56 protein-coding genes and 1 tRNA gene (1 of these 57 cut by a window edge) are annotated in these 55,209 nt (G+C 62.9%); 29 read left to right on the top strand and 28 right to left on the bottom strand.

Annotated elements, in window-relative coordinates; genetic code table 11:
• The 3 genes from RTCK_RS19595 to lipB all read right to left on the bottom strand — a co-directional run.
• On the bottom strand, positions 1 to 440 hold the 5' end (the start) of the coding sequence (locus RTCK_RS19595) for a DMT family transporter (protein WP_142520739.1). 478 nt of this gene lie to the left of the window's left edge; only the first 440 of its 918 coding nucleotides appear in the window; it begins with the start codon at positions 438 to 440; the stop codon falls past the left edge of the window.
• 72 nt (positions 441 to 512) lie between these two features.
• Entirely contained in the window at positions 513 to 1,580 is a 1,068-nt protein-coding gene (locus RTCK_RS19590; protein WP_142594074.1) for an NAD(P)-dependent alcohol dehydrogenase, read from the bottom strand.
• A 67-nt stretch (positions 1,581 to 1,647) separates the two neighbouring features.
• Complete coding sequence (gene lipB, locus RTCK_RS19585; RefSeq protein ID WP_142594072.1) at positions 1,648 to 2,376, bottom strand: lipoyl(octanoyl) transferase LipB; 729 nt, start codon at positions 2,374 to 2,376, stop codon at positions 1,648 to 1,650.
• Positions 2,377 to 2,561: 185 nt separating this feature from the next.
• Between lipB and RTCK_RS19580 the strand changes: the two genes are divergently transcribed.
• Together RTCK_RS19580 and RTCK_RS19575 are read left to right on the top strand one after the other, a co-directional pair.
• Positions 2,562 to 2,646: transfer RNA gene (locus RTCK_RS19580), tRNA-Leu, on the top strand.
• A gap of 71 nt (positions 2,647 to 2,717) precedes the next feature.
• Positions 2,718 to 3,146, top strand: a complete 429-nt coding sequence (locus RTCK_RS19575; RefSeq protein WP_142594070.1) for an OsmC family protein — start codon at positions 2,718 to 2,720, stop codon at positions 3,144 to 3,146.
• Here the strand turns inward: RTCK_RS19575 and RTCK_RS19570 are convergent, their stop codons facing one another.
• Positions 3,147 to 3,644: a BON domain-containing protein gene (locus RTCK_RS19570; RefSeq protein WP_142594069.1), complete on the bottom strand. Its 498-nt coding sequence runs from the start codon at positions 3,642 to 3,644 to the stop codon at positions 3,147 to 3,149.
• 60 nt (positions 3,645 to 3,704) lie between these two features.
• Positions 3,705 to 4,199, bottom strand: coding sequence for a peptide deformylase (locus RTCK_RS19565; protein WP_142520734.1), 495 nt, complete (start codon positions 4,197 to 4,199; stop codon positions 3,705 to 3,707).
• Positions 4,200 to 4,407: 208 nt separating this feature from the next.
• Between RTCK_RS19565 and mgtE the strand changes: the two genes are divergently transcribed.
• Positions 4,408 to 5,826 (top strand): magnesium transporter, encoded by a 1,419-nt coding sequence (gene mgtE, locus RTCK_RS19560; RefSeq protein ID WP_142520733.1) that lies wholly within the window; start codon positions 4,408 to 4,410, stop codon positions 5,824 to 5,826.
• Between the two features lie 64 nt (positions 5,827 to 5,890).
• Entirely contained in the window at positions 5,891 to 6,277 is a 387-nt protein-coding gene (locus RTCK_RS19555) for a MerR family transcriptional regulator (RefSeq protein ID WP_142520732.1), read from the top strand.
• Between the two features lie 10 nt (positions 6,278 to 6,287).
• On the opposite strand, the gene RTCK_RS19550 is transcribed toward RTCK_RS19555, so the two are convergent.
• Positions 6,288 to 7,271 (bottom strand): heparan-alpha-glucosaminide N-acetyltransferase, encoded by a 984-nt coding sequence (locus RTCK_RS19550; RefSeq protein WP_142594067.1) that lies wholly within the window; start codon positions 7,269 to 7,271, stop codon positions 6,288 to 6,290.
• Positions 7,272 to 7,283: 12 nt separating this feature from the next.
• The gene (locus tag RTCK_RS19545) at positions 7,284 to 7,994 is read right to left on the bottom strand and encodes a DUF599 domain-containing protein (protein WP_142520730.1); all 711 of its coding nucleotides are present in this window, start codon (positions 7,992 to 7,994) and stop codon (positions 7,284 to 7,286) included.
• A 562-nt stretch (positions 7,995 to 8,556) separates the two neighbouring features.
• On the opposite strand from RTCK_RS19545, the gene RTCK_RS19540 reads away from it, so the two are divergent.
• On the top strand, positions 8,557 to 9,957 hold the full coding sequence (locus RTCK_RS19540; protein WP_142520729.1) for an L-serine ammonia-lyase: 1,401 nt from the start codon (positions 8,557 to 8,559) through the stop codon (positions 9,955 to 9,957).
• 65 nt (positions 9,958 to 10,022) lie between these two features.
• Positions 10,023 to 10,460, top strand: a complete 438-nt coding sequence (locus tag RTCK_RS19535; RefSeq protein ID WP_142594065.1) for a DUF1489 family protein — start codon at positions 10,023 to 10,025, stop codon at positions 10,458 to 10,460.
• Positions 10,461 to 10,465: 5 nt separating this feature from the next.
• Here RTCK_RS19535 and RTCK_RS19530 read toward each other — a convergent pair whose 3' ends face one another.
• The 4 genes from RTCK_RS19530 to RTCK_RS19515 all read right to left on the bottom strand — a co-directional run bounded on the left by RTCK_RS19530 (position 10,466) and on the right by RTCK_RS19515 (position 14,343).
• Positions 10,466 to 10,735 (bottom strand): hypothetical protein, encoded by a 270-nt coding sequence (locus RTCK_RS19530; RefSeq protein WP_142520727.1) that lies wholly within the window; start codon positions 10,733 to 10,735, stop codon positions 10,466 to 10,468.
• A gap of 114 nt (positions 10,736 to 10,849) precedes the next feature.
• Positions 10,850 to 12,313: a D-alanyl-D-alanine carboxypeptidase gene (locus RTCK_RS19525; protein WP_142594063.1), complete on the bottom strand. Its 1,464-nt coding sequence runs from the start codon at positions 12,311 to 12,313 to the stop codon at positions 10,850 to 10,852.
• Between the two features lie 313 nt (positions 12,314 to 12,626).
• Positions 12,627 to 13,235, bottom strand: a complete 609-nt coding sequence (locus RTCK_RS19520; protein WP_142594061.1) for a transglutaminase-like cysteine peptidase — start codon at positions 13,233 to 13,235, stop codon at positions 12,627 to 12,629.
• 496 nt (positions 13,236 to 13,731) lie between these two features.
• Positions 13,732 to 14,343, bottom strand: a complete 612-nt coding sequence (locus RTCK_RS19515; RefSeq protein ID WP_142594059.1) for a PilZ domain-containing protein — start codon at positions 14,341 to 14,343, stop codon at positions 13,732 to 13,734.
• A gap of 216 nt (positions 14,344 to 14,559) precedes the next feature.
• Here RTCK_RS19515 and RTCK_RS19510 point away from each other — a divergent pair, with 216 nt between their 5' ends.
• Positions 14,560 to 15,315, top strand: a complete 756-nt coding sequence (locus RTCK_RS19510; protein WP_142594057.1) for a rhomboid family intramembrane serine protease — start codon at positions 14,560 to 14,562, stop codon at positions 15,313 to 15,315.
• Between the two features lie 109 nt (positions 15,316 to 15,424).
• Positions 15,425 to 15,859 (top strand): CBS domain-containing protein, encoded by a 435-nt coding sequence (locus RTCK_RS19505; protein WP_142520722.1) that lies wholly within the window; start codon positions 15,425 to 15,427, stop codon positions 15,857 to 15,859.
• 23 nt (positions 15,860 to 15,882) lie between these two features.
• Here RTCK_RS19505 and RTCK_RS19500 read toward each other — a convergent pair whose 3' ends face one another.
• The 3 genes from RTCK_RS19500 to folE form a co-directional block, all read right to left on the bottom strand.
• Positions 15,883 to 16,833 (bottom strand): patatin-like phospholipase family protein, encoded by a 951-nt coding sequence (locus RTCK_RS19500; RefSeq protein WP_142594055.1) that lies wholly within the window; start codon positions 16,831 to 16,833, stop codon positions 15,883 to 15,885.
• 100 nt (positions 16,834 to 16,933) lie between these two features.
• The gene (gene hisI / locus RTCK_RS19495; RefSeq protein ID WP_142594053.1) at positions 16,934 to 17,407 is read right to left on the bottom strand and encodes a phosphoribosyl-AMP cyclohydrolase; all 474 of its coding nucleotides are present in this window, start codon (positions 17,405 to 17,407) and stop codon (positions 16,934 to 16,936) included.
• 8 nt (positions 17,408 to 17,415) lie between these two features.
• Positions 17,416 to 18,030 (bottom strand): GTP cyclohydrolase I FolE, encoded by a 615-nt coding sequence (gene folE, locus RTCK_RS19490; protein ID WP_142594051.1) that lies wholly within the window; start codon positions 18,028 to 18,030, stop codon positions 17,416 to 17,418.
• A gap of 268 nt (positions 18,031 to 18,298) precedes the next feature.
• Between folE and RTCK_RS19485 the strand changes: the two genes are divergently transcribed.
• From RTCK_RS19485 to thrS, 3 genes are all read left to right on the top strand, one after another.
• Positions 18,299 to 18,754 carry an iron-sulfur cluster assembly scaffold protein gene (locus RTCK_RS19485; RefSeq protein ID WP_142594049.1) on the top strand — a complete coding sequence of 152 codons (456 nt, stop codon included), beginning with the start codon at positions 18,299 to 18,301 and terminating at the stop codon, positions 18,752 to 18,754.
• A complete protein-coding gene (gene yidD, locus RTCK_RS19480; RefSeq protein WP_142594048.1) occupies positions 18,747 to 19,097 on the top strand; it encodes a membrane protein insertion efficiency factor YidD in 351 nt (116 codons plus the stop codon). Before RTCK_RS19485 ends, yidD begins: the two co-directional genes overlap by 8 nt.
• A gap of 128 nt (positions 19,098 to 19,225) precedes the next feature.
• Positions 19,226 to 21,229 carry a threonine--tRNA ligase gene (gene thrS / locus RTCK_RS19475; RefSeq protein WP_142594046.1) on the top strand — a complete coding sequence of 668 codons (2,004 nt, stop codon included), beginning with the start codon at positions 19,226 to 19,228 and terminating at the stop codon, positions 21,227 to 21,229.
• 48 nt (positions 21,230 to 21,277) lie between these two features.
• On the opposite strand, the gene RTCK_RS19470 is transcribed toward thrS, so the two are convergent.
• Positions 21,278 to 22,264 (bottom strand): hypothetical protein, encoded by a 987-nt coding sequence (locus RTCK_RS19470; protein ID WP_142594044.1) that lies wholly within the window; start codon positions 22,262 to 22,264, stop codon positions 21,278 to 21,280.
• Positions 22,265 to 22,370: 106 nt separating this feature from the next.
• On the opposite strand from RTCK_RS19470, the gene RTCK_RS19465 reads away from it, so the two are divergent.
• From RTCK_RS19465 to RTCK_RS19455, 3 genes are all read left to right on the top strand, one after another.
• Complete coding sequence (locus tag RTCK_RS19465) at positions 22,371 to 22,958, top strand: nitroreductase family protein (RefSeq protein WP_142594042.1); 588 nt, start codon at positions 22,371 to 22,373, stop codon at positions 22,956 to 22,958.
• Complete coding sequence (locus tag RTCK_RS19460) at positions 22,958 to 23,566, top strand: flavin reductase family protein (protein ID WP_142594040.1); 609 nt, start codon at positions 22,958 to 22,960, stop codon at positions 23,564 to 23,566. Before RTCK_RS19465 ends, RTCK_RS19460 begins: the two co-directional genes overlap by 1 nt.
• A gap of 106 nt (positions 23,567 to 23,672) precedes the next feature.
• Positions 23,673 to 24,800 carry a DUF2336 domain-containing protein gene (locus tag RTCK_RS19455; protein ID WP_142594038.1) on the top strand — a complete coding sequence of 376 codons (1,128 nt, stop codon included), beginning with the start codon at positions 23,673 to 23,675 and terminating at the stop codon, positions 24,798 to 24,800.
• Between the two features lie 5 nt (positions 24,801 to 24,805).
• Here RTCK_RS19455 and RTCK_RS19450 read toward each other — a convergent pair whose 3' ends face one another.
• Complete coding sequence (locus RTCK_RS19450) at positions 24,806 to 25,210, bottom strand: hypothetical protein (RefSeq protein WP_142594036.1); 405 nt, start codon at positions 25,208 to 25,210, stop codon at positions 24,806 to 24,808.
• Positions 25,211 to 25,304: 94 nt separating this feature from the next.
• On the bottom strand, positions 25,305 to 26,513 hold the full coding sequence (locus RTCK_RS19445) for an AI-2E family transporter (protein ID WP_235988764.1): 1,209 nt from the start codon (positions 26,511 to 26,513) through the stop codon (positions 25,305 to 25,307).
• Positions 26,514 to 26,822: 309 nt separating this feature from the next.
• On the opposite strand from RTCK_RS19445, the gene RTCK_RS19440 reads away from it, so the two are divergent.
• Together RTCK_RS19440 and RTCK_RS19435 are read left to right on the top strand one after the other, a co-directional pair.
• Complete coding sequence (locus RTCK_RS19440) at positions 26,823 to 27,227, top strand: biliverdin-producing heme oxygenase (protein ID WP_142594033.1); 405 nt, start codon at positions 26,823 to 26,825, stop codon at positions 27,225 to 27,227.
• Positions 27,220 to 29,763: an HWE histidine kinase domain-containing protein gene (locus RTCK_RS19435; protein WP_235988763.1), complete on the top strand. Its 2,544-nt coding sequence runs from the start codon at positions 27,220 to 27,222 to the stop codon at positions 29,761 to 29,763. Before RTCK_RS19440 ends, RTCK_RS19435 begins: the two co-directional genes overlap by 8 nt.
• Before the next feature lie 38 nt (positions 29,764 to 29,801).
• Here RTCK_RS19435 and parE read toward each other — a convergent pair whose 3' ends face one another.
• Complete coding sequence (parE, locus tag RTCK_RS19430) at positions 29,802 to 31,850, bottom strand: DNA topoisomerase IV subunit B (RefSeq protein ID WP_142594029.1); 2,049 nt, start codon at positions 31,848 to 31,850, stop codon at positions 29,802 to 29,804.
• Between the two features lie 195 nt (positions 31,851 to 32,045).
• On the opposite strand from parE, the gene RTCK_RS19425 reads away from it, so the two are divergent.
• From RTCK_RS19425 to RTCK_RS19410, 4 genes are all read left to right on the top strand, one after another.
• Complete coding sequence (locus RTCK_RS19425; RefSeq protein WP_328804012.1) at positions 32,046 to 32,927, top strand: alpha/beta hydrolase; 882 nt, start codon at positions 32,046 to 32,048, stop codon at positions 32,925 to 32,927.
• A 104-nt stretch (positions 32,928 to 33,031) separates the two neighbouring features.
• Positions 33,032 to 33,802: a triose-phosphate isomerase gene (tpiA, locus tag RTCK_RS19420; protein ID WP_142594026.1), complete on the top strand. Its 771-nt coding sequence runs from the start codon at positions 33,032 to 33,034 to the stop codon at positions 33,800 to 33,802.
• Positions 33,803 to 33,895: 93 nt separating this feature from the next.
• Positions 33,896 to 34,327: a preprotein translocase subunit SecG gene (gene secG / locus RTCK_RS19415; protein ID WP_142594024.1), complete on the top strand. Its 432-nt coding sequence runs from the start codon at positions 33,896 to 33,898 to the stop codon at positions 34,325 to 34,327.
• Between the two features lie 135 nt (positions 34,328 to 34,462).
• Positions 34,463 to 36,091: a CTP synthase gene (locus RTCK_RS19410; protein WP_185928065.1), complete on the top strand. Its 1,629-nt coding sequence runs from the start codon at positions 34,463 to 34,465 to the stop codon at positions 36,089 to 36,091.
• An 84-nt stretch (positions 36,092 to 36,175) separates the two neighbouring features.
• On the opposite strand, the gene RTCK_RS19405 is transcribed toward RTCK_RS19410, so the two are convergent.
• Complete coding sequence (locus RTCK_RS19405) at positions 36,176 to 36,484, bottom strand: ribbon-helix-helix domain-containing protein (protein WP_142520702.1); 309 nt, start codon at positions 36,482 to 36,484, stop codon at positions 36,176 to 36,178.
• Between the two features lie 190 nt (positions 36,485 to 36,674).
• On the opposite strand from RTCK_RS19405, the gene RTCK_RS19400 reads away from it, so the two are divergent.
• The 3 genes from RTCK_RS19400 (at position 36,675) to RTCK_RS19390 (ending at position 39,326) form a co-directional block, all read left to right on the top strand.
• Positions 36,675 to 37,070 (top strand): VOC family protein, encoded by a 396-nt coding sequence (locus RTCK_RS19400; RefSeq protein WP_142594021.1) that lies wholly within the window; start codon positions 36,675 to 36,677, stop codon positions 37,068 to 37,070.
• A 76-nt stretch (positions 37,071 to 37,146) separates the two neighbouring features.
• A complete protein-coding gene (locus RTCK_RS19395; RefSeq protein WP_142594019.1) occupies positions 37,147 to 37,677 on the top strand; it encodes a gluconate 2-dehydrogenase subunit 3 family protein in 531 nt (176 codons plus the stop codon).
• Between the two features lie 77 nt (positions 37,678 to 37,754).
• Positions 37,755 to 39,326 (top strand): GMC family oxidoreductase, encoded by a 1,572-nt coding sequence (locus RTCK_RS19390; RefSeq protein ID WP_142594017.1) that lies wholly within the window; start codon positions 37,755 to 37,757, stop codon positions 39,324 to 39,326.
• A gap of 324 nt (positions 39,327 to 39,650) precedes the next feature.
• Here the strand turns inward: RTCK_RS19390 and RTCK_RS19385 are convergent, their stop codons facing one another.
• From RTCK_RS19385 to RTCK_RS19355, 7 genes are all read right to left on the bottom strand, one after another.
• Positions 39,651 to 40,865 (bottom strand): molybdopterin molybdotransferase MoeA, encoded by a 1,215-nt coding sequence (locus RTCK_RS19385; RefSeq protein ID WP_142594014.1) that lies wholly within the window; start codon positions 40,863 to 40,865, stop codon positions 39,651 to 39,653.
• Positions 40,866 to 40,867: 2 nt separating this feature from the next.
• Positions 40,868 to 41,359 carry a cyclic pyranopterin monophosphate synthase MoaC gene (gene moaC, locus RTCK_RS19380; protein WP_142594250.1) on the bottom strand — a complete coding sequence of 164 codons (492 nt, stop codon included), beginning with the start codon at positions 41,357 to 41,359 and terminating at the stop codon, positions 40,868 to 40,870.
• Entirely contained in the window at positions 41,359 to 42,174 is an 816-nt protein-coding gene (gene trpC, locus RTCK_RS19375) for an indole-3-glycerol phosphate synthase TrpC (RefSeq protein ID WP_142594013.1), read from the bottom strand. Before trpC ends, moaC begins: the two co-directional genes overlap by 1 nt.
• A 7-nt stretch (positions 42,175 to 42,181) precedes the next feature.
• The gene (trpD, locus tag RTCK_RS19370) at positions 42,182 to 43,198 is read right to left on the bottom strand and encodes an anthranilate phosphoribosyltransferase (protein WP_142594011.1); all 1,017 of its coding nucleotides are present in this window, start codon (positions 43,196 to 43,198) and stop codon (positions 42,182 to 42,184) included.
• 21 nt (positions 43,199 to 43,219) lie between these two features.
• Entirely contained in the window at positions 43,220 to 45,109 is a 1,890-nt protein-coding gene (locus tag RTCK_RS19365; RefSeq protein ID WP_142594009.1) for a peptidylprolyl isomerase, read from the bottom strand.
• A 135-nt stretch (positions 45,110 to 45,244) separates the two neighbouring features.
• The gene (locus tag RTCK_RS19360; RefSeq protein WP_142594007.1) at positions 45,245 to 46,117 is read right to left on the bottom strand and encodes a DUF72 domain-containing protein; all 873 of its coding nucleotides are present in this window, start codon (positions 46,115 to 46,117) and stop codon (positions 45,245 to 45,247) included.
• A gap of 84 nt (positions 46,118 to 46,201) precedes the next feature.
• Positions 46,202 to 46,546 carry a DMT family protein gene (locus RTCK_RS19355; protein WP_142594249.1) on the bottom strand — a complete coding sequence of 115 codons (345 nt, stop codon included), beginning with the start codon at positions 46,544 to 46,546 and terminating at the stop codon, positions 46,202 to 46,204.
• 312 nt (positions 46,547 to 46,858) lie between these two features.
• Here RTCK_RS19355 and RTCK_RS19350 point away from each other — a divergent pair, with 312 nt between their 5' ends.
• The gene (locus RTCK_RS19350; RefSeq protein WP_235988781.1) at positions 46,859 to 48,019 is read left to right on the top strand and encodes a CynX/NimT family MFS transporter; all 1,161 of its coding nucleotides are present in this window, start codon (positions 46,859 to 46,861) and stop codon (positions 48,017 to 48,019) included.
• Positions 48,020 to 48,028: 9 nt separating this feature from the next.
• Here the strand turns inward: RTCK_RS19350 and RTCK_RS19345 are convergent, their stop codons facing one another.
• Both RTCK_RS19345 and RTCK_RS19340 read right to left on the bottom strand, forming a co-directional pair.
• The gene (locus RTCK_RS19345; RefSeq protein ID WP_142594004.1) at positions 48,029 to 48,916 is read right to left on the bottom strand and encodes an ABC transporter permease; all 888 of its coding nucleotides are present in this window, start codon (positions 48,914 to 48,916) and stop codon (positions 48,029 to 48,031) included.
• Between the two features lie 87 nt (positions 48,917 to 49,003).
• On the bottom strand, positions 49,004 to 50,005 hold the full coding sequence (locus RTCK_RS19340; RefSeq protein WP_142594248.1) for an ABC transporter substrate-binding protein: 1,002 nt from the start codon (positions 50,003 to 50,005) through the stop codon (positions 49,004 to 49,006).
• A 295-nt stretch (positions 50,006 to 50,300) separates the two neighbouring features.
• On the opposite strand from RTCK_RS19340, the gene osmF reads away from it, so the two are divergent.
• The 5 genes from osmF to RTCK_RS19315 all read left to right on the top strand — a co-directional run.
• The gene (gene osmF / locus RTCK_RS19335) at positions 50,301 to 51,212 is read left to right on the top strand and encodes a glycine betaine ABC transporter substrate-binding protein OsmF (RefSeq protein WP_142594003.1); all 912 of its coding nucleotides are present in this window, start codon (positions 50,301 to 50,303) and stop codon (positions 51,210 to 51,212) included.
• 61 nt (positions 51,213 to 51,273) lie between these two features.
• Complete coding sequence (locus tag RTCK_RS19330) at positions 51,274 to 52,437, top strand: ABC transporter permease (RefSeq protein ID WP_142594002.1); 1,164 nt, start codon at positions 51,274 to 51,276, stop codon at positions 52,435 to 52,437.
• Entirely contained in the window at positions 52,434 to 53,372 is a 939-nt protein-coding gene (locus RTCK_RS19325; RefSeq protein ID WP_142594001.1) for an ABC transporter ATP-binding protein, read from the top strand. The genes RTCK_RS19330 and RTCK_RS19325 overlap by 4 nt, the downstream gene beginning before the upstream one ends.
• On the top strand, positions 53,369 to 54,118 hold the full coding sequence (locus RTCK_RS19320) for an ABC transporter permease (protein ID WP_142594000.1): 750 nt from the start codon (positions 53,369 to 53,371) through the stop codon (positions 54,116 to 54,118). Before RTCK_RS19325 ends, RTCK_RS19320 begins: the two co-directional genes overlap by 4 nt.
• Before the next feature lie 34 nt (positions 54,119 to 54,152).
• Positions 54,153 to 55,209, top strand: a 1,057-nt coding sequence (locus RTCK_RS19315) for an AI-2E family transporter (protein ID WP_211181464.1), incomplete at its 3' end; no start/stop codon positions are given.

Below are 55,209 nucleotides of genomic sequence, written 5' to 3'. Positions count from 1 at the left end.
GGCTGGATGACGATCATGGCGCCGCCGAAGCCGACGACGATGGCGAGCCAGCGGCGCCAGCCTACCTTCTCGCCCAGGAAGAGTGCCGACATCATCGTCAGCATGAAGGGCTCGACAAAATAAATGGCAAAGACGTCCGCGAGCGGCATGTATTTTACCGCCACGAAGAACATCAAGCTGGCTGCAGCATGCAGGGCGCCGCGCAGGAGATTCATCCAGGGCCGTTTTGCGCGAAGGACCGAGCCACCCAGCACGAACAGCAGCGGCAGCGTGCAGACGAGCTGGAAGAAGAAGCGGTAGAAGGTCACCTGGCCGGGTGACATGGCCTCGAACGTCGCCATATACTTGGCGATCGCGTCCATCAGCGGAAGGATCACCATGCACACCGCCATCAGGACCATGCCGGATGCCGGGCTTCCGGTGCGTGTTGGCTCAGTCATGGGGCGGAAAACCGGAACTGGGGCGCTCGGCCGGCTGGGAGAGAGGAGAGGGGGCGCCGAGCGCCCCTCCGTTCACGCGGCTGCTTGCGAGGGCAGGGTTTTCATGTCGATCACGAAGCGGTAGCGGACGTCGCTCTTCAGCATCCTCTCGTAGGCTTCGTTGATCTGGTCCATGCGGATCATCTCGATTTCGGCGGCAATTCCTTTCTCGGCGCAGAAATCGAGCATTTCCTGCGTCTCCGCAATGCCACCGATCATCGATCCGGCGAACGTCTTGCGACCGGGGATGAGGCTGAAGGCATGGACGGAGAGCGGCTTTTCCGGAGCGCCAACCTGAACGAGCGCACCGTCGCGCTTCAGGAGCGCCAGATAGGCATTGATGTCGTGATCGGCGGCAACCGCGTCGATGATCAGGTCGAGACTGCCGGCGGCATTCTTCATCTGCTGGGGTTCGCGGGAAACGATGACCTCGTGCGCACCGAGTTTCTTGGCATCCTCCGCCTTCGAGGGTGACGTGGTGATCATCACGACGGTGGCGCCCATGGCGTTGGCAAGCTTCACTGCCATGTGGCCGAGACCGCCCAGCCCGACGACGCCGATGCGCTTGCCCGGCCCGGCCTGCCAGTGGCGAAGCGGAGAGTAGGTGGTGATGCCGGCACAGAGCAGCGGTGCCGCAGCGGCGGGATCGAGGCCCTCGGGGATGCGCAGGACATAGCGGTCATCGACCACGACGCGGGCTGAATAGCCGCCGAACGTATGCGCGCCTTCTCCCATGGCCTTGTCGGGAGAGTTGTAGGTTCCGGTCATCCCGTTTTCGCAATACTGTTCGAGCCCGTCGGCGCAACTGGCGCACTGGCGGCAGCTGTCGACGATGCAGCCGGCACCCACGCGCTCACCGGTCTTGAAGGCAGTGACGTCCGAACCCACCCGCGCCACGCGTCCGATGATCTCGTGTCCGGGCACGCAAGGATACATCGTCCCTGCCCACTCGCTGCGGGCGGTGTGGATGTCGGAATGACAGACGCCGCAGTACTCGATCTCGATCTCCACATCGCGCGGTCCCGGATCGCGGCGCGTGATTGAAGCGAGCTTCAGCGGGGAGCTGCCGTCGTCGCAGGCATAGGCGGAGGTTGTGAACATGGCATAGCTTTCGTTGGACTGGGAGGTGGGGGGTGGGCGTGTTACATTGGGAGGAAACGGCGTACCGTCAACCCCGGCCCGTCTCCGTTATGGTTGAGCCGAAAACTTCTTCAAACGCCTGCCGCAGCCGCGTGTCTACATCGGTCATCATCACCGGCAGCCCGAGATCGATAAGGCTGGTCACCCCGTAGGCGCTGATGCCGCAGGGAACGATGCCGGAGAAATGCGTCAGGTCGGGATCGACGTTGATCGACAGGCCGTGGAAACTCACCCAGCGCCGCAGCCTGATTCCCAGAGCGGCGATCTTGTCCTCCGCCATGCCGCCGTCGGGAAGCGGCGGCTTTTCCGGCCGCCGGACCCAGACGCCCACCCGGTCCTCGCGCCGTTCTCCCTTCACGTTCATCGATTCGAGCGTCCGGATGACCAGTTCTTCCAAGGCGGCGACATAGGTCCTGACATCCTGCCGCCGGCGCTTGAGGTCGAGCATCATATAGGCCACCCGCTGGCCGGGGCCGTGATAGGTATATTCGCCGCCGCGTCCGGTGGAGTAGACCGGAAAGCGATCCGGCTGGATGAGGTCGGCGGCGTCCGCGCTGGTTCCGGCAGTATAGAGCGGCGGATGTTCGAGCAGCCAGACGAGTTCGTCGGCCTTGCCGTCAGCGATCGCCGCGACCTCCCGCTCCATCATGGCTACGGCCTCTTCATAGGGCACGAGGTGATCGGAGATTCTCCAGCGTACCGGCGGCGATCCGGGCAGGGGATGCATTGCATGGTCTAGATCGGTGCGGGCCAGCATGAGAACGTCCTCTCGTCCGCCTTGTTGAAGAACTCCCCTCGATCGAAAGGAGCAGCGGATGGGCTTTGATATAGACCTAATCGCGTCGGATTTTTATCCCTGAAAATTCTCTCGCGGCGCCCTTGTGCCCACCAGATCCTTTTGCTACATGCTGCCCCGCCGGCGCAAGTCGGCTCTACCACGATGCGGTCGTGGCGGAATTGGTAGACGCGCAGCGTTGAGGTCGCTGTGGGGCAACCCGTGGAAGTTCGAGTCTTCTCGACCGCACCAAAGAAACCCGCTTCGGCGGGTTTTTTGTTGTCTTGGCCTCCCGGATGTTCTGTAGCCTGAGGAGAGTGGCTATGCCCGCGTTGAAGGTGAAGCATCGGCCGGTCGGTGCAACGGCCGTCCTGGGCCCGACCGGACGTCCGACGATCACAACCCCCACCGGCGGCAGCATGGAAGCGATCACGGTCGGATCCGATCCCGGCTTCAACCCGCTCGATCTCCTCTACGCTTCGCTGGCGACATGCCTGGCGATCAGTGCCCGGATTGCGGCGAGCGAACTTGGTCTCCTCGACCGGATAACCATGGTCAGGGTCCAGGTAATTGGCGAAAAGGCGCCCGAAACACCCTCCCGTGTGCTCCGCATCGCCTCTACGCTCGCTCTTGAAGGAGATCTGGACACTGCTCAGCGTTGTGCGATCGCTGAGCATGCGGAAAGGATCTGCACCGTCAGCAACACCCTGGCCCGCAGCCCGGAACTGACCGTCACGGTGCAGCCGGAATAATCAGTCGTCCTGCGGGATATGCGTGTCGACGCCCGCCTGGCGCAGGTTGTTGATCACGGTTTGCACGCCTTTTATCCGCTCGACCGTGCGCGTGATTCGCGAGGATGTTGCGCTGTCGTCCACAACCCCTTCGATCGTGACGGTGCCGCGCTCCGCATGGACGTCGATGCTCTCCATCGGGAAGTCGCCCAGATTGTCGAGCGCTTCGGTCACCCGCTCCTCGACGTCATCGAAGTCCGGGAAGCCGTCCGTGCCCGGCAGGACATTGTCCGGCGTCCGCTCTTCGAAGCCTTCAGCGTCGACACCCTCCACATGATATCCCCGGTTTCGCTCGCGGTCGAAATTGGCGTTCGGGTCTCCATAGGCGGCGTTGCCGACCGGGCGTGTCGCGGCACCCGCTGCATCCGCATAGGGCCACCCGTCGTCGATATTGCGGGTGTCGTAGTCGCGATAGTCTTCCTCGCGGGTCGTGTTGTTGGGATTGCGCTTGATCGCCATTGGGAGGCCTCCGTCGATTGTCCGCTTCCATAACGTCCGGAAGGGGGAATGGTTCGACGTTCAGGCGCCGTTCTGCTTCTGCCACTTGCGGATCAGGCGGTCCCGCTTCAGCCGGGAAAGCCGTTTGAGCCAGAAAATGCCGTCCAGTTGGTCGACCTCGTGCTGGATGCAGATGGCATGGAAGTCCGTGGCGTCTTCCTCGTGAGACCCGCCTGCAAGGTCCTGGTAGCGGAAGCGGATCGCGCAGGGCCGCTCCACGTCTTCCGTGAACCCCCGCATCGACACGCTGCCTTCGACACGCCGTTTCGTTTCTCCCGAGAGGGAGAGGATCACCGGGTTGACGTAGACGAGCGGCTTGTCCGGCAGGAGTTCGAGCACCACGACGCGAAGCGGAATGCCGACATGGCCGGCGGTGATGCCGACACCGGGGGCGGCCCGCATGGTCTCCAGCAGGTCGTCGGCCAGTTGCCGCAGCGCAGGCCCGAACTCCGTGACCGTCGCGCAAGGTCGTGAAAGGCGCGGGTCCGGATAGTTGAGGATGGGCAGCTTCGCCATGCGGAACTCCGGGATCTGGTGTAGAAAGCTCCGGCATACGCTCTGCAGCCGTGCGCCTCAACCGTGACGGCGACATCCGCTGGACCGAAGTTTCCGATTCGTTTAGCAGGGCGTGGCGGCGGGCTGTTCGCCAGGTCTATCCGGTTGTTGACAATACGGTTCTCGCAGCCATTCTCGATGGAAGCACGAGGCCATGCAGGGGCGGCAGATGAGCGACATCGAAGAAGAAAACCGCGCCCGCATCCGCAGTGAAGAGGCTGCCGCGGACATCTACGCAGAAGATGGCTCCGTGCGCGCCGAATTCCTTGCGCTCGTCGGTGCGGCCATCGCCGATCGTGACGTCCTCTATCTGCGCCAGCACGTCTCCCGACTGCACGAATCGGAACTCGGCGACCTGCTGGAGGCCATTCAGCCGGAGCAGCGGCTGGCGCTGGTCAAGCTCCTCGGAGCCGACTTCGACCTGACCGCGCTCACCGAGGTGGACGAGGCGATCCGCCTGGAGATCGTCGAGCAGATGCCGAACGAGCAGATCGCAGCGGCGATCGGCGAGCTCGATTCCGACGACGCCGTCTACATCCTCGAGGACCTCGACAAGGAAGACCGCGAGGAGATCCTTGCCCAGTTGCCGTTCACCGAGCGCGTCCGGCTACGCCGCGCGCTGGACTATCCGGAACAGTCGGCCGGCCGGCGCATGCAGACGGAATTTGTCGCCGTTCCGCCCTTCTGGACCGTCGGCCAGACGATCGACTACATGCGCGAGGACGCTGAGCTTCCCGAATCCTTCACGCAGATCTTCGTCATCGATCCCACTTTCAAGCTGCTCGGCATCGTCGATCTCGACCGCATCCTGCGCACGAAACGTCATGTGCGGATCGAAAGCATCATGCGGGAAACGAACTATCCGATCCCTGCGGAGATGGACCAGGAAGAGGCGGCGCAGATCTTTGAGCAGTACGACTTGTTGTCGGCGGCTGTGGTCGACGACAACGGCCGCCTCGTCGGCGTCCTGACCATCGACGACGTCGTGGACGTGATCCAGGAGGAGGCGGAGGAGGATTTCATGCGGCTCGGCGGCGTCGGAGACGAGGAGCTGTCGGATTCGCTCGCCGAAACATCCCGCTCGCGCATGCCCTGGCTTGCCGTCAATCTCGTCACCGCCTTCGTGGCGGCGTCCGTCATCGGCGTCTTCGACGCCACGATCGAAAAGATCGTTGCCCTGGCCGTCCTCATGCCCATTGTCGCCGGCATGGGAGGAAATGCAGGCTCCCAGACGATGACCGTGACGGTGAGGGCATTGGCCACCAGGAGCCTCGACATCCATAACGCGGCCCGTGTCGTCCGGCGCGAGGCGGGGGTGGGGCTTCTCAACGGTCTCCTGTTCGGTCTCCTGATTGGCGCGGTGGCCGGATTGTGGTTCCAGGACGCCAATATCGGCGGGATCATCGCGGTCGCGATGCTGATCAACATGATTGCAGCGGCGCTCGCCGGGATCATGATTCCGCTGATCCTCGACAAGGTCGGTGCCGATCCTGCCGTTTCCTCGGCGGTCTTCGTCACCGCGGTTACCGATGTGATCGGCTTCTTTGCCTTCCTGGGCCTCGCGACATGGTGGTTTGCGGCGCAATGACGCGCCCAAAATTGACTGGCACGTAAAAGTCAAATAGTCTTCACGACCAGAACAGGAACGGGCCGTGAATAAATACTACACCATCACCGAACTGACGCGGGAATTTGGCGTCTCCACCCGCACCCTTCGGTTTTACGAGGATGAAGGGCTCATCCACCCGGAGCGGCGTGGCCGCACGCGATTGTTCCGTGCTGCGGATCGCCGGCTTCTTCAGGAAATCCTGCGCGGGCGCCGTATCGGCTTCACGATTGCGGAAATCCGCGAAATCATAAAAGTCTACAAGGAACCGCCGGGGGAACTCGGCCAGTTGAAGCTGATGATGAAGCGCATCGATGAGAAGCGCGACGAGCTTCGCCAGAAACGTAAGGACATCGACGAGACGCTGGAGGAGTTGGACAATGCCGAAGAGGCTTGCCTGACGCGTCTGGCGGAGATCGGCGTCGGTACCTGACCGGTTCGTCTTAACGGCTCCGGATCGAGCATTCCTCGGCGAGGATCCGAACACGATCGTCCGTCTGCACATCGATCGCGCCCGCCCGCAGCGGTTCGAGCAGCGATTGCGCCGCCAGCTCATCGACCGTGCAGGTGCAGAATCTCGAACAGAAACCGCTCTCGTTTCCTTGCGAGGTGCAGTCTGCCTGGCAGGAATTCAGCTCGCTCTGCCGCAGATCGGGCTGCGGAGGCGGGCTGATCTGAGAGAAGATATAGACCAGGGCGATCAGTACCGGCTGGTGAACCAGGTAGATTGTCAGGCTGTGCCGGCCTGCCCGCGATAGCAGGTTCGGCCGGGTTTGCACCCGGCTGAGGGAGGACAGCCACGCACGATCCACCGCCAGACGCGCCACCGCAACGCCCGCGAGCAGCGCTGCCAGCCATGGAAACAGAGGAACGAAGTCGTTGGAGCGCGGCGGGGTGGCGGCAAAACCGGTCCAACTCACGACCTTGGGATCGAAGATGTGCGAGCGGAGGGAGCCGGGAGCGAGATAGCTATCGACGATCATCGCCAGGACGATCAGCGCCGCAGCACTTCCGGTTGCGAGCGGTGGCAGGCGCAGGAAGGCGAGCCCAAGCAGGCTTGCCGCTGCGATACTGTGCAGGATGCCGAAGAAGATCCACTCCTGCGGGATGGCGAAGAATGTCGCGATGCTGATAGCGGCGGCGGCCCCCGCAACCATGGTGAAGCGCTTCCAGAAGGAGCGCCAACGGATGGCGGGATAGTGGGCCAGCACCAGACTGACCCCCGCCAGGAACAGGAACGAACTGGCGATCGCGCGGGCGTATATCCTCCACCATCCGCTGGTGGCGGTGCCGGGCTCGATATAGCCGAAGAACTCCAGGTCCCAGGTGAAGTGGTAGGATGCCATCGCCAGCAGAGCAACGCCCCGCAAGGTGTCGATCAGCGTGATGCGCGGGGTATTGGGCCGGCTGTTATCTGCGAGCGTCAATGCGGAACTTTCTCATGCTGATCCCGGCGGAGCCGGAATATCCATGATGGCGCGGCGGGCCTCCGAGAAGAACTGGCGCCGGGTCAGAACGAATATCACGAATACCGTCGTGAGCATGAACATATAGGGCCCGACGAACCAACCGAGATAGCCGATCGAGAGAAAAATGGTCCGAAGACCCGCATTGAAATGTTTGGCGGCAATGGTGTTCATCCGCACGACCTGATCGGCCGCTCGCCGCGCCTCCTCGGCATTGAGACGCGCCTGGTCCGTCATCGGCAAAGCGCCGAAGAGGATCGTGCAGTAGTTGAAGAGCCGATAGGACCAGCCGAACTTGAAGAAGGCGAAGCCGAACATGATGGTCAGTCCGGCCACCTTCAGCTCGAAGACCGTCCGGCCGCCATATGCCACGAACGGCAATTCGCGGAAGACGGCATCCACCTGGTCGGTCGCTCCCAGGAGGGCGAAACAGCCGCCGATGGCGAAGATCGATGTTGAGGCGAAGAAGGCGGTCCCGTTCTGCAGCCCGGCCATGATCTGCGTGTCGATCATCTTCAGGTCGCGCTGCAGAGAATTGTAGATCCATTGCTGGCGCCGCTCGGCCATCGCCCGGTTGAGGCTGGCCCGAGGCAGGTACCGCGCCCCGTTTCCGGCGGAGATCCAGGAGTAGGCCAGCCACAGAAAGGCAAACAGCGCAAGCGCCACGTAATCCGCGATAGTCATCCGAATCCCCGGCTGGTTGTTCCCTGCGGATATGCTTCACATGCCGATGAGCGGCAAGCCCCGCTCCGTTAACGCTTGCGGCGAAAATCGGATGACGTCCTTCCGTTGTCGGGCCTGAACAGGCAGTGCTTCACCGATATGTCATGCGATGGGCGAATGGCTGCGATGCGGCTTTGCCTTGCTTCCGCCACTTTTTGCAGTTGCGAGAAGGATGGAGGTTTAATATATCCTTTACCAGACCGTCTCCGATGGCGGTGCACGACAGACAATCAACCGGAGTCATTATGGAAGACACCATTCAGAAGTCCTGCTGGGGCGTGACCTTCAAGGCGCTCGCGGGATTTGCCGGAGTTTTGGCGCTCGCCTATCTGTTCGGTACCATCTGATCTTTTTCCGACCCCATTAGAAATAGCGAATTCTTGAAACGGCGTGGTATTGCTACCGCGCTGTTTTCGTTTTGTCGGCCTTGTGTCGCTATAGTCAAAGGACATGTCGGGGCGTCCGCCGCATCCGGCGGTGCTGCCGACATAGCCTCCTCCGGTGCATCAGGAGTCGCGTGAAAATGTTTCTTTCCGTGTTCGACGTCTTCAAGATCGGCGTCGGCCCGTCGAGCTCCCATACGATGGGACCGATGTCGGCCGCGGCGCGCTTCCTCGAGTTGATCCTGTCCGACGACTGGCCGCGTCCCACGGGGGGCAGGGTGGGCTCGCTTCGGGTCACGCTGCATGGCTCGCTGGCCTACACCGGCATAGGTCATGGGACGGGCAGGGCGGTCATCCTCGGCTTGACGGGAGAAGAGCCGCATACGGTGGATCCCGACCGGATGGACGAGACCATTGCAGAGGTCGAGCGGAGCGGAATTATAAGGCCGCCGGGTCATCCGCCTTACGCTTTCCAGCCGAAGACCGATCTGATCTTCGACAAGAAGCAGCCTTTGCCGGGCCATGCCAACGGCATGACCTTCTCTGCTTTCGATGCCGACGGGCGCCTTCTCGTGAAGCGCGTCTACTATTCGATCGGCGGTGGCTTCGTCGTGACCGATACCGAACTGCAGGCCATGCGTGCCGAGAAGGGCAAGTCCTCCGGTCCGCGTGTTCCCTATCCCTTCGGTACGGCGCAGGAAATGCTGGCTATGGCCAGCAGCTCCGGCCTCAGCATCGCCCAAATGAAGCGCGCAAACGAGGAGATCCGGCTTTCCCCGAGCGAACTCGACGCGGGGCTGGACCGGATCTGGGAGGCCATGAACAACTGTATCGATCGCGGCCTGAGGGTCGATGGCGTCATGCCCGGGGGGCTCAATGTACGGCGGCGGGCTCGCGCGGTACACGACAAGCTGAACGAGGAATGGCGAAGCAACCGCCTCAACCCCTTGCTCGCCAACGACTGGCTGAGCGTCTATGCCATGGCTGTCAACGAGGAGAATGCGGCCGGAGGACGGGTCGTAACTGCGCCAACCAACGGCGCGGCCGGAGTAATACCCGCGACCATCCGGTACTTTCTGCATTTCCATGAGGATGCGACGCAGCAGGATATCCGCGACTTCCTGCTGACGGCCGCAGCGATCGGAGGCATCATCAAGCACAATGCCTCCATCTCCGGAGCGGAAGTGGGCTGTCAAGGAGAAGTCGGATCCGCGGCGGCAATGGCGGCGGCGGGCCTCGCGGCGGTGATGGGCGGCTTCCCGGAGCAGATCGAGAATGCCGCGGAGATCGCCCTCGAGCACCATCTCGGCATGACCTGCGATCCGGTGGCGGGCCTCGTACAGGTTCCCTGCATAGAACGGAATGCTTTGGGCGCGGTGAAGGCGGTCACTGCCGCTTCCCTGGCAATCAAAGGTGACGGCAGGCATTTCGTGCCGCTGGATGCGTGCATCGAAACAATGCGCCAGACCGGAAACGACATGAGCGAGAAATACAAGGAGACTTCCACCGGCGGCCTCGCCGTAAACGTGGTGGAGTGTTGACCGATAGTGCTGTTCGACGCGGGTCGCGGCTTGACCTTCGCCCTCTTTCGGATTTGAAGGACGGCATGTCACTGCATCTCATAAAACTCTGCGTCGGCGCCGACTCGCTTCAGGATCTGAAGGATTGGGTCGGGGAACGCTCGATGATTGCCCTTGCCGCCGGGCTGGAACCGCACTCCATTCATACCACCCGCATGGTTCCCAAGCGTATCGATGAGCTTCTGGACGGCGGATCGCTCTACTGGGTGATCAAAGGCCAGGTGATGGCACGCCAACGTCTTCTGGACCTGCGCTGCATTACGGGTGCGGATGGGATATCCCGCTGTGAACTGGTGCTGGGACCTGAGGTAATTGAGACTGCGCCGCAGCCCAAACGGCCATTCCAGGGCTGGCGCTATCTGAAGGCGGAGGAAGCGCCGCGCGACCTCGCGGGAATGGGTGAGGAACTGACGGCGATGCCCGAGGACCTGCGTCGCGAACTGGCGGAACTCGGGCTTCTGTAGTCAGATCAGCGGAGCCGCAGGCGGACCGGCGAGCGCCCGGCATGCGCCCCGACATGAAGATGGATGCTCACTTCCGGCTGCGAATGCCGCAACGCGCGGGCGCCGTGGCTGAGAAGCAGGGCGACGAGATCACGCGTTCGGTCCTTGGATTTGGTAAGGCCCGCACCCGCCAGCCGCATGGCTGCCTCGTGCAGCGGATGGAGCGCGGTAGCCCGCGGCCTGGATCGGCCGCCGGGTGCAAACGGCGAATTGGCGCTGCTTTCGTAAACCGTCATCTTTGGCCTCGTACACAATACAAACATCGAGGTTGATGCAGGGCTCTTCCCCCGGGGCGGCGCCACCCGTAGGCGACGCCGAACATCATGCCGGCAGACCGCCGGCTGCTGGCGTTACTGTTGCGATGCCCAGCAGTTGACGCCGTGCTTCTTGAGCGCTTTGCAGGTATTCACCGCCGCCGTCTGGTCGTCGAACCCGCCGAAACGGGCGCGATAGAGCTGTTCGCCATTGGCGTTTACCGCAACCGTGAAGGGCTTGGCGGAACGCAGTACCTTTCCGCCCTTGTCCTGCGCCTTCTGCAGGAGCTCGGTGGCCATTTTCTCGTTCGGCGAGACGCCGACCTGGATAACCCAGCCGGACACGGTCTCTTCCGGTACCGCGCGCGCCGTCGATGCCGTGGTCACGACGTCGACTTCGCCGGACGTGTCGCCCTGTTCGGTCACGGCGATCTCCTCGCTCGGGACGAATTCGGGTGCCGGAACGGGCGCGGCCACTTCGGCGAGCGCTTTCATGGCGTCACCGGAACGCTTCGTCGCCGAGGGTGACGCATAGGCGGAGGCGATCTGCTGCTCCTCGTAGCGGGCCTGCGGAACCGGGCCGCTGCGCGGCAGATCGAACGCCGCAAGGCGTTCGGCGGCGGCAACCGCATCTCCGACCGGGGCAGAGGGGGCCTGTGCGATCAAGGCCGCTCGCTTCCCGTTGCGGGAAGCCTTGGGAAGATATTGCGCGACCAGCTTGCGCATCTGCGCATCGCGGCTGGCACCGGTGCGGCCGCCGATGACGACGGCGACGAGCGAGCGCCCGTCCTTCTGCAAGGACGTCACGAGGTTGAAGCCGGAGGCGCGGATATAGCCGGTCTTGATGCCGTCCACGCCTTCGACCGAGCCCAGCAGGCGATTGTGGTTACCGATGGTCTGCTTGCCGAACTTGAAGCTGCGCGTCGAGAAATAGCCGTAATACTGCGGGAAATGCTGACGGAGCGCCATTCCGAGACGGGCCTGGTCGCGCGCGGTGGTCATCTGGGCGGTATTGGGAAGGCCGTGCGCGTTGCGGTAGGTCGTGCGGGTCATGCCGAGGGCACGCGCCTTGTTCGTCATCATCTGCGCAAAGCGGGATTCGGAGCCGCCGAGGAATTCCCCGAGAGCGGTGGCCACGTCATTGGCCGAGCGGGTGACGAGAGCCTTGATGGCCTGCTCGACCGTCAGGTTTCCGCCGGCACCCATGCCGAGCTTGGAGGGCGGCTCGGCCGCTGCGTTCTTGGAGACCGGAACCTTGGAGTCGAGCCGAATGCGGCCGGCCTCCAGCGCCTCGAAGGTCAGATAGAGCGTCATCATCTTTGTGAGCGACGCCGGGTAGCGCAGGCCATCCGGATCTTCGCTGTAGAGGACCTTGCCTGTATTGGCATCCACTACGATGCCGGCATATTTCGGCGCGGCACTGGCCTGTGCGGCCGGCAATGTCACGGCGAGCGCAAGCGCGAGGAGAAATCCGGTAATCGGCCCGCCGAGCCTTGTCTGTCGCTTGAAAAAGGAGGTGGAGAATACTGCCATCGACACTACCGCACTCATCGCTCGCATAACAACTCGCCTTCCGGACGCGCCCCCGCCACGAACCGTTACCGACAAGCTAGGGCAACAGCGTTACCAAGAGGTTTATGATGAACGGCGATCTTTCAGCTTCGACGGCATTTTAGGAAATTGCCGATCGTTGAATGTATACCGCCCGCCAATCCCTTTGAAAAAAGCGGTAATCGCGGCATCAATATGATGCTGCCTCGGGAAAATTCTTCTGGTGAGCAAAATTTCGGCGCCGGCAGGGGAGGGAGAGCCAGGCTGTCAGCGCCAAATTCCGTTATGCGGAGGTTCCTGCGCCTGGCTGAGGATGCAGCCGTTACCTCGCGACGCTACCGACGGCGGTCGCGCGGCCGTCCTGCAGCTTGACCCAGCGGCCGGGGTGGTTGGAAGCCTGGCGCTTCAGGAAGGTGTACTCGGTGTCCCACCAGAGCAGAACGGTGTTTCGCATGTTGTCGAGAACGAAATCGCCATGGTCGGTGCGGACGGTGAGGACCGCATGGCCTTCGCCATTTGGCTGCAGAACCACGGTGATGAGGAGGTCCGAGGGATCGAATCCTCTCGCCATGAGCATCTTGCGCTTCAGGAGAACGAAGTCCTCGCAGTCGCCGACGGAGCGCGGATAGGCCCAGCGTTCCTCGACGCCGTAGATGTCCTGGTCGGTGAGCGGCTGGATTGCAGTGTTTACCGTGTAGTTGACGTCGAGGATCGTCTGCCACCTCTCCTCCGTAAGCGTGGCAGGCCCTGCATCATGCGAGGCCGGTTCGCACTCGCTCGCGTAGATGCGGCAGAATTCGTAGTGACCGATCGGCGGATTTGCCTTCCCGCCGATCTCCATGGCAGCCGGCATCGCGGCCGAGGTCTGTACGCCCAACAGGACAAGGATGGCGGTGGCGATTGCTGCACTCAATCCGTTGCGGTGGGTCATGGTCTTGTCTCCCCGTTACGGGAGGAAACATGACAGGAAGGCTTTGATGCCGCGCGAAAATGAGCAGTAAAATCAAAGGATTATTTGAGGATAAGTTTTCGAGAATACGAGGCGAATTTGAATCGAATTTGAATAAATCTTGAATGAAATGCCGTTCGAGTTCGAGGAAAAGTGCACGGAGGCTGATGACCTTCCGTATCGCGCCACTCTCGTGAAGCCCGCGGTTTCCTGGGCAGGCCTCGGTGAGAAGGTTAATGCGGGGGGAAGGTTGTCCCGACGGTGATGGCGATATATCGCGTCCGCCAAGCCTGCTTCAGGCGCTACGGCAAGCGGTGAAAAGGGGCGCGCGGGCGCACGGACCGCGCGAACCGGAGAGCATTCCGCAGAAAAAAATTTTGGGTGCGCAGAAGAATTTTGATCTTCCTGTCCCGGAACGGGACAACAAAAAAAAGCGGCTGGCGCCGCTTTCCTGCAGAGATCGGTCGGGTGGAGAGTTCTATAGGAACTCGCGAAGGGAGTCCCGCGATTGCACCGTGGCGAACTCTATCGCCACGCCCTCCATGAAGTGTCGGACGACCTTGCCGCGCATGCTTCCCAGCCGTACCGGTGTGCCGAGAGGCGGTCGTATGTCGATATCCACGGCGGCGCCGGAAAGCGACAGGTCCATGAGCCGGCAACTATAGCGGCTTCCATCGTCGAGAACCACTTCCGCTCTCGTTTGTCGTGGTGTCAGGCGATCATGGCGGCGATCCTCGGGAAGGCCGAGCTCGTGCTTGTTGGCGATCCAGGTCAACTGCGCGGCAAGCTTCTCGCGCTTGCGATCGGTCGCGTTGATCGTCATCGAGAACCCGGAGGTGCCGATTTCCGTAACGATGCCTTCGAGGCGACCGAGATGATCGAGATAAGCGATGACTCGCTCATTTATCCGCGGCCGGCCCTGGCAGCTGAATTCCACGTCGCCCGGAGACATTTCGACGGCGGTGCAGGCATATTCCTCGTGATTTGCCAGCATCAGACGTCCATCGACGGCGATCCCGACCCTCTGGAAGGCTCTCGCCGCTTGAGCAGGTTGCTGGGCCGGACGTTGAGATGACTGGAACGAATACATCGATGATTTCCTGCATACAGGTTCTTCACCGATACAATGGACGGGTTAACATAGAGTGTTCCACTGCGGGAAGGTTCCTGATGCCTGTCGTTAAGCGGTGTCGTTGAGGGGTCCGGTTGAACGGCAACTTCCTGTTGCTGGCGGCTGTCGCGCCATCGGCTTCTTTAATCGGATGCAACTATCCTGTAAGCCTCCCGGGGCAACAGGGGATCGTACATGGACCATCAGGACGGCTGGACAGGCGGGGGCGACGAAGCCCGCCAGACGGAACCACCAGGCAGGCAGCCGGTATTCAACCTTCCCGGCATTCTGGTCACTTCGATCGCGATCCTGTGTGCGTTCTACCTCGTCGAGAGCCTGTTCTTGGGCGCACAAGGCCGGGAACAGATGCTCTTCCATATGGCCTTCAGTCCTCTCCGTTATGTCTACCCTCTGGCCGAGCAGGGACTGGAATGGTTCTGGACGCCGGTCACCTACTCCTTGCTCCACGGCGGCATAGAGCACCTCCTCTTCAACACCCTGTGGCTGATGGCGTTCGGGGCTCCAGTCGCGCGGCGGATCGGTGTCTTCCGCTATGTCGTCTTCTGGATGTTTTCCGCCGCTGCAGGAGCGTTCTTCCATGCAGCAATCCATTGGGGGGCGCCGACGGTCCTGATCGGCGCTTCGGGCGTGGTTTCGGCACTGATGGGCGCCGCATGCCGGTTCGCCTTCCCCGCGAATGGCGGCTTCAGCCGAATGAACGGGCACCTCTATCCGCGCCAGTCGCTCCTCGGGGCGCTTCGAAACCGCACGGTGGCTGTCTTCACGGGCCTCTGGTTTCTCGGAAATATCCTCATCGCCCTTGGCCTTCCGCTCGTAGGCGCAAGTGCGGGCGAGATTGCCTGGGACGCGCACATCGGCGGTTTTCTCTTCGGCTATCTGCTCTTCGGCCTGTTCGACCCCGAGCCGGATACTCGCCGCAGCATCCCCTGACCGGCAAGCGTGTTGCATTCCGTCGCGCGCGAAGGCACCATTCATCTGCCGGACGTCGGGCGAGGGGGACGTACGTCGCCGGCGTGCAATGGTCTGCGAGGAGAAAGCCATGTCCATCGTCGTCAAGAACATGCTGGATGCCAAGGGTCGGGATGTCGTCACCGTCACTCCGGACAAGACACTGCTGGAGGTCGCGGGCATCCTGCATGAAAGGAAGATCGGCGCGGTTGTCGTCACAAGCGTCGATGGACGCATCGCCGGCATATTCACCGAACGCGACATGGTGCGCGCTCTGGCCGAGCGGGGCGCTGCCATCCTGGACCAGCCGATATCGTCCGTCATGACCGTCAGCGTCCAGACCTGCCGCGAGGATACCACCGTCAACCGTCTGATGGAGATGATGAGCAGCGGCCGGTTCCGTCACGTTCCGGTGGAAGAGGGCGGCCGTCTGGCCGGAATCATCTCGATCGGTGACGTGGTGAAATCGCGGATCCGCGAGGTGGAGATGGAAGCCGAGCAGATCAAGGCCTATATCGCGGGCTGACGCGGCGCCAGCCGGTCGGAGGATCAGCGGGCGAAGACCTCCTGCATGCGCTGGAGGGCCGCAATCTGGTTCATCGTTTCCGCATAGCCGCGATCGATCGCTTCGCCGGCGCGGTGGAATTCGGACAATCCGATATCGCTCAGCCGGGGGTGGAGGGCGAGGTCCGGCGGATCTCCCGCCAGACGGGCGCGGGAGATCCGTTCCTGGATGATGTTGAAGGCCTGTACCATCACCCCCGGCAGTCCCAGATGCTGTTCCTTGAGCTTTGCCTTCGGCTCCATGGGCTGGAAGCTGGCACTGTGCTTGACGACGGCAGAGCGGCCGAAGATGTCGTAGTTCAGGTTCACCGCTACCACCAACGGCTGTTCGTAGGCGCGGCAGACGGAGGTGGGCACCGGATTGACGAGAGCTCCATCGACCAGGGTGCGGTTGTTGCATGTCACCGGCTCGAAGATGCCGGGCAGGGCGTAGGAAGCCCGCAAGGCCGTGATCAGCGAGCCGCTGCTGATCCACACCTCGTGTCCCGTGTGAAGTTCGGTTGCGACGGCCACGAAGGGCCGCCCGAGATCGTCGATGGACAGTCCCTCGAGGTGTTCCTGCATCCGTTTCGTCAGGCGCATCCCGCCGAGCAGGCCGCCGCCGCCGATAGTGAGGTCGAGAAGACCCGCGATACGACGCATCGTCAGGGATCGGGCAAAGCTCTCCAGTTCGTCCAGCTTGCCGGCAAGATAGCAGCCGCCGACCAGCGCGCCGATCGAGGTGCCGGCGATCATTCCAACCTCGATGCCAGCCTCGTCGAGTGCACGCAATACACCGATGTGCGCCCAGCCTCGGGCGGCGCCGCCACCCAGCGCCAAGGCGAGCTTCGCTTTTTTCGGAACATCGAGTGTCTTGGGTGGTTCTGGGGCTTGAACGTCAACGGACGCTGGGGACGCTGCGCCTGGCTCACTACGATTCCAATTCCAGTTCAGCATCCATGCCTCCAAGCTGAACGTTCCCATGGGTGCATTGAAGCACCGACAGGTTGCGAAATGGTGTAGCTCTCGTCAGCCTGTCGGGAAACGGAACACGCCGCTACTTGGTTCCCGTATCGGCTGCGTCGGTCCCGTAGACCGTGGCAGGATCGAAATGCAGGCGATCGTCGAGGATCCGCAGCGTGGCCGCGTCCTCCGTCATGGCGACCGTTCGGTAGAAACACGACCGGCGGCCGGTGTGGCACGTTGCATCGTGTCCCTCTACGGTGACCTTGAGCCAAATGGCATCCTGATCGCAGTCCGTCCGTATCTCATGGACGGTCTGCAGGTTGCCGGAAGACTCGCCCTTCTTCCAGATTTTCCGGCGCGACCGGCTATAATAATGGGCAATGCCGCTTTCGATGGTGAGCGCAAGCGCTTCTTCGTTCATGTGCGCGACCATCAGCAACTCGCCGTCGGAAGCGTCGGTGACGACTGCCGTGACGAGGCCGTTCGCGTCGAAGGCGGGCGCGAAGACGCCGGCGCCCTCCTGTACGGCCTTGTCCGCTGACGGGGCGGGGAAGGTGAGAGACATGGGTGGGCTCAGCGGTTGCGCACGAGGCTCAGGAAGCGCGCCTGCTCTGCGGCATTGCCCTTGTATTCGCCCGTGAATGTGGTGGTAAGCGTGGTGGAGCCTTGCTTCTGCACACCGCGCATGGCCATGCACATGTGCTCGGCCTCGACCATCACGGCCACACCGCGCGGCTTCAGCGTCTCCTCGATGGCGGCTGCGATCTGCGCCGTCAGGTTCTCCTGCGTCTGCAGCCTCCGACCGAAGATGTCGACCACGCGGGCGATCTTGGAAAGCCCCAGAACCCGACCGTTCGGCAGATAGGCGACATGCGCCCTGCCGCTGATCGGCAGCATGTGGTGCTCGCAGTGGGAATAGAAGGGGATGTCACGCACCAGTACGGCATCCTCGTAACCGGAGACTTCCTCGAACGTCCGGCCCAGTACCTCTTCCGCCGACAGATCATAGCCGGAAAACAGTTCGCGATAGGCTGCCGCGACCCGCTTCGGCGTGTCCAACAGGCCCTCGCGCTGGGGATCCTCGCCCGCCCAGCGCAGCAGGACGCGCACGGCTTCCTCCGCCTGTTCGCGGGTCGGGCGGCTGTCGGTCTGGCCGGTGGCCGGAAAATTCTTCACGATGGCATCCATTGCTGTCTCCCGGAGGCCCGCAGGTGAGCATCCCGTTGATGCAAGCCGGCTGCGCCGGCCTAAATTATCGGCAATCGGTCCGTATCTGACCTTTCATGCCGCCGTTGACAAGATATTTCCGCCTCATTTCCCTGCAGGTAGAGCCAAAAACATCCTTTTCTTGATCGTTTTTGCACGACGTCACATATAGTGGGAAACTCGCTGTTTCACAGCGGCTAAGCGAAGACGCTGTGTTCACATCGCGGACCGGCGAGCATCGAGCCCGGACATGGACGACATCTATAACAGCAAGATCCTTGAATTTGCCGGCAACATCACCCGCGCAGGCACCCTGCCGGATGCCGATGCGATCGCGGAGAAACACTCGAAGCTCTGTGGCTCCAAGGTGCGCGTCTATCTCAAGATGAAGGAGGGTATCGTTACCGATTTCGCCCATGAGGTGCGCGCCTGCGCGCTTGGCCAGGCTTCCTCCTCCGTCATGGCCCGGAACGTTGTGGGTGCCACTGCAGCCGAGATCTGCCGGGCCCGCGAAGACATGCTGGCGATGCTGACGACGGGCGGTGAGGGGCCTTCGGGACGCTTCGCGGACATGCGCTACCTGAAGCCGGTAAAGGACTACAAGGCGCGGCATGCATCCACCATGCTCACCTTCGAGGCCGTGGTCGATGCGATCGGACAGGTGGAAGCGAAGGCACGCCAGACGGCGGCGGCGGAGAATGTGTAGCGAACACGGCCATCACCATGCACCGGTAACCCGCGGCTCCCGCAACTGGTCCGGATCGTTTCCGAAGACGCCCGGAAGGCTGTTCGGTATGGGCCTGGTGCGGCTCTACCAGTTGACGCTTTCCGGCTTTGTCGGCAATTCCTGCCGCCACATCCCCACCTGTTCCGAATACGGATACGAGGCGATCGCGCGGCACGGATTGTGGGCAGGTGGCTGGATGACGATGTTTCGTGTCACCCGCTGCGGTCCGGGCGGCAGTTCGGGACTCGATCCGGTGCCGGAGGCGCTCCGAAGCCGGCAGTATTGGTGGGCGCCGTGGCGCTATTGGCGCCGCCATTCCTGACCTGCAAGCTTTACTAGCTGTCGGAAAAGCACTATCACCCGGCGCGTCTACAGCCCGGCGCTTCGATGCCGTGCCGGCTTTTCAACCACCACCCGCATTCGTTGGCGGGACTGGATCCAGGAGCAGTCATGACTCAATCCGTTTCCCTTACCTTTCCCGATGGCTCCGTCCGCGCGTTCGACGTCGGAACGACGGGTCGCGACGTCGCTGAGTCGATTTCGAAGTCGCTGGCGAAGAAGGCCGTCGCCGTCGCCATTGACGGCGTCCTGCGCGATCTTTCCGATCCCGTCGCCGACGGTTCGATCGAGATCGTCACGCGCACCGATCCGCGCGCGCTCGAACTGATCCGCCACGACACGGCCCATGTGATGGCCGAAGCCGTGCAGGAACTGTGGCCGTCCACACAGGTGACCATCGGTCCGGTGATCGAAAACGGGTTCTACTACGACTTCGCCCGAGAAACGCCCTTCACGCCGGAAGATCTCCCGAAGATCGAGGCGAAGATGAAGGAGATCATCGCCCGCAACAAGCCGTTCACCAAGGAAGTCTGGCCTCGCAACAAGGCGAAGGAGGTCTTCGCGTCCAAGGGCGAGGACTACAAGGTCGAACTGGTAGACGCCATTCCGGAAGACCAGGACCTCAAGATCTATTACCAGGGCGACTGGTTCGACCTTTGCCGCGGCCCCCATATGGCATCGACGGGGCAGATCGGCACCGCCTTCAAGCTGATGAAGGTGGCGGGCGCATACTGGCGCGGCGATTCCAATAATCCGATGCTGACGCGCATCTACGGCACGGCGTGGGCGACGCAGGAGGAACTCGACCAGTACCTTCACGTGCTGGCCGAGGCGGAAAAGCGCGACCACCGCAAGCTCGGCCGCGAAATGGATCTCTTCCATTTCCAGGAGGAAGGTCCGGGCGTGGTCTTCTGGCACGGCAAGGGCTGGCGGATGTTCCAGACGCTCGTCGCCTACATGCGCCGCCGGCTGGCGGGAACCTACGAGGAGGTGAACGCGCCGCAGGTACTCGACACCTCGCTCTGGGAAACCTCCGGTCACTGGGGCTGGTACCAGGAAAACATGTTCGCGGTGAAATCCGCCCATGCGCTCACCAATCCGGACGATCCGGAGGCCGATGACCGGGTCTTCGCGCTGAAGCCGATGAACTGCCCCGGCCACGTGCAGATCTTCAAGCATGGCTTGAAGTCGTACCGTGAACTACCTATCCGTCTTGCAGAATTCGGACTGGTGCACCGTTACGAGCCGTCCGGCGCGCTGCATGGCCTGATGCGGGTGCGCGGCTTTACGCAGGACGATGCCCATGTCTTCTGCACCGACGAACAGATGGCGGCGGAATGCCTGCGCATCAACGACCTCATCCTGTCCGTCTACGAGGACTTCGGGTTCGGGGAAATCGTCGTCAAGCTCTCCACGCGGCCGGAAAAGCGGGTCGGTTCGGACGATCTGTGGGATCGCGCCGAGTCGGTGATGATGGACGTGCTGAAGACGATCGAGGCGCAGTCGGGCGGCCGCATCAAGACCGGTATTCTGCCGGGCGAGGGGGCTTTCTACGGCCCGAAGTTCGAATACACGCTGAAGGACGCGATCGGCCGTGAATGGCAGTGCGGCACCACGCAGGTCGACTTCAACCTCCCGGAACGCTTCGGCGCCTTCTACATCGACCAGAACTCGGAGAAGCGCCAGCCGGTGATGATCCACCGGGCGATCTGCGGCTCCATGGAGCGCTTCCTCGGCATCCTGATCGAGAACTTCGCGGGACACATGCCGCTCTGGTTCGCACCGGTGCAGGCCGTGGTGGCAACGATCACCTCGGATGCCGACGACTATGGGCGCGAGGTGGCGGAGGCTCTTCGCGAGGCGGGCATGGTTGTCGAAACCGATTTCCGCAACGAGAAGATCAACTACAAGATCCGCGAGCATTCCGTCACCAAGGTTCCGGTCATCATCGTGTGCGGAAAGAAGGAAGCGGAGGAGCGCTCGGTGAACATCCGCCGGCTCGGTTCGCAGGCTCAGACGGCGATGCCGCTCGACGCCGCGGTCGCCGCTTTGCAGCTCGAAGCAACCCCTCCCGATCTGTTGCGCAAGGCGGCCGCGAGGAAGACCGTGGCCTGAATATCGAGGCGTCCGCTTCGGCGGGCGCCTTTTGCCTGCTCGGCTGCGTCAGTCGCGCAGTTCGGCGTTGCTCAGCAGTCCCATATCCGGCTGTTCCTTCATCAGGACCTCGACATCCTGGTTCTCGGCCGCCTTCACGCTGAAGGCGCGCTGGTAGATCCTGTCCTTGTTGCGCGCGACCGCAAGATATTCGCCTTCCGCCAGAACCATTGTTGAGAACGCACTGACGCTTTCGTTGACGATGTCGCCTGCGGCGGTGAGGACCGACCACGCGGTATCCGCAATGGCTTCCCCGCCGGGCTGCGATACGAGCTTCAGCGTAATCTCGGCAGCCTGGTGCTGGAGCGTTGCTTCGATCAGCTTGCCCGCCTCGACCTGGATATCGGCGCGAACGACGGCGTTGACGTCGCCGTATTCGGAAACGACGTGGTAGGTACCGCTGTTGAGGCGCACGATCGTATCCGGATTCACGTCCGCCATGACCAGGCCGCGCTCCCCGTCTTCGCGCACTTCCGAGGAATAGATGGAAAAACGGAGGCGGTTGGCCGGGATGGGGGCATCCGGCCCCGAAACCGCATCGAAGACGACGCCCCCGGCATCCAGCACCATGGTCTGGCGCTCGACCTCGCCCTCGGCGGGAACCGTCAGCTTCTTGGTAACGCCGGCGCGCCCGAAGGCGACATTGACGAAGTAATCACCCGGCAGGAGCTGGAACGACGCCCCGCCGCCCTCGGCGCTGGCTACGAGCGGCAGCTTCCCGTCTTCGCCGGAGATTGGACTGAAGACGCGCCAGGTCAGTCCTTCCTTCAGCGGTTCCTCGCTGTCGGCGAGCTTCGCTTCGAAGACGATGTCCTTTGCGGCAGCCGTCGCCGTTGCGGCACCGGTTGCCGAGAAGGCGCTCAGCTTCGGCATCTTCGTCGTGCTGTCGAGCTGCTTGAATGACTTGAAGGCTTCCTGCGCGCCGGCGCCGTTAACCGCCGTCAATGCCATCGCTCCTGCGAGGACATGGCGCGCCGCAATGGAAATCCTGGGCATATCTCTGAACCGGTTGACTCTTTGGCTGCGAAGCTTCACTTCAAGACCAATCCTGGGGCAATTTCAAGACTTTCCGCCGCGCGATGATGCGAAGAGAGACTCAAGTATGCAAAATGACATGAAGCTCGCTGATTACCTGCGCGGGAGGCATTCGACTCCCGTCGCCCAGATCGGCGAACCCGGCCCGTCGCCTTCGGAGCTCGAATCGATTCTCACCCTCGCGGTCCGTGTTCCCGATCACGGCAAACTCGCTCCCTGGCGCTTTATCGTCTACCGCGGCGACGTTCGAGGCCGCTTGGGCGAGGCCTTCCTTTCCATCGTCGAAACAACCGCCGGGGAACTGGTGGATGGGGCGCGCGAGGCCGAACTGACCCGTTTCACGCGCGCGCCGGTGGTCGTGGCCGTCGTCAGCACGGCTGCACCGCATGTGAAGATCCCGGAGTGGGAGCAGGTGCTCTCGGCAGGCGCCGTTTGCCTCAACATGCTGATGGCGGCCAATGCGCACGGTTACGTTGCCAACTGGCGGACCGAATGGATCGCCTACGATCGCCGCGCGCTCGATGCGCTGGGCGTAGGGGAGAACGAGAAAGTCGCCGGCTTCATCCACATCGGATCGCCCCAACTCGCGGTACCGGATCGGCCGCGGCCCGAACTCTCCAGCATCGTCACCTATGCCGGCGAAAGCGACGGCTGATGTTCTATGCGACCGATGCAAACGATCACGGCCTGAGGCATGATCCCTTCAAGGCGATCGTGGCTCCAAGGCCGATCGGCTGGATCGGCACGAAGGGCAGGGACGGCTCCCGCAATCTCTCTCCCTATTCCTTCTTCAACATCGTTTCGGACCTGCCCAAGATCGTCATGTTCTCGTCGAGCGGCAGGAAGGACAGCCTCCGCAATGCCGAGGAGACGGGGGTCTTCACGGCGAGCATGGCAAGCCGCGACCTGGCGCAGAAGGTCAACGCCTCTTCGGTTGCCGTACCCTATGGCATCGACGAGTTCGCTGTAGCAAACCTCTCTCCGGCCCCCGGACGGCTGGTGGATGCCCCTTATGTCGCCGAAGCTTATACCGCCCTCGAATGTCGGGTGACGGATATCGCGCAACCCAAGACCCTCGATGGCCAATACGCCGAATCCTATATGGTTTTTGGCCAGGTTGTCGGTATCCACATTCGCGACGAGGTCATCCGCGATGGCCGGATAGACATGGCGCTCATGCGTCCCATCGCGCGCATGGGCTATCGCGACTACTGTGACGGTGGTGCCGACATATTTGAGATGAGCCGCCCGCTGACCCGCTAGGGTGGTGAGGAGAGGTTAATCGCTATGGTGAACCAATCTTAAAGATTTGCCGGTTAGGCTGCAGGTATATCGGTGCCTGTGAGCATGTTCGTCGCCGGAGTTGACAGTGATTATAGAGGCCTTTCTTCGCTGGCTCGAGACCGCATCTGCCGGCGATAGAGCCAAGGCGGCGAATGCGCTGGGGCGCGCCTATCTCGGTTCGGGTCTTGGTGCCGACAGGCGCCAGGCCGCATTGACGGCGATGTCGCACCTTCTCGATGATCCTGCACCACAGGTGCGGCTTGCTCTCGCTCAGGCTCTGGCGACGTCTTCGGAGGCTCCCCGTGCGATCATCCTGGCGCTGGCCGAAGACCAGACGGAAATCGCCTGTACCGTAGTCGCCCAGTCGCCGGTGCTGCGTGATGCCGATCTCGTGGATCTGATCGGCCGGGGGGACGGCTTGACGCGCAGCTTGGTGGCTGCTCGCCCGGGCCTGCCGCGAACCGCCTGTGCGGCGGTCGTGGAAGTTGGCGACCTCGGCAACGTGATCCTTCTGCTGGAGAACGAATCGGCGGAGTTTCCTCGCAACAGCTTCGCCCGGATCGCAGAGCGGTTCGGCCACGATGCGGAGGTGAGGCGATTGTTGCTTGCTCGCGACGATCTCGCGGCCGATGTCCGCCAACGCCTCGTGGCGAAGGTCGGCGAGGCCCTTGCTGCATCCGGCCTGGTGTCGACGGTGATCGCCCGCCAGCGGCTGGAGCGCCTGACGGTGGAAGCGACGCAGAATGCGACGCTCACGATCGCTGGAGCTGCGCCTCCGTCGGAGCTTGCTGCCCTCGTAGAGCACATGCGCGCCTGCGGCATGCTTACCCCTGCGCTTCTCATCAATGCGCTGTGCACCGGCAAGGCGGATTTCCTGGCCGAGGCGCTGGCTGCTTTGTCGGGCCTCGGCGACGCGCGGGTAAGGGCTCTTCTCGCCACCGGAAGGATGCATGCCCTGCGGGCGATGTTCGAAGCCGCAGGCTTGCATCGCGATATTGCCGGCGTCTTCGTCGCCGGAACCGTGCTGTGGCGGAACGCCGGCGTCATGGATACGGCGGCGGGAATATGCGAACAGCTCATCTCGGATTGCCGCGATCTTGCAGACCGCTCGCCGGTTGTCGCAGACCTGCTGGCGATCGTCGAGAAACTCCAGCGATCCGAACTTCGCGCCGCGTCCCGCTCCTACGCACAGGCCGCCGCGCTGGCAGCCTGAAACGCTCAGTCGCGGAACTTCTTCGCGACCCAGGAATAGCTCTCTTCAACGAGGCTGATCGGATTGTGCATTAGCGTGCGCACCCCTTCCGTCGTCGGCAGTACTGCTCGAACACGTGAAATTGCGCGCGAGGCGAGACTCGTCGTCTCCTCCGGCGTGAGGTCGGCCTGCCGGGCAGGCGTTGCCGTTGCCGGATCGGTCGCGGTCGCAACCTCGCTTCTATCCGGCTTCTGGCACACGGCGATCACCATCGGGTAGGGCGCATTGGCGAAGCCGGCCAGTTCCGCCTCGGATACGGCGCTGCACATTTCGATGCTCGGCCAGCGCTTTTCGGATGTTGCGACGTAGTGGCATTCGGTCCCGCTGTCGTCGCAGCCGAGAATGGTCAGGACTATGATGGCAGCGTTCATGTCAGGGCTCCTTGCTGTGATTGCTGTCGCGGACGATCGTGACGCAATGAGATTGCGGCCTTCGGATCCTACAAGCCGGACCCGCTCAGCATCTTCATGGAGAAGAGGCTGTCCTGATCGGAGCCACATCCGGCTGGTAGCTGCTGTCTGCGCCCGCGGCCAGATCCCCTGCCTCTATCTCTGCCGGGTCTACGAGCTTCACCTCCCGAATCCATTCGCGCCAGATCGAGACGATCAGCGCCATCAGCACGGGGCCGATGAAAAGACCGAGGAATCCCATGGTTTTCACGCCTCCGACGAGGCCGAAGAAGGTTGGAAGGAAGGGCAGCTTGATCGGCCCCCCCACCAGCCGCGGCCGGACCGTCTTGTCGACGATGAAGAGCTCCACCGATCCCCACACGAAAAGGGCGATCCCGGCGAAATATGAGCCGCTGGCGACGAGATAGATCGACACCAGGGTGAAGGAGAGGGGCGCGCCGCCGGGGATAAGTGCCATGATCCCCGTGAGGACGCCGAGCGTCACGGGCGAGGGGACGCCGGCGATCCAGTAGGCGCAGCCAAGGACGATTCCCTCGCCGATCGCGATCAGCGTCATGCCGGTCACCGTCGAACTGATCGTCGCAGGGACGACCCGCGAAATCCGCTCCCACCGGGTCGGCAGGATGCGCTCGCCCAGGAGGTCGATCTGCCGGCTGAAGGAGGCTCCGTCGCGATAGACGAAGAAGAGCGCGATCAGCATGAAGAGCAGCGTCAGGAACAGGTGGAAGGCGCCGTCACCGGCCGCGATGACGGCCCTGTAGATATTGCCGATGTTCGCACCGCTGACGATCTGGATGAGTTCGCCCACCGCGCCGGGCGATCCAATGTGGCGGTCCCACTGCACCGTCAGCCATTCGCCGACTCCGGGAAGCCCGGCGATCCAGACGGGAGCGGAAGCGCCATCGTGGTTCACCGTCAGGATCCAGGCGATCCATTCACGGACCTCTCCGATCGTGTAGGACACGGCGATGCCAATCGGGACAATGAGAAAGATCAGGATGAAGACGATTGCAAGGGTCGCCCCGATGGTGGTGTTCCCGCCGATATGGCCCAGCATCCGGCGGTAGAGGGGCCAGCTTGCGAAGCCGATGACAAGAGCGGCAAGGACCGGAACGACAAAGCCGTGAAAGAAATAGATACCGGCGATGACGATCAGCACCAGCAGCCACCGGGCCGCCGAAATCGGCGGTATCAGGGCTGAGCGGCTATGGGCTACCGGACCCAGCCAACGCGGTCCGTCCTGTACCTTTGAACGTCTTTCCACCGTCAATCCCAATCCGTTACGAGAGCCCGTAGATGGGTTCGTTGCAGTTATGGCACAAGTTGCGGGACACGCGATCCTCTTTTCGCAGCTTTGCGCCTTGTTCCTTATGAGGTAAGGGCTAAATATGACGAATATCCAACTCATCGATTTGTGCTGATGTTTTCATTTTCGCGGCGGTTCCTCATTCGGCATCGTACATCCGCTTCCCATGCCAAGGTCGAAGCCCTTATCGGCTCCTTCACCACGATCGGGTCGTATCGCCGGTATCTTCGGGGCATCTACGCTTTTCGTGCCGGCCTGGAGCGGGCGATGGATGACGAGCGCTGGCCTCTCTTGTCCCCGGTGCTGGACAGGGGATATCAGCTCGCGCCCCTGGTCAGGCGGGATCTGCTGGATCTCGGAATGGACGTGCCGGCCACGGGTGATTTCCCCGTTCCTGCCGTTGACCGGGAGGTCTTGCTGGGGATGCTCTACGTGGTGGAGGGGTCGAGCCTGGGCGCCCGAGTCCTGTATCGGCAGGCCCAGAAACTGGGTTTGAGTGGCTCATTCGGAGCTCGGCATCTCGCCGCGCAGGCCGAGTCGGTCGAGCGCTGGAGAGAGGTGGTGCGGCTGCTGGAGGAGGCGCCGGATCTGAACCTGGATAGCATGGTGGAGGCATCCGAATTGGTGTTTGCCGCCGCGGGACATGCCTTCGAGGATCTTCAGGATGCGTGACACAGCAGCGGTGGACCTCACGAACTGCGACCGGGAACCGATACAGATCCCCGGGACCATCCAGCCGCACGGCTGCCTGATCGCCTGCGATCCCACTGGCACGACAGTACTCCGCTATTCCGCCAACGCGGCCGAAATGCTTTCGGTCGGGCCGTTGGCGGTGGGAGCGCGGCTGGAGGATGTGTTCGGGCGGGAGGTGGCCCATACGCTCCGAAACGCGATTGCGACTGCCGGTGATCCTGCGCGCCCCGCACTCCGCCACGGCCTCCAGCTTCCCGCTGGTCACCGTTTCGACGTCTCCGTCCACCTGCATGAAGCCAACGCCATCATCGAATTCGAGCCGATCACTGCCACCGCCGATCAGCCCCTCGAAGTAGCGCGGATGCTCATCAGCCGGATCAGGAATATCGGGAAAGTCGATCAGTTGCTGGAGCGTTCCAGCCGGTTGATCCACGCGCTTCTCGGCTATGACCGGGTGATGATCTACCGATTCGAGGAGGATGGCGCCGGGAAGGTCATCAGCGAGCACAAGCGCCGTGATCTGGAGAGCTTCAAGGGACAGTACTTTCCGGCAAGCGACATCCCGAAACAGGCTCGCATCCTTTACCTGAAGAACACCATCCGGATCATAACGGACGCCCGGAACGAACGGGTGCGTCTCGTCCCTGAACGCGACGAGGCGGATTCTCCGCTGGACCTTTCGTTCGCCCACCTTCGAAGCGTCTCTCCCGTTCACTGCGAATACCTGCGCAACATGGGCGTCGGGGCCTCGATGTCTATCTCCATCATCGTGGACGGAGAATTATGGGGGCTCATCGCCTGCCATCATTATTCGCCGAAGGTCCTGTCCATGCCCCAGCGCATTGCCGCCGAGACATTCGGCGAGTTCTTCTCGCTCCACCTCGGCGCCTTGCTGCAGAAGCAGGTCGTCCAGAAGAGTCAGGCGGTCCGCCGCTCGCTGGACCAGTTTCTTCAGCAGGCATCGCATCACACGGACATCCGCCAGCTGCTTCGCTCCTCGCTGGACGATTTCCGCTCGATGCTTCCGTGCGACGGTGTCGGTTTGTGGCTCGGCGGTAGCTGGGCAAGCGCCGGTACGGCCCCGGATGAACGACTGGCGGCGCGATTGGCGGAACGCGTCGCGGAGACGGCGGCCGGCCGCATCTGGTCCACCCACAGGTTTTCCCTGCACTTTCCTGATCTGGATGCTCCGGAGAAGGTATTTGCAGGTCTCGTCGCGATACCGCTGTCCCAGCGTTCCCGTGACTATCTCTTCTTCTTCCGCCGCGAGGTGATCCAGACCCTGAACTGGGCGGGCAATCCCGACAAATCCTATGAAGCCGGACCATTGGGAGACCGCCTGACGCCGCGCAAGAGCTTCGCGATCTGGAAGGAAACCGTCCGCGATCAGGCACAGCCCTGGTCGGAGGCGGATATCGAGGTGGCGGAGGCCCTCCGGGGGGTTCTGGTTGAAATCGTTCTGCACCACAACGAATTGATCGCCGACGAGCGTGGCAAGGCGGATGTGCGCCAGCGGATGCTGAACGAGGAGCTCAACCATCGCGTCAAGAATATCCTGTCCGTGATCATGTCGCTGGTGGGCCAACCGGTAGACACGGGTCAGGATATTCGGGGCTACGTCGAATCGTTGAAGGGCAGGATTCAGGCTCTCGCGCTTGCGCATGATCAGATCGTCCGCGGCGGAGACGGCGGCATGTTGCGTGACCTCCTCTACGCAGAGCTGCGGCCCTACCAATCCGGGGAGACCAAGATCCTTCTCGAAGGGCCGCCCGTATGGCTCGATGCGAGATCCTTCTCGGTCATGGCGCTGGTTCTCCACGAAATGGCGACCAATGCGGCCAAATATGGTGCCCTGTCGTCCAAGGGAGGGATGCTGACCGTGCGGTGGAGCCGCAGCGATGCCGGCAGCTGCGAAATCCGGTGGCTGGAAGAGGGCGGCCCGACCGTCGCTGCTCCGACCCGCACCGGTTTCGGAAGCGTCCTCATCGGCCGCAGCATCAGTTACGAACTGGAGGGGGAGAGCAGGATCGAGTATCCGTCCACCGGACTTGAAGGATATTTCTGCATTCCCTCCAAGCACATCCACCCCGATAGTGGGGTTGACGTGGTCGTTCCGGAGCCAGTTCATTCGGCAGCGCCGGCTCCGCAGGGGCTCGATTTGGCAGATGTGGAACTGCTCCTGGTCGAGGACCAGATGCTGATCGCCGCCGATGTCGAGATGATGCTGGCCGCCCACGGTCTGAGCAGGGTCACGACCATTCCCTCCGCTGCCGAGGCGCTGCGGAAATTGGAGCAGTTCAGGCCGGACATAGCCATCCTCGACGTCAATCTCGGCACAGGAACCTCCTTGCCGGTGGCACAGGAGCTGACGCGGCGCGGCATACCGTTCATGTTCGCGACCGGTTACACGGATCGCTCCATCATTCCCGCCAACCTCGACGTGCCGGTTCTCCGCAAGCCCTACGAGGTGTCCGCCCTTATTTCCACCGTTGCTACGGTCCTGGCCGGTCGTTAGCCCTGAGGATATCCTTCCGATCCAGCGGTCAGGCTGGATCAGATATCCAGATTGTCGGCGAAAGCGGCACGTTCCTGGATGAAGCGGAAGCGCGCTTCCGGCCGCGTGCCCATCAGGTTGTCCACCGCCTCGCGGGTTCCTTCGAAGTCCACGTCGTCGATCGCGACCCGCAGCAGCGTCCGCTTCGCCGGATCCATGGTGGTTTCCTTGAGCTGTGCCGGCAGCATCTCGCCGAGACCCTTGAAGCGCCCGACTTCGACCTTCTTGCCCTTGAATAGGGTAGCCATCAGTTCGGCGCGATGGGCGTCGTCCCTGGCATAGACGGTCTTGCCGCCTTGGCGAAGGACGTAGAGCGGTGGCACCGCCAGATAGAGATGGTTTCCGCGGATGAGTTCCGGCATCTCCTGGTAGAAGAAGGTGATCAGCAGTGACGCGATATGCGCCCCGTCGACGTCCGCATCCGTCATGATGATGATGCGTTCGTAGCGGAGATCCTCCTCGCGGTACTTGGTGCGTGTCCCGCAGCCGAGGGCCTGGATCAGGTCCGCGATCTGCTGGTTTGCCGAGAGCTTGTCCCGGCTTGCGCTGCCGACGTTGAGGATCTTGCCGCGCAGAGGAAGGATTGCCTGGTTCGCTCGATTGCGCCCCTGCTTCGCCGAGCCGCCGGCCGAATCGCCTTCGACGATGAAGAGTTCCGCGCCTTCCGCCGTATTCTGCGAGCAGTCCGCCAGCTTGCCCGGAAGTCGCAGCTTGCGCACCGCCGTCTTGCGGTTGACTTCCTTCTCCTTGCGTCGGCGCAGGCGCTCTTCGGCGCGCTCGATGACCCAGTCGAGCAGCTTGGCGGCTTCGGCAGGATTGCCGGCGAGATAGTGGTCGAAGGGATCGCGCAGCGCGTTTTCCACGATACGTTGAGCCTCGACCGTGGCCAGCTTGTCCTTCGTCTGGCCGACGAATTCCGGCTCACGGATGAACACCGACAGCATGCCGACGGCGGAGATCATCACATCATCGGTGGTGATCTGCGCGGCGCGCTTGTTCTGAGTGAGTTCGGCGTAGTTCTTGAGGCCCTTCGTCAGGGCGATTCGCAGCCCCGCCTCGTGTGTACCACCTTCGGGAGTGGGAATCGTGTTGCAGTAGGAATGGACCTGAGGATCTCCGCCGTACCAGGTGATCGCCCATTCCAGCGCGCCATGGCCGCCGGTCTTCTCGGTCCGGCCGGCAAAGATCTCGCGAGTGACGGTAAAGTCCTTCCCGAGTGTGGCCGCAAGATAGTCCCTGAGCCCGCCTGGAAAGTGGAAGACCGCCTTTTCGGGAATGTCACCATCCGGTGGCACGACGCCGGGATCGCAGGACCAGCGGATTTCGACGCCGCCGAACAGATAGGCCTTGGAGCGCGCCATGCGGAAGATGCGGCCGGCATCGAATCGCGCGTGATCACCGAAGATCTGCGGGTCGGGATGGAAACGGACGCGGGTGCCGCGCCGGTTGTGGACCGGTCCCAGTTCCTCCAGGCCACCTTGGGGAACACCGCGTGAAAAACGCTGGCGGTAGAGCTTGCGGTCGCGCGCGACCTCGACCTCCAGCACGTCGGAAAGCGCATTGACGACGGAGACGCCGACCCCGTGCAGGCCGCCCGAGGTCTCGTAGGCCTTGCCGTCGAATTTGCCGCCGGCATGCAGCTTCGTCATGATCACTTCGAGCGTGGATTTGCCCGGGACCTGGGGATGGTTCTCCACCGGAATGCCGCGCCCGTTGTCGCTAACCGTCAGGCAGCCCTCGGTATCCAGGTGTACCTCGATGAAATTGGCATGGCCGGCGACCGCCTCGTCCATCGAGTTGTCGATGACTTCGGCAAACAGGTGGTGCAGCGCCTTTTCGTCGGTACCGCCGATATACATGCCGGGGCGCATGCGTACCGGCTCCAGGCCCTCGAGGACCCGGATGGAGGATGCTCCGTAGTCGTCGGTCGAGGTTGCTGGCGTCGGACGGGCGGCGCTGGGCTGGGCGACCGGAACAGCCGGCTCCGGCGCCACCTCTACGGGCTTGGCGAGAGGCAGATCTGCAAAAAGGTCGTTATTGTCATCCATCGGGTCAGTCGGTACTACCTGTCGAGGGGCTGAGGAAGAGGCCATACCCATCTCATGATGTTTCGAATCGCCGGCAATAGTGCCAGAAAACCGGCATTTTCACGATGCCGCACCGAAATGGTGTCTTCCGAGCAATGGGGCGTCGGATCGACCATGGCAAGAAAGAATCGCGCCGCGAGGGACGATGATGCTTCCATGTCCACAGTTCATTTCGCCCTGGTCATCGTTTCTGCGCTGGCCCTTTCGCTCGTCATCGGCTTTCCGGCTGCCGCTCAAGGGCCCATAGGTCCCTTCAAGGATCAGCTCTTTTCCGGGGCCGGTGTGTTGGAGAAAGCCGACGGGGGTGATTTCGAAGTTGTCGACTATCAGGAGATGCGAGACATCAACGGCCGTGATCAGGTGCCGGAGCGGCGGGTCAAGTCCCGCTACGTCTCGACGGGGGTGAAGCGGCATCAGGTCGATGAAACCCTCTCGCTCGGGACCCGGCCGATCGAGGTGACGCGGGTCGGTCCGCAGCGGAATGCGGATTTCACGGTGATTTTCGTGCATGGCAGGGGCGGAGACCGCCGGCTCGGCGCGAACGATTTCAGCTTCGGAGGCAATTTCAACCGGCTGAAGAACCTCGTCGTCGGCAACGGCGGGACCTATTACTCCCCGACCGTCGCCTCCTTCGATCAGGCAGGCGCCACCGACATCGCGGCGCTGGTCCGGCACGCGTCCGAAAGCTCGGCGGGGCGGCCCGTCTTCCTCGCCTGCGCATCCATGGGCGGCATGATCTGCTCGGGCATCAGCCGTCAGGAGGTGGTGCAGAAGCTCGACGGTATAGTCTTGCTCGGCGGCCCGCCAGACCCCGAATTCATGGCCACGGCGGCCGGACGGCGGCGAGTGCCTCTCTACCTCGCCCATGGCAGCGCCGACAGCGTCTATCCGGTAGAGGGGCCGGTCGCCGTCTACAGGAAGCTCCATGCGGCCGGCTATCCCGTGCGGATGACCGTGTTTAATACCGGCAGCCACGGTACGCCGATCCGCATGACGGACTGGCGCAAGGTGCTGAACTTCCTTCTGACAGCAGGATGATCCGGAACGTACCGGTCGTTTTTCGTGGATTTTCGGCAGGATCGAACTAAAACGCTCGCAAGCGATAACGCGGGATGTATGCCCGCCGGGAAGGAGCGAAACGGATGACGCCTGAGGTGCGGCCGCTGGTTGCGGGAAACTGGAAGATGAATGGGACGCGGGCGTCGTTGGATCAGATCAAGGCGATCAGCGACGGAGTGACAGGTGAGCTGTCACGGAAAGTCGAAGCACTGATCTGCCCGCCGGCGACGCTGCTATATGTGGCGACCGCCCTCTGCACCGACAGCCCCCTGGCGATCGGCGCACAGGATTGCCATCAGGCGGTTTCCGGCGCGCACACCGGAGACATATCGGCCGAGATGATTGCCGACTGCTTCGGGACCTATGTGATTGTCGGCCACTCCGAGCGCCGCACGGACCATGCCGAGAGCGACGCCCTTGTCCGCGCCAAGGCTGACGCTGCTCATGCTGCTGACCTGACCGCAATCATCTGCATCGGCGAGACGGCGGACGAACGGAAGTCGGCGCAGACTCTCGATGTCTTGAAGCGCCAGCTTGCCGGATCGGTTCCTGATGGCGCGGAGGCCTCGAACACCGTGATTGCCTACGAGCCGGTATGGGCGATCGGCAGTGGACTGACGCCGACGGTGGCCGATGTGGAGGAGGCACACGCCTTCATGCGTCGAGAACTGGTCGAGCGCTTCGGCGAACAGGGAAGGTCCATGCGCATCCTCTATGGCGGATCCGTCAAGCCTTCCAATGCGAAGGAACTGATGGCCGTCGCCAATGTGGACGGTGCCCTGATCGGCGGGGCGAGCTTGAAAGCGGCGGATTTCCTCGCCATCTACCGGGTCTATGAAGACCTGATGGCTTAAACCTCTCCGCAAGGGCTTGGAATGCGCAGCCGCCTCATGTAAAGAGCCGCCAACCTTATATTGATGCCCTTTGCGAAGGGCAGGGATCTTGCCATGCAAACCGTTTTGATCGTCATCCACCTCATGATCGTGCTCGCCCTTGTCGGCGTCGTGCTGATCCAGCGCTCGGAAGGCGGCGGGCTTGGCGTCGGCGGCGGATCGGGCTTCATGTCGGCGCGCGGCACGGCCAATGCGCTGACGCGCACCACGGCCATCCTCGCGACGCTGTTTTTCGTCACCTCCATGACGCTCGGCATCCTGGCCCGCTACGAGTCGCGCCCGACGGATATCCTCGACCGCATCCCGGCGACGCAGGGCAGCGGCAACGGCATCCTGGATTCGCTCGGTCCGGCACCGGCCTCCGACACACCAGCCCAGGCTCCGGCCGAAGGCGGCGTGCCGACGGGTGGCGAGACGTCGGCACAAGGCGGCGCGGCTGCACCCGCAGCTCCCGCCAACTCGACGGGCGTTCCGACCGGCCAATAAGCGCGGTCGTCGCAACAATCTCCGGCAGGCCAAAAGCCTGCCGGTTTTCTTTTGTCCAGATTCCGTGAACCAGCTTCACTTCGGTGAATATTAGGGCTGGCGGAATCGCTCATGAAAAGGTATCCGGTGACTCCCATGGCGCGATATGTATTCATCACAGGCGGCGTGGTTTCTTCCCTCGGAAAAGGAATTGCTGCCGCGGCACTCGGAGCGTTGTTGCAGGCCCGTGGTTATCGGGTTCGCCTTCGCAAGCTCGATCCCTACCTGAACGTCGATCCGGGCACCATGAGCCCGACGCAGCACGGCGAGGTCTTCGTGACCGACGACGGCGCGGAAACGGACCTCGACCTCGGGCACTACGAGCGTTTCACCGGCCGCTCGGCCACCAAGACCGATAACATCACCACCGGCCGCATCTACAAGAACATCATCGACAAGGAACGGCGCGGCGACTATCTCGGCGCCACCGTGCAGGTCATCCCGCACGTGACCAACGAGATCAAGGACTTCGTGGTCGAGGGCAATGACGACTACGACTTCGTCATCTGCGAGATCGGCGGCACTGTCGGCGACATCGAGGCCATGCCCTTCATCGAGGCGATCCGCCAGCTCGGCAACGAGCTGCCGCGCGGCAGCGCCGTCTATCTGCACCTGACGCTGATGCCCTACATTCCGGCCGCCGGCGAGCTGAAGACGAAGCCGACGCAGCATTCGGTCAAGGAACTGCAGGCCCTCGGCATCGCACCCGACATCCTGCTGGTGCGCGCCGACCGCGAAATCCCGGAGGCCGAGCGCCGCAAGCTGTCGCTGTTCTGCAACGTGCGTCCCTCCGCCGTCATTCAGGCGCTCGACGTCGCGAACATCTACGACGTGCCGATGGCCTATCACAAGGAAGGCCTCGATTCCGAAGTGCTGGCGGCCTTCGGTATCGAGCCGGCGCCGAAACCGCGGCTGCAGCCCTGGGAAGACGTATGCAGCCGCATCCATACGCCGGAAGGCGAAGTCACGATCGCCATCGTCGGCAAGTACACGGGGCTCAAGGATGCCTACAAGTCGCTGATCGAGGCGCTGCACCACGGCGGCATAGCCAACCATGTCAAGGTGCGGCTGGAATGGATCGAGTCGGAGATCTTCGAGAAGGAAGACCCCGCACCCTATCTGGAGAAGGTCCACGGCATTCTCGTTCCCGGCGGCTTCGGCGAACGGGGAGCCCAGGGAAAGATCAATGCCGCGCGTTTCGCCCGCGAGCGCAAGGTTCCCTATTTCGGCATCTGCTTCGGCATGCAGATGGCGGTCCTGGAAGCGGCGCGCAATCTTGCCGGCATCGAGAAGGCGTCCTCGACCGAGTTCGGCCCCGCGGAAGAGCCCGTTGTCGGGCTGATGACGGAATGGGTGAAGGGCAATGCGCTGGAAAGGCGCGCGGCAGCCGGCGATCTCGGCGGGACGATGCGTCTCGGCGCCTACGATGCGTCGCTCAAGAGGGGCACCAAGATCGCCGAAATCTATGGCTCGACGGACATTTCCGAACGTCACCGCCACCGCTATGAGGTCAATGTCGACTACAAGGACCGGCTGGAGGAGTGCGGCCTCGTCTTCTCCGGCATGTCGCCGGACGGCCTGCTGCCGGAGACGATCGAGTATCCGGACCATCCGTGGTTCATCGGCGTCCAGTATCATCCGGAGCTGAAGAGCCGCCCGCTCGACCCGCATCCGCTGTTTGCAAGCTTCATCGAAGCCGCACTGGAGCAAAGTCGCCTTGTGTGACGTAAGGCGGGAGCCCGCGCTACGATCGTGGGCCGCCCCGGTAAACCTGCGGCTGCAGCTACCTGCAGCGCCGCGATCCGGTTCTCAGTTCGCCGCGACGATCCGCAGGCGTGATTGCTCGCGTCCGCTTCCATCGCTGCCGATCAGATAGATCAGACAGCTCGTCCGCAGAAGCGAACTGAAGTTGGAGATCGAGCCGTTGAGTTCGAGCGCTTCGTCGTAGAGCGTGGAGAGAAAGCGGGCCGTGGAATAACCCTGCTTCGCCGCGATCTCGTCGATCAGGTCCCAGAACGCCGCTTCGAGCTGGATGCTGGTGGAATGCCCTCCGATACGGACCGACCGGTTGATGGGACGATAGCGGCCGGGATCCTGGCCTGCATATATCTCACACATATGTTCCTCCCGTTTCTTATTGTGCCTCTAATATGGCCCTGCGGGGGAGCTCCGTCAAACGCGGATGCAACAACCTCGCGCGTGATCCTGCGCATACTCGGCCGAACTCTTTCTGCTTGCGGTAATCGGCTGCTACCTCCGCGCTTTCCGCTTGGTATAGGCTGCATGAAAGAAGGGGAGGAGCAGGCGCGTGGCAAAAGCAATTCACTCGATGATCCGCGTATTGGACGAGGCGCGGTCGGTCGATTTCTACGAGATGGTCTTTGGGCTCCGGGTAGCCGAGCGGCTCGATTTCGAAACGTTCACGCTCGTCTACATGAGCAATGAGGAAAGCGATTTCGAACTCGAGCTCACGGTCAACAAGGGCCGTACGGAGCCCTATGCGCTCGGCGACGGCTACGGCCATCTCGCCCTCTCTGTTGCCGATCTCGATGCGGAGCACGCACGTCTTTCCAAGGCAGGGGCGACCGTCGGCAGACTGGTCGACTTCAACAATGACGGCCGGCCGGTCGCGCGGTTCTTCTTCGTCACCGACCCGGACGGGTACAAGATCGAGGTGCTGCAGCGGCTCGGACGCTTCAAGTAATACGTCCTCGTCCGGAGGAGGAACGAGGCGATGCCCGCCTGCCGCAGGCAGGCCCGTACAACATGGGAGGAAGATCATGGCGACAGTCTATGAGAATTCGCGCGGCTTATCGCGCCGCGAACTGCTGAAGCGCGGCACCGTCGGTGCGGCGTTCATCATCTCCGGTCCGGCGGTACTCTGTCCGGAAGCGGCATGGGGTCTGGAGGCGACGACGCTGAAGCCCGAGAGCATGGCCACCCTGATCCGGCTCGCGCGCGACATCTATCCGCACGACCAGCTTGCCGACCGCTTCTACGCGATTGCCGTCAAGGGCCAGGACGCGCTGGCAGCCAAGAATCCGGAGCACAGGACGCTGATCGAGGAGGGGATCGCCGATCTCGACAGGCGGGCGGGCGCCACGGGTTATCGTGGACTCGGCTGGGAGGACGATCGTGTTGCGATCCTACGCGACATCGAGACGACGCCGTTCTTCCAGGCCGTACGCGGCGATCTCGTCGTCAGCCTCTACAACCAGAAGGAGCTCTGGCCGATCTTCGGCTACGAGGGCGAATCCTATTCCAAGGGCGGCTACATCAGCCGCGGATTTGACGACATCGAGTGGCTGTGACGCGGCGCGCACCCGCAGGAGGAAGCGGGCATGCGCATTTTTGACCGCGACACAACATCCACATTCGGGAGGATATCATGGCAGCACCTTACGATCTCAACGACGACAGCGTTGTCGTCATCATCGGTTCGGGCGCCGGCGGCGGCACGCTCGGCAACGAACTCGCTCAGAAGGGTATCGACGTCGTCATCCTCGAAGCGGGCAACCGCATCGAATACGAGGACTTCATCAACGACGAGTGGGACAGCTTCGCCCAGCTCGCCTGGCTCGACCACCGCACCACGGGCGGAGGCTGGAGGGTCTCTAAGGACTTCCCGAACCTGCCCGCCTGGATCGTCAAGGCGGTCGGCGGCACTACGACTCACTGGGCGGGCGCATCGCTTCGCTTCCAGGAGCACGAGTTCAAGACACTGACCCATTACGGCAAGGTCGAGGGCGCCAACCTGCTCGACTGGCCGCTGACGCTCGCCGAACTCGAACCCTACTACGCCAAGGCCGAGGACAAGATGGGCGTAACCCGCACCAACGGCATCGACGGTCTGCCCGGCAACAACAACTTCAAGATCCTGAAGGCAGGCGCCGACAAGCTGGGATACAAGGACTGTCACACGGGCAACATGGCGATCAACTCTGCAGATCGCGACGACCGTATGAGCTGTCAGCAGACGGGGTTCTGCTTCCAGGGCTGCAAATGGGGCGCCAAGTGGTCGACTCTCTACACGGAGATCCCGAAAGGTGAGGCGACCGGCAAGCTGGAGATCCGGTCGAACTCCCACGTGGTCAAGATCGAGCACGACCGATCCGGCAAGGTGACCGGCGTCGTCTACGCCGACAAGGACGGTAATCTGCAGGAGCAGAAGGCGAGGATCGTCGCCGTCGCGGGTAATTCCATCGAAAGCCCGCGGCTGCTCCTGAACTCGCACTCCTCCATGTTCCCGGACGGGCTTGCCAACTCCTCCGGCCAGGTGGGCAGGAACTACATGCGCCATACGACCGGGTCGGTCTATGCCGTCTTCGAGAAACCCGTGCATTTCTACAGGGGCACCACGATGGCCGGCATCATACGCGACGAGGCCAAGCACGATCCCTCGCGCGGCTTCGTCGGCGGCTACGAGCTGGAGACCCTGGCGCTCGGACTGCCCTTCATGGCGGCCTTCCTCGATCCGGGCGGCTGGGGCCGTTCCTTCACGTCGGCGCTCGACCAATATGCGAACATGGCCGGCCTGTGGATCGTCGGCGAGGACATGCCGCAGGAGCAGAATGCCGTGAAGCTGCACGGGGAGCTCAAGGACAAGTACGGGATGCCGATCCCCGATGTCTGGTTCACCGACCATCCCAACGACGAGGCGATGCGCAACCATGCCTACAAGCAGGGGATGGCGCTTTATACGGCGGTCGGCGCGACGCGCAGCTTCCCGACGCCGCCCTATCCCTCGACGCACAACCTCGGCACCAACAGGATGAGCGAGAACCCGCGCGACGGCGTCGTCAACAAATGGGGACAGACCCACGACATCGGAAACCTGTTCGTCTCGGACGGCAGCCAGTTTACGACCGGAGCCGCGGAGAACCCGACGCTGACCATCGTCACTCTCGCGATCCGGCAGGCGGACTATATTTCGAAGGAAATGGCTGCCGGAACCATCTGAGGCCTGTCCTCCCACGGCCGCGTCCTCGCAGCCGGATCCTCAGCGCCGTCGCTTCACACACGGCAGCGCCAACTGTGACCGGGCGACCGGTCACCTTTTTTGCAGCAGAGTTGCCACGCACATGAAGCTTGCCAACTGTCACGGAATTTCTCTCCAGTCGGAAGAAATATCTACCGAGCACCCGCTGAACCAGAACGGATCCGCTGCAGGCGCTCGATCCCGCGGCGCATTTTCGACAAGACGATCGGCGCTCACCTTATGAATATCTAGCGTCCGATCGCCAGAAGCAGGTGGCGCAAGCAGCAGCAGGCCTGCCGGGCGGGATCAGGGTCGTAGAAGGAGGACCGGGCAGGCGTCACCCGCCGTAAGCGCCGGCGCATGCGGCGGCCGGACGATCAGCGCATCGGAATCGGCGAAGATCTTCATCATCGAGGAGTCCTGCTTGTCGAACGGATCGGCGGCAATATTGCCGGCGCCGTCATGAACAAGCCGCGCCCGAAGGTAATCCTGCCGTGCATCGTTGGCAGCCAGATCGCGAGCCGACACGGCTTTCGCCTCCCGCTTCCGTTCGGGCAGGTGCGCAAGCCTGCGCAGCAGCGGCTCCAGGAACAGAAGGCTGCAGACGAGACTTGCCACCGGGTTTCCAGGCAGCCCGAGCACTTGCATGTCCCCCAGCGCCCCGACCATCATCGGCTTTCCCGGCCGCATCGCGATCCGCCAGAAATCGAGCTCCATGCCGGCCGCCTTCAGCGTCTTCTGCACGAGGTCATGGTCGCCCACGGAAGCCCCGCCGATCGTGACGAGCACGTCGACGTTCGCGGCCTGTGCCCTGCCGATCGCTTCCTCGATGGCCTCCTGCCGGTCCGGCACGATCCCGAGGTCCAGCACCTCCGCGCCGTTGTCGCGGGCGAGGGCGCCGACTCCGAAGGTGTTGGAGGCGATGATCTGGCCGGCGGCCGGCGTCTTCCCCGGTGGCAGAAGTTCATCGCCGGTGGCGAGCACGGCGACCTTCGGACGACGATAGACGGCGAGGGCAGGGTGGTTGGTGGCTGCTGCAACGGTCAGCCGCGCGTAGTCCAGAAGAACGCCCTCGGACAGAACGATGTCACCCTCTGCGAAATCCTGGCCCCGTGGACGGATGTGTTTCCCGCCGGTGACGGCGATCTTCGTCCGGATGCGGCCATCCTCCAGCGTTTCCGCATCCTCCTGGATGAGGATCGTGTCCGCTCCCGGTGGGACCGGTGCGCCCGTGAAAATGCGCACGGCCTCGCCCGGACCGATCTCTCCCGCGAAGGGATGTCCGGCCGCCGCCGTGCCGATGACCGACAGTACGCTGCCGATCGTGGAAGCGTCCTGCGCCTTCAAGGCATATCCATCCATGGCCGAAGCATCGAAGGGCGGCTGCGTCAGTCTTGCAATGACGGGTTCGGCAAGAACCCGACCGTTGGCATCGGCAAGGGCTACCGTTTCCACGTCCGTCACCGGCAGGCTGCGATCGAGAAGCCGCCTCTTCGCTTCATCTACGGGCAGCAGAGCCATCGTCAGCTTTCCGTCCTTCGGTAGGTGCCGGACTTGCCGCCAACCTTCTCGACCAGGCGAACACCGCCGATTTCCATGCCCTTGTCCACGGCCTTGGCCATGTCGTAGATCGTCAGGCAGGCGACGGACACTGCAGTCAGCGCTTCCATCTCGACGCCCGTCTTGCCGGTAAGCTTCGCCGTCGCCGTCACCCTCAGTCCGGGCAGGGCGGCATCCTCGGTGATGTCTACCGCTACCTTTGTCAGCATCAGCGGGTGGCAGAGCGGAATGAGGTCAGCTGTCTTCTTGGCGGCCATGATGCCTGCAAGACGCGCAGTGCCGATGACGTCGCCCTTCTTCGCATTGCCTTCGCGGATGCGCGTCAGTGTCTCCGGCAGCATCCGCACGTAACCCTCGGCGGTGGCGGATCGCTCGGTTTCCGCCTTCGCGCCGACATCGACCATGTTCGCTTCGCCCGAAGCGTCGAGATGGGTAAGGCTACCCGCGGCGATCATCATTCCGCCGCCATGGATGCCGTGTCGCCCAGAAGCAGCCGGCGGGTGGCTTCCGCCACATCGTCCTGACGCATCAGGCTCTCGCCGACCAGGAAGGTAGTGATACCTGTCTTCTGGAGCCGGAGACAGTCCGCGTGAGTGAAGATCCCGCTTTCTCCCACCAGCAGCCGGTCTTCAGGCACGAGGGCCGCAAGCTTCTCCGAGGTCTCCAGGCTGACCTCGAACGTGCGCAGGTTGCGGTTGTTGATGCCGATCATGGGCGATGCGAGCTTGAGTGCCCGCTCCGTTTCTTCCGCGTCATGGACCTCCACCAGCACGTCTATCCCGAGTGCAAAGGCCTCGTCCTCCAGACGACGTGCTTCATCGTCCGTCAGCGACGCCATAATCAGGAGGATGCAATCGGCGCCCCAGGCACGGGCCTCGTGAACCTGGTAGGGGTCGAACATGAAGTCCTTTCGCAGCGCAGGGAGCGTGCAGGCTTCACGCGCGGCGATAAGGAACTCCGGTGCCCCCTGAAAGCTCGGCGTATCGGTCAGCACGGAAAGGCAGGTGGCTCCGCCGGCTGCGTAGGCCGCCGCCAGCGATGGAGGATCGAAGTCGGGCCGTATGAGGCCTTTGGAGGGGCTCGCCTTCTTGATCTCCGCGATCAAGCCGAACGCACCTTCGTCGCGGCGTTCCCTCAGCGCGCGGTAGAAGCCGCGCGGTGCGGACTGGCCGGCGGCGCGTGCCTTGAGTTCGGGGAGGGGCACGCGCGTCTTCGCGGCCTCGATCTCCTTCCGCTTGTAGCCTTCGATCTTCCTGAGGATGTCGGTCATCGGGGCCTCAATCGTCTTCGTTGGAGACCGCCACCAGGCGGTCCAGCGCCGCGGCGGCCTCGCCGCTGTCGAGGGAGCGGGTGGCAAGCTGCATTCCCTCGGTGATTCCTTCCGCCTTGCCGGCCACCACAAGAGCGGCAGCGGCATTGCAAAGGGAGATGTCGCGGTAGGCATTCCTGGCGCCTCCGAGCACCGTACGCAACGCCGCCGCGTTGGCAATCCCGTCGCCCCCCTTCAACTCGGCAAGCGTTGCCTGACGAACGCCAAAATCGGCGGAGGTAAGCTCGAAGCTGCGGATTTCGCCGTCCTCCAGAGCGACCACGCTTGTGGTGCCGGTGGTGGTGATTTCATCCATCCCGTCGCCGTAGACGACCCAGACCCGTTCGGAGCCCAGGTCGCGAAGGACTTGCGCGATCGGCATCAGCCAGCGGGGCGAGAACACCCCGAGCAACTGACGCTTCGCGCCTGCGGGGTTGGAGAGGGGGCCAAGGATGTTGAAGATGGTGCGCGTACCGAGTTCGACGCGCGTCGGCCCGACATGGCGCATGGCCGAATGATGCATGGAAGCGAACATGAAGCCGATGCCCGCCTGCGAGATGCAGCGGCCGATCTTTTCTGCCCCGATTTCCAGATTGACGCCAAGTGCCGAGAGCGCGTCCGCCGCTCCGGACTTCGAGCTCAGCGCGCGGTTGCCGTGCTTGGCGACCGGGACGCCGCATCCGGCAACGATCAGCGAGGCGAGCGTCGAGATGTTATAGGTCCCCGTGCCATCTCCGCCCGTCCCGACGATGTCGACAGCGTTCGCGGGCGCGGTGACGGGCAGCATCTTGGCACGCATGGTCGCTACGGCCCCGGCGATCTCGTCGACCGTTTCCCCACGGACCCGCAGGGCCATCAGAAACGCGCCGATCTGCGAGGGCGTCGCCTCGCCCGACATCAGGATGTCGAAGGCTTCGCGCGCCTCGTCTCTCGTGAGGGGCTCGCCATTTGCGACCTTGGCGATCAGCGGCTTCAGTTCAGGCATGCTTACCTCTTCTCACCGGCATCAGCGGATCATGCCTGTCACCTGTTCGGCGACGGCCTCATTGATCGAGACGCCGTAGTCGTTCTGCAGGCGGTTGACCATCTGATCCAGCATGTCATCTCCGGCGGCCTCCGCCATCCGCCGCAGAGGCTCGTCGGAAGCCAGTGCATCAGCGGGTGCCTGATCCGAGGCGGTGACCTTGATCAGCAGTCGGCTTTCGCCGTCTGCCGCCGCTGCCGTGGTGACAAGACCTACGGGCCCGGCGAACAGTGCCGTGACGGCCTCCGGGCCGAAGATCGCGTCCTCTCCGTTTCGGCGGACGCCCTGCTTTGTCTCCACTGCAATGCCGAGTTCCTCCGCGACAGCCGACAGTTGCTCTCCCTTCTGAACGCGCTCCTTGAGTTCCGTCGCGCGCGCGGCGAGGGCCTCGCGCTGCTGCTCCGCGGTCCAGTCGACGATCACCTTTTCACGGACCTCGTCAAGCGTCTGCTCCCGCTCCGGAATGATGTCTTCGACCTCGAACCACACGTAGCCGTCATTGCCGAGCGATACCGGCAGGGGCTGACTGCCCGGTTCCGTCCGGTAGACATCTGCAAGCAACGTATCGGCAGCGGGAAGATCGGCGATCTTGTTGCCCTGCTGATCGTTGCCCGACGCGTCCGTGGTAACCGTCGCCACCTTGAGGTTCAGCTCTTTCGCGGCCTCTTCCAGTGTTGCGCCGGAGGCGCGGATGTCTTCGAAACGGTCGTGGACATTCATGACCTCCTGGGAGGAGGCGGAAAGCGCCAGGCCCTCGCGGATCTCCTCCTTCACCTCTTCGAAGGTCCGGGTGCTTTCCGGCTTGATGTTGGTGACACGGAGAATGACCGGTCCGAATGCGCCGTCGACGACGGGGGTGGTGCCGCCCTCGCCGGTGACGGCGAAGGCAGCCTCGGCCAGCTTCTGGTCGGGCATGTTTTGCTTGGTGAAATCCCCGAGCAGCACGTCCGCGGTGGTCTTGCCCTGGTCGCTCACCAACTGGTCGAAGGTTGCAGAGCCGTCCGCGAGCTGGGCGACCGCTGCTTCCGCCATTTCGCGGTCGGCATAGGTGAGCTGCTCGATGGTGCGCGTGCCGCGGGTGGTGAAGCTTTCCTTGCGCTTCTCGTATTCGGCACGCGCTTCTTCGTCCGTGATGGAGGAGGGATCGGCGATGTCGGCCGGCTGGAGCGTCACATACGTGAATCGGCGGTATTCGGGAGCGCGGTAACGTGCCTTCGCGCCTTCGAACCAGGCGGCGAGCACGTCGTCCGCGGGAGCCTTCACCGGGTCGATATTGGCGTTGGAAAGCAGCAGATAGTCGACGCTGCGGGTTTCATCGCGGTACTGCTTCAGCGCGTCGAGCATCACCTGCGGCGGCTTGAACCCATCCGAAACCGCTTCGACGATCTGGCTTCTGACGGCCACCTTGCTGCGTTCGGCAATGTAGTCGTCCTCCCGGAGTCCCGCGTTGCGGAGGCGTGAGCTGAACAGGTTGCGGTCGAACTGGCCGTTGCTTCCCTGGAACGCCGGGTCTTCGGCGATCAGCGTCGCCAGCCGGTCGTGGGAAAGTCCGAGGCCCATGTCCGCCGAAAGCTGATCGAGAGCTGCGCCGGCGGCGAGCTGGGCGTAGACCTGCTGGTCGATCCCGAAGGCTCGGGCCTGATCGGCGGTCAACTGCATCCCGAACTGGCGGCCGAGCGAGGCGACCTGCCGCTGGTAGGCGATGGCGAACTCCTGCGCGGATACCTCCTGGTCGCCCACCGTCATGACCGTGTTGGCATCCGTCGTGACCAGTGAGGTTGAAACGCCCCAGACACCGAAGGACGCGACCAGAAGCAGAAGAAGTGCCTTGGCGACCCAGGAGCGGGAAGCATTTCTGAGGGAGTTGAGCATTGCTTGACGTTACCTTGCACGAAGTTCGAGCGCCTGAGGCGGAATGACCGAACGTCTCTAGAACAATCCGTCGCGGAAATGAAGGCGCTTGCTCGCAAAAGCAGGTGAGGATGCGAGCTCGGGTTCGATTCGGGTTCAGCCGAGGCGCTGTATCAGTGACGCGGCATCCGCGGGCGCTCGAACCTTGGCGTCGTTGTCGAAATAGACATAGACGTCCCGCCCGGCGGGCAGCCGGGGCGAGGCTGGCAGGACCCGCATCGCTTGTGGAGGGTCTTTTCCGGCGCTCCAGTCTTCGATCAGGGCCGCCCACCCGTCCAGCGCCTCATCGCGATAGCCGCTGACATAGAGTTCTTCGGAGCCGTGCAGGCGGCAATAGACGAAGTCTGCCGTCAGGTCCATCAGGAGCGGCCAGTCCACGGTATCGGCGACGACCAGTGCGGCGCCATATTCGCGCAGGAGTTCGAGGAATTCCGAACAGGCGAAGCTCTGGTGCCGGATCTCGAACGCGTGCCGCAGCGGCTGGTCGAAGTCCGCGCGGATGCAGGCCCGGTCGTCGAGCCGCGAGTCGTGCCGACGGGCGAGTGCGGCGGCCTCCTCCGCGTTCCTGGGCAGGAGCCTCAGGAAGCTTTCGAAGCGCTCGGGCTTGAAACTCATGCTTGGCGGGAACTGCCAAAGGATCGGGCCCAGCTTCTGCCCGAGGTTCAGCAATCCGGAAGCGATGAAATTCGCAAGCGGCGTTTCCACCTCCTTCAGGCGCTTCATATGCGTGATGTAGCGGGAGCCCTTGACGGCGAACACGAAATCTTCGGGCGTGGCCTCGTACCAGTCCGCGAAGGCCTTGGGACGTTGCAGGCCATAGAACGTGCCGTTGATCTCGATCGACGGAAACCGCGAAGCGGCGAAAGTGAGTTCCCGCTTCCGAGGCAGGTCTTCAGGATAGAAGACGCCCCGCCAGGGGGCGTAGGTCCAGCCGGAAATACCGATCCGGACGGTACCGCGTTTCGTCATCCAAGTCTCCAGCCATCTTCATGGGCACGACACCGGGCGGCAGTTCGCTCGGCGGGAAACTCGTTTTCCCGGCGGGGGTTCCTGCTATTTCGTGAATATGAAGAAGGCGCCGAGAGCGATCAGGGCAAAGCCCACCCCCTGTTTCCAGTGAAAGGCCTCGCCGAGATAGAACACCGAAAAGACGACGAATACGGTGAGGGTGATGACCTCCTGGATCGTCTTCAGCTGCGCGGCGTTGAAATAGCCGTGCCCGATCCGGTTGGCCGGCACCTGGAAGCAGTATTCCAGCAGCGCGATGCCCCAACTCACCAGGATGACGACGTAAAGAGGTGACGTCTTGAACTTCAGGTGCCCGTACCAGGCGAAGGTCATGAACACGTTCGAGAGTATGAGCAGGCCGATGGTCGCGAAGGGAATGGCAGAGGGCATGATAGTGAGTCCGGTGGAGGAGCCATAGGGCAAGCATGCCGTTCGCGGAAAGGCAAGGGGCAGGGTCCAGTCGTCGACGCCGGCACCGTCCGTACTGATCGGTGCCGAAGCGGCGTTGCTGGCGATCGCCTTGCCTGTTACCAGCAGTCCGTCGGTACCTGTGCGGGGGGGCATCCCACGCTCGGACATTGCCTGAAATGGATAGTGATGGTGAGTAACAGAGAAGAACGAGAGGCGACGCGGAAGCACGATGCTGTCGATGACGCCGAGGACAAGCGCCGGCCCCTCCCGGCGGAGCGATTCCTCCTCGGAATGAGCCTCGTCCTGATCGCCTTCAACCTGCGCCCCGTCTTCTCCAGCGTTTCGGCACTCCTGCCGGAGATCCGGTCGGAACTGGGGCTCGGCGATCTCGGAGCCGGTCTTCTCACGACATTGCCCGTGGTTTGCCTCGGGGCGTTCTCGCCGGTGGCGCCGCGTCTTGCGCAGAGGATCGGGACGGAACGGACCCTGCTTCTGGTGGTGCTTCTCCTGACGTTCGGAACCGCCATCCGGGGCATTCCCTCCGTGCCGCTGCTGTTCATCGGGACTGCGCTTGCGGGTGCCTGCATCGCAGTGGGTAACGTGCTGTTGCCCGGATTGGTCAAGCGCGATTTTCCGGATCGTATGGCGCTTCTGACGGGTCTCTACACCATGGCGCTCTGCGGCGGCGCGGCCGCTGCGGCAGGATTGACGCTGCCGGCCGAACAGGCCCTCGGCAACTGGCTCGGAGGCGCTTTGGCCATATGGGCGCTTCCCGCTGCGATCGCTGCCGCGGTGTGGCTTCCCCAGGTCTTCCGGGCCGGACGCCATGACGGACGTATCAGCAAGCGCGTCGTCGGCCTGTGGAGGGACAGGCTCGCCTGGCAGGTGACGCTTTATATGGGGCTGCAGTCTGCGCTCGCTTACTGCGTTTTCGGCTGGCTCGTGCCTATCCTGCGGGAGCGCGGTCTGGACGGGATTGCCGCAGGCGGCATCGTCTCCGTGTCGGTCATGGTCCAGGCGGCCGCGTGCCTCGTCGTTCCCCATATCTCCGTCCGCGGCAAGGATCAGCGCGTCGTGAACGCTGCGCTCTGCGTCATCTCCGTCTCGGCTCTGCTCGGACTTCTGTTCGCGCCCCTGTCGACCGTGTGGATCTGGGCGGTGCTGCAGGGTGTGGGCCAGGGCGGCCTGATTGCCGCCGCGATGACGAACATCGTGCTCAGGTCGCCGGATCCGCTCATTGCATCGCATCTTTCCGGCATGGCGCAATGCATCGGATACCTGCTTGCCTCGGTCGGGCCGCTGGTGGTCGGTCTCATTCGCGGGTGGACGGGAAGCTTCGCAGCGACCGCCTTTCTGTTCGTCGCCCTCGGTCTCGCTGCGGCCGTGAACGGCTGGCTGGCGGGCCGCGCGCGATATGTCACCGTCCGGGTAGAGGACATTCCGCCTGCCTGAGCCGATCCGTCAGCCGTGGACGATCTCCAGGTGCCGCTGGAGCCGCTTCCCGTAAGCCTGCGTTATCCGGTCGAAGACGATCGCGATACCGACGATGGCGAGCCCGTTGAAGATGCCGAGCGTGAAATACTGGTTGGAGATCGCGCGGAGCACCGGCTGCCCAAGGCCCTGGACCCCGATCATCGAGGCAATCACCACCATGGCGAGCGCCATCATGATGGTCTGGTTGATGCCGGCCATGATCGTCGGCAGCGCCAGCGGCATCTGGACGTCCTTGAGTTTCTGCCAGCCTGACGAGCCGAAGGCATCGGCCGCCTCCAGCACGTCGCGGTCGACGAGTCGAATGCCCAGGTTCGTCAGTCGGATCATCGGAGGAAGGGCGTAGATGACGACGGCGATGAGCCCTGGCACCTTGCCGATGCCGAGAAGCATCACGACGGGGATGAGGTAGACGAAACTCGGCATCGTCTGCATCACGTCGAGAACCGGGTTTATCCCGCTTTGCAGCCGGTCCGACCGGGACATGGCGATCCCGACCGGGATACCGATGACGATCGAGAGCACGGTGCAGACGAAGATCATCGAGATCGTCTTCATCGTGTCTTCCCACATGTCGAAATACCCGATGAGGAGAAGCGTGGCGATACAACCGGTCACTATCCTCCAGTTGCGGCTGGCGAGCCAGGCGATGAGGGCGATCGCAAGCAGGATGACGGGCCATGGGGTGCGGGTGAGCAGCCGCTCGGATTCGACGAGCAGGAATTGCAGCGGATCGAAGAACGCCTCGATGCTGTCGCCATAGGCGCGCGTGAAGGCTCTAAAGGCGTCGTCGATGCCCTTCTTGAGGTTCCGCAACGTGTCATCGTCCATATGCGGAAAGCGGGTCAGCCAGTCCATGACGGCCTCCGTTTGGCAGGAGGAACAACGCGGCGATGTGCCGGAGGGGACGAGGCGAAAGTCCGAACGCCTCGTCCAGGTGTTCGATCAGAGCGCCGCCTTGATCTTTTCCGCGACCTCAGGTGTGACCCACTGCGTCCAGAGGTCTTCGTTTTCCTCCAGGAAGTGCTTCGCTCCATCCTCGCCGGTGGCCTGGTTGTCGGTCATCCACGCCATCAGGCTGTTGACCGTGGCGTTGCTCCATGCGCGCTTGTTGAGATAGTCCATGACTTCGGGACCGGCGCGATCGGCGAAGCTCTTGGTGAGCATGGTCTGCACGGTATCTTTCGGCCAGTCGTTCCTTTTCGGGTCGGGGCAATCCGCAACGGTGTTGCAGCGCTTCCATTCGGCTTCGTCATAGGCGACGCCGTGCTCGAGCTTGACCATCTCGTATTTGCCGAGCAGCGCGGTCGGTGCCCAGTAGTAGCCGGCCCAGCCCTTCTGGCCTTCATAGGCCTTCGCGATAGAACCATCGAGACCGGCGGCCGAACCGGTGTCGACCAGCGTAAAGCCGGCCTCCTCGGCGCCATACGCCTTAAAAAGCTGCGCCGTGGCAACTGTGCCGCCCCAGCCGGCCGGTCCGTTGTGAATGGCGCCCTTCGATGAGTCCTCGGGGGCCGGAAAGAGCTCCGGATGTTTCAGCGCATCGTCGATCGTCTTGATGTCCGGATTGGCGTCCGCGATGTATTTCGGAATCCACCATCCCTGAACGGCGCCGTCCGAAAGCGCGACGGCGGCACCGACGAGCTTGCCTTCGGAGACGCCTCGGCCGACAACCTCGGGCAGCAGATCGATCCATCCTTCCGGCGCCAGGTCGGGCTCACCCTTCTCGACCATAGAGGTGAGGGTGGGAACGGTATCCCCGACGATGATTTCCGCATTGCAGCCGAATCCCTCGTTGAGAATGAACTGATCGAGAGCGGCCAGTACTTCGGCGCTCTGCCAGTTCATGCTCGCGATGGTGACGTCTCCGCATTCCGCCCGGGAGGCGCTCGCTCCCATGGTGGCGAAGCCGAAGGCAAGACAGGTGCAGGCTAGGAGTTTCTTCATCATGGTGTTCCCCTGGTTGGCGCCGCGTCGGCGCGGATCGATCGGCGGCGTTCCTCTCGCCGCCCTGGCAGTGCGAGGGTTCTTGCGCCCTTTCGTCACATCTTTGAGTTTTGCAGGCTTGATCCGGCGCGTCGTCTTGTTTGCGTCGGACGATCTTCCGATTCCGCCAATGCCGTGGAAGTGAGGGGCTCAAAATTTCGCTCGGGTACTCCCCAAGCGGTTGCGGTGCGCCATATGGTCTGCGGGGTGCGCACGCAAGGCGCTGGTTGATGTCGCTAGGACGGAGGACGGATCCATGCATGTGATGAAGAGCTTGATCGGGCTGGCGATCGGGCTGACATTGTCGGCCAGTGCCGCCGGGGCCCAGGTTGTCGTATCGTCGAAGATCGATACCGAGGGTGGCGTGCTTGGAAACATCATCCTCAGCGTCCTGAATGCCAATGGTATCCCCACGACCGACAGAATACAGCTCGGGGCGACGCCGGTGGTTCGCGCCGCCATTACCGCAGGTGAGATCGACATCTATCCTGAATATACCGGCAATGCGGCGTTTTTCTTCGAGAAGGCGGATGACCCGGCCTGGAAGAATGCCGCGGAGGCCTACAGCCTGGCGAAGAAGCTGGACTACGATGCCAACAAGATCGTCTGGCTGACGCCATCGCCGGCCAACAATACCTGGGCTATCGCCGTTCGCAAGGATGTCGCGGAGCAGAACAAACTTAAGACGCTTTCCGATTTCGGGAGCTTTGTTTCCGGTGGCGGAGAGGTGAAGCTCGCTGCATCCTCCGAGTTCGTGAACTCGGCCGCCGCCTTGCCCGCCTTCCAGGCGACTTACGGATTCACCATGAAGCCGGAGCAACTCATCACCTTGTCGGGGGGCGATACCGCGGCGACCATTGCGGCCGCAGCCAACCGGACGAACGGCGCCAATGCCGCCATGGTCTATGGAACCGATGGCGGCATTGCTCCATCTGGACTTGTGGTTCTCGAAGACGACAAGGGTGTCCAGCCCGTCTATCAGCCTGCGCCGATCGTGCGCGAATCCGTACTGAAGGAACATCCCGAGATCGAGTCTCTCCTGCAGCCTGTCTTTCAGAAGCTCGACCTCGTGACGCTTCAGGATCTGAACGGACGGGTGCAGGTCGCCGGTGAACCGGCCAAGGCGGTGGCGGAGGATTTCCTGACCCGGAACGGCTTCCTGAAATAGTTGCTCGCCTGCACCGACGGTGCCAACATGGGCTTCTGGCGGACAGGCTTGGGATTGCCGCGTGACATTTCGCATCGACAAGCTGGGACTGGGGATAGGACTTCTGGCCGCCTACGGCCTCGGTTCGCCCTGGGCTACGCTTCGGGCCAATCGCATCGTCCAGGGTGAGGCGGTCGGACTGTTTGCCGCATTGCCGCTATGGGCGGCGTGGCTCGTTTTCTGTGTCACTTTGGCTGCCGGCGCGATCGCGATTCTTTCCGTCAGGCCTTCGACGCGGCTTGCGGCCGCGAGCGTGGCGCTGGCGACGGTATGCGCAGGTGTCGGTTCGGCGGGAGGCTTTCTCTTGCCCCCCGACAACAGCTATGCGCGCGTTTCGCCCGCCTCCGGCTTCTGGATACTGCTGTTCGCCTTCGCGCTTCTGGCTGCCGATGCCATCACGCGGATGAAGCCGCGGCCGATAACCAGGCTTTCATACACGGCGCTCGCCGTGGCGGCGATCCTTACCTTCCTCTTTCTCGGCGTCTGGAGCGAACTCTCGATCATCAAGGAATATTCGGTACGCGCGGATGCCTTCTGGGCAGAGGCGATGCGACACATGACCCTGGCACTCGGGTCGCTGCTCGCCGCCACGATTGCCGGCATACCGCTGGGCGTGTTCTGCGAGCGCAAGGTTGGCGCCAGAGCGATCGTTCTCAACACCTTGAACCTGATCCAGACCATACCGTCGATCGCGCTCTTCGGCATGCTGATCGGACCATTGGCCTGGATCGCGGTAAACGTGCCGGGAGCGGCCGCAGCCGGTATTCGCGGCATAGGCGTGGCGCCGGCCTTTGTGGCCCTGTTGCTGTATTCGATTCTGCCGATCGTCGCCAACACGGTCGCCGGCCTGGAGGGCGTGCCGGGGGCGACGCGCGATGCGGCGAAGGGGCTCGGCATGACCTCCACACAACGGCTGTGGCGGGTGGAATTTCCCCTGGCGCTGCCGGTGATCCTCACCGCCATCCGCATCGTGCTCGTTCAGAACATCGGCCTTGCGACGATCGCCGCACTGATCGGCGGCGGAGGCTTCGGTACGTTCGTCTTTCAGGGACTCGGCCAGATGGCAACCGATCTGGTCCTGCTGGGGGCGCTCCCGACAGTGGCGCTGGCATTCGTCTCGGCGGTCGTCCTTGATGCGCTGATCGAAACGACGGCGGCCGAGACAGGCGGAAAGGGGGCCACGTGATCGAGATCGACGGCGTTTCCAAATCCTATGACGGCAGGGCGGTTGTCGACAATGTCACCATGGTCGTCCAGCCCCGCAGCATTGCCGTCATCGTCGGGACGTCGGGCTCCGGCAAGACGACGCTGCTGCGGATGATCAACCGGCTGGTGGAGCGCGATTCCGGGTCCATACGCCTCGATGCAGAGGACAACCGCTCGATCCCCGGCTATCTTCTGAGGCGGCGGATCGGATATGCCATTCAGGAACATGGCCTCTTCCCGCACCGGACGGTCTCGGAAAACATCGCCACTGTCCCGCGCTTGCTGGGCTGGGCCCCATCGCGCATCAATGCGAAGGTGAGGGAACTGCTCGTCCTCTTCCAGCTCGATCCGGATATCTTCGGCTCTCGCTATCCCCATGAACTGTCCGGAGGCGAAAAGCAGCGGGTGGGCGTGGCGCGTGCACTGGCTGCCGAACCCAACGTCCTCTTGATGGACGAACCCTTCGGCGCCCTCGATCCGGTCATCCGCGCGAAGGCTCAGGACGACTTGCGGACCATCCAGCGTCATCTGAGGACCACAATCATCCTGGTCACCCATGACATGGAGGAGGCTTTTCGTCTCGCGGACAAGATCGCGGTAATGGACGCCGGCAGGCTTCTGCAGTACGGCACCCCCGATGACCTGGTGCGTCGGCCGGCGACGCCTTTCGTGGAGGCGCTGATCGGCGCGCGAGAGAGGCCGTTCAGGCTGCTTGCAATCAACACGCTGGGGGAGGCGGTCGAGGTCGGGGAGGCCGATGGTCCACCCTTGCCGGCGGATACGAGCCAGAAGGATGCAGTCGCGGAAATGGTCTGGAGCCGACGCGGTGCCGTGCCGGTAGTCTCCTCCGACGGTTCGCCCCTTGGTCGGGTGACGCTCGAAGCCCTCCTGAGACGGGCGGGCGGCCCGTCATGAGGCGATGGCTGCCGCTGTCCTTCCGTCTGTTGCTCCTCGGGGCGCTGGTGGTTTTCCTTTTCTGGCCGTACAGCTTCGAGCCTCTGTTGAAGCCGCTCGTGCAGCAGAACGCGCCGGCCGTTTATAACCAGGGCAGTCTCCTAGCGTTGACCGTTCAGCATCTGGTGACGGTTCTGGCTGCCACCGCGGCAGCCACGGTCGTGGCGATTGCCCTTGCCGTTCTTGTCACTCGTCCGTTCGGCGCCGAGTTCTTGCCACTCTCCCGCAGCCTGGTGAACATCGGGCAGACATTCCCTCCCGTCGCGGTGCTGGCGCTGGCGGTTCCCGTCTTCGGCTTCGGCGAGAAGCCCACCTTGATCGCGCTCTTCCTCTACGGTCTCCTGCCGATTTTCGAGAACACGCTGACGGGCCTCACCAATCTTCCGCGACCCGTGATGGAGGCCGCGCGGGGAATGGGGATGACGGGATTCCAGCGGCTGCTGAGGATCGAGCTTCCACTGGCGCTGCCGGTCATTCTTGCCGGCATCCGGCTGTCTGCGGTGATCAGCCTCGCGACGGCGACAATCGGTTCGACGGTGGCTGCCAAGACCTTGGGGGAGGTGATCATCGCCGGGCTGCAGTCGAACAATCTCGCCTTCGTTGTTCAAGGCGGGTTGATCGTCGGAGCGCTGGCCGTTCTGATATACGATATGCTGTCCGCGCTGGAGGCGCGCATTTCCGCGACGATGCAGGCCGCCCATGGATGAAACGAACAGGGTATCCCGAGAAGGAGACGTCCGCATGCCCGTCCAGCGTGTGAGTTTCTATGTACTGCTGGTCCTGGTGACCATCGCGTTCGTCGCGGTATTGCTGCCCTTCTACTCAGCCATCTTCTGGGCGGTCGTCCTTGCCATCATCTTCTTTCCTCTTCATGCGAGGCTGGAGGCGAAACTGGCAGGGCGCGGGAACGTGGCCGCCGCGCTGTCCGTCACCATATGCGTCTGCCTCGTCATCATACCGGGTCTGATCATCCTCAGTTCCCTTCTGCGGGAAGGTAACAATCTCTATCAGCAGATCGATACCGGCCAGATCGACATCCGCCGGCTTCTGCAGCAGTTTCAGCAAGCCCTTCCGGTCTTCCTTCAGGAGCGCCTCCGGGCACTGGAGATTACGGGCTTCGCGGAGCTGCGGGATCGCTTCTCCTCGGCCTTCATGGAAGGAGGACGTTTCTTCGCCGGGCGCGCTCTCAGTTTCGGGCAGAATACCCTGCAGTTCTTCATCACGTTCGGCGTGATGCTCTACCTGCTTTTCTTCCTGTTCAGAGACGGGCGCCGGCTGGCCCGGCTACTGCGGCGGTCGTCACCCCTGAGCGGAGTGTATACCGAACGTTTTACCGCGAAGTTCGCTTCGGTCGTCCGGGCCAGCGTGCGCGGCAACATCATCATCGCCGTCGTCCAGGGCACGATAGGCGGTGTGACCTTCTGGCTCCTCGGAATCGCGCCGGCGCTGCTGTGGGGCGTGCTGATGTCTTTCCTGTCACTATTGCCGGCGGTGGGGGCGGCGATCGTCTGGGTGCCGACGGCAATCTATCTCGCCCTCATCGGCAGCTGGATGAAGGCGGCCGTGCTGGTCCTGGTCGGCGTGCTGGTGATCGGATTGGTGGACAACCTGCTGAGACCGCCGCTGGTCGGTAAGGAGACCCGGCTGCCGGACTATGTCGTACTGATCTCCACGATCGGTGGAATTTCCCTGTTCGGGATCAATGGCTTCATCATCGGGCCGTTGATCGCCGCGCTCTTCATCTCTGCCTGGGGAATCTTCGTGGAGGAACAGAACGGGCAGGACGCGGAGGCGGGTT

It is taken from the genome of Pseudorhizobium endolithicum (genome assembly GCF_902153245.2).
Classification (GTDB): domain Bacteria; phylum Pseudomonadota; class Alphaproteobacteria; order Rhizobiales; family Rhizobiaceae; genus Neorhizobium; species Neorhizobium endolithicum.
Note: the sequence above shows the minus strand (reverse complement) of the source record. Positions and strands in the feature narration are given on the sequence as shown.

What these genes read in the sequence shown, in the direction of transcription:
- RTCK_RS19505 (WP_142520722.1), top strand. Translation starts at nt 15,425, where the DNA reads ATGTCCATCGTCGTCAAGAACATGCTGGATGCCAAGGGTCGGGATGTC.
- RTCK_RS19485 (WP_142594049.1), top strand. Translation starts at nt 18,299, where the DNA reads ATGGACGACATCTATAACAGCAAGATCCTTGAATTTGCCGGCAACATC.
- RTCK_RS19340 (WP_142594248.1), bottom strand. Translation starts at nt 50,005, where the DNA reads ATGAAGAAACTCCTAGCCTGCACCTGTCTTGCCTTCGGCTTCGCCACC.
- RTCK_RS19450 (WP_142594036.1), bottom strand. Translation starts at nt 25,210, where the DNA reads ATGAACGCTGCCATCATAGTCCTGACCATTCTCGGCTGCGACGACAGC.
- RTCK_RS19385 (WP_142594014.1), bottom strand. Translation starts at nt 40,865, where the DNA reads ATGGCTCTGCTGCCCGTAGATGAAGCGAAGAGGCGGCTTCTCGATCGC.
- RTCK_RS19440 (WP_142594033.1), top strand. Translation starts at nt 26,823, where the DNA reads ATGGATGACGAGCGCTGGCCTCTCTTGTCCCCGGTGCTGGACAGGGGA.
- RTCK_RS19590 (WP_142594074.1), bottom strand. Translation starts at nt 1,580, where the DNA reads ATGTTCACAACCTCCGCCTATGCCTGCGACGACGGCAGCTCCCCGCTG.
- lipB (WP_142594072.1), bottom strand. Translation starts at nt 2,376, where the DNA reads ATGCTGGCCCGCACCGATCTAGACCATGCAATGCATCCCCTGCCCGGA.
- RTCK_RS19390 (WP_142594017.1), top strand. Translation starts at nt 37,755, where the DNA reads ATGGCAGCACCTTACGATCTCAACGACGACAGCGTTGTCGTCATCATC.
- RTCK_RS19350 (WP_235988781.1), top strand. Translation starts at nt 46,859, where the DNA reads ATGAGCCTCGTCCTGATCGCCTTCAACCTGCGCCCCGTCTTCTCCAGC.
- RTCK_RS19435 (WP_235988763.1), top strand. Translation starts at nt 27,220, where the DNA reads ATGCGTGACACAGCAGCGGTGGACCTCACGAACTGCGACCGGGAACCG.
- RTCK_RS19395 (WP_142594019.1), top strand. Translation starts at nt 37,147, where the DNA reads ATGGCGACAGTCTATGAGAATTCGCGCGGCTTATCGCGCCGCGAACTG.
- tpiA (WP_142594026.1), top strand. Translation starts at nt 33,032, where the DNA reads ATGACGCCTGAGGTGCGGCCGCTGGTTGCGGGAAACTGGAAGATGAAT.
- RTCK_RS19520 (WP_142594061.1), bottom strand. Translation starts at nt 13,235, where the DNA reads ATGACCCACCGCAACGGATTGAGTGCAGCAATCGCCACCGCCATCCTT.
- yidD (WP_142594048.1), top strand. Translation starts at nt 18,747, where the DNA reads ATGTGTAGCGAACACGGCCATCACCATGCACCGGTAACCCGCGGCTCC.
- osmF (WP_142594003.1), top strand. Translation starts at nt 50,301, where the DNA reads ATGCATGTGATGAAGAGCTTGATCGGGCTGGCGATCGGGCTGACATTG.
- RTCK_RS19355 (WP_142594249.1), bottom strand. Translation starts at nt 46,546, where the DNA reads ATGCCCTCTGCCATTCCCTTCGCGACCATCGGCCTGCTCATACTCTCG.
- hisI (WP_142594053.1), bottom strand. Translation starts at nt 17,407, where the DNA reads ATGTCTCTCACCTTCCCCGCCCCGTCAGCGGACAAGGCCGTACAGGAG.
- moaC (WP_142594250.1), bottom strand. Translation starts at nt 41,359, where the DNA reads ATGATCGCCGCGGGTAGCCTTACCCATCTCGACGCTTCGGGCGAAGCG.
- RTCK_RS19525 (WP_142594063.1), bottom strand. Translation starts at nt 12,313, where the DNA reads ATGCGAGCGATGAGTGCGGTAGTGTCGATGGCAGTATTCTCCACCTCC.
- RTCK_RS19460 (WP_142594040.1), top strand. Translation starts at nt 22,958, where the DNA reads ATGTTCTATGCGACCGATGCAAACGATCACGGCCTGAGGCATGATCCC.
- RTCK_RS19565 (WP_142520734.1), bottom strand. Translation starts at nt 4,199, where the DNA reads ATGGCGAAGCTGCCCATCCTCAACTATCCGGACCCGCGCCTTTCACGA.
- thrS (WP_142594046.1), top strand. Translation starts at nt 19,226, where the DNA reads ATGACTCAATCCGTTTCCCTTACCTTTCCCGATGGCTCCGTCCGCGCG.
- trpD (WP_142594011.1), bottom strand. Translation starts at nt 43,198, where the DNA reads ATGCCTGAACTGAAGCCGCTGATCGCCAAGGTCGCAAATGGCGAGCCC.
- RTCK_RS19410 (WP_185928065.1), top strand. Translation starts at nt 34,463, where the DNA reads ATGGCGCGATATGTATTCATCACAGGCGGCGTGGTTTCTTCCCTCGGA.
- RTCK_RS19500 (WP_142594055.1), bottom strand. Translation starts at nt 16,833, where the DNA reads ATGCTGAACTGGAATTGGAATCGTAGTGAGCCAGGCGCAGCGTCCCCA.
- folE (WP_142594051.1), bottom strand. Translation starts at nt 18,030, where the DNA reads ATGGATGCCATCGTGAAGAATTTTCCGGCCACCGGCCAGACCGACAGC.
- mgtE (WP_142520733.1), top strand. Translation starts at nt 4,408, where the DNA reads ATGAGCGACATCGAAGAAGAAAACCGCGCCCGCATCCGCAGTGAAGAG.
- RTCK_RS19405 (WP_142520702.1), bottom strand. Translation starts at nt 36,484, where the DNA reads ATGTGTGAGATATATGCAGGCCAGGATCCCGGCCGCTATCGTCCCATC.
- RTCK_RS19360 (WP_142594007.1), bottom strand. Translation starts at nt 46,117, where the DNA reads ATGACGAAACGCGGTACCGTCCGGATCGGTATTTCCGGCTGGACCTAC.
- RTCK_RS19465 (WP_142594042.1), top strand. Translation starts at nt 22,371, where the DNA reads ATGCAAAATGACATGAAGCTCGCTGATTACCTGCGCGGGAGGCATTCG.
- trpC (WP_142594013.1), bottom strand. Translation starts at nt 42,174, where the DNA reads ATGACCGACATCCTCAGGAAGATCGAAGGCTACAAGCGGAAGGAGATC.
- RTCK_RS19575 (WP_142594070.1), top strand. Translation starts at nt 2,718, where the DNA reads ATGCCCGCGTTGAAGGTGAAGCATCGGCCGGTCGGTGCAACGGCCGTC.
- RTCK_RS19540 (WP_142520729.1), top strand. Translation starts at nt 8,557, where the DNA reads ATGTTTCTTTCCGTGTTCGACGTCTTCAAGATCGGCGTCGGCCCGTCG.
- secG (WP_142594024.1), top strand. Translation starts at nt 33,896, where the DNA reads ATGCAAACCGTTTTGATCGTCATCCACCTCATGATCGTGCTCGCCCTT.
- RTCK_RS19345 (WP_142594004.1), bottom strand. Translation starts at nt 48,916, where the DNA reads ATGGACTGGCTGACCCGCTTTCCGCATATGGACGATGACACGTTGCGG.
- RTCK_RS19545 (WP_142520730.1), bottom strand. Translation starts at nt 7,994, where the DNA reads ATGACTATCGCGGATTACGTGGCGCTTGCGCTGTTTGCCTTTCTGTGG.
- RTCK_RS19365 (WP_142594009.1), bottom strand. Translation starts at nt 45,109, where the DNA reads ATGCTCAACTCCCTCAGAAATGCTTCCCGCTCCTGGGTCGCCAAGGCA.
- RTCK_RS19535 (WP_142594065.1), top strand. Translation starts at nt 10,023, where the DNA reads ATGTCACTGCATCTCATAAAACTCTGCGTCGGCGCCGACTCGCTTCAG.
- RTCK_RS19530 (WP_142520727.1), bottom strand. Translation starts at nt 10,735, where the DNA reads ATGACGGTTTACGAAAGCAGCGCCAATTCGCCGTTTGCACCCGGCGGC.
- RTCK_RS19515 (WP_142594059.1), bottom strand. Translation starts at nt 14,343, where the DNA reads ATGTATTCGTTCCAGTCATCTCAACGTCCGGCCCAGCAACCTGCTCAA.
- RTCK_RS19425 (WP_328804012.1), top strand. Translation starts at nt 32,046, where the DNA reads ATGTCCACAGTTCATTTCGCCCTGGTCATCGTTTCTGCGCTGGCCCTT.
- parE (WP_142594029.1), bottom strand. Translation starts at nt 31,850, where the DNA reads ATGGATGACAATAACGACCTTTTTGCAGATCTGCCTCTCGCCAAGCCC.
- RTCK_RS19470 (WP_142594044.1), bottom strand. Translation starts at nt 22,264, where the DNA reads ATGCCCAGGATTTCCATTGCGGCGCGCCATGTCCTCGCAGGAGCGATG.
- RTCK_RS19320 (WP_142594000.1), top strand. Translation starts at nt 53,369, where the DNA reads ATGAGGCGATGGCTGCCGCTGTCCTTCCGTCTGTTGCTCCTCGGGGCG.
- RTCK_RS19510 (WP_142594057.1), top strand. Translation starts at nt 14,560, where the DNA reads ATGGACCATCAGGACGGCTGGACAGGCGGGGGCGACGAAGCCCGCCAG.
- RTCK_RS19570 (WP_142594069.1), bottom strand. Translation starts at nt 3,644, where the DNA reads ATGGCGATCAAGCGCAATCCCAACAACACGACCCGCGAGGAAGACTAT.